The organism is Dyella tabacisoli (assembly GCF_003350925.1).
In the GTDB taxonomy this organism is placed as follows: domain Bacteria; phylum Pseudomonadota; class Gammaproteobacteria; order Xanthomonadales; family Rhodanobacteraceae; genus Dyella_C; species Dyella_C tabacisoli.
The window spans coordinates 1-57,671 of record NZ_KZ857183.1; the positions used below are offsets into that span (position 1 = coordinate 1).

General features: G+C 60.3%; 44 protein-coding genes and 2 pseudogenes (1 of these 46 running past the window's edge). 31 read left to right on the plus strand and 15 right to left on the minus strand.

What is annotated here, in order from left to right; genetic code table 11:
- The 3 genes and pseudogenes from DVJ77_RS21650 to DVJ77_RS21515 all read left to right on the plus strand — a co-directional run.
- Positions 1-70 (plus strand): annotated as a pseudogene (locus tag DVJ77_RS21650) (site-specific integrase); the annotation flags it as partial.
- 117 nt (positions 71-187) lie between these two features.
- On the plus strand, positions 188-760 hold the full coding sequence (locus DVJ77_RS21510; protein WP_225428081.1) for an ATP-dependent nuclease: 573 nt from the start codon (positions 188-190) through the stop codon (positions 758-760).
- A 143-nt stretch (positions 761-903) separates the two neighbouring features.
- A complete protein-coding gene (locus DVJ77_RS21515; protein WP_225428082.1) occupies positions 904-1,695 on the plus strand; it encodes an ATP-dependent endonuclease in 792 nt (263 codons plus the stop codon).
- On the opposite strand, the gene DVJ77_RS18340 is transcribed toward DVJ77_RS21515, so the two are convergent.
- The 10 genes from DVJ77_RS18340 to DVJ77_RS18390 all read right to left on the minus strand — a co-directional run bounded on the left by DVJ77_RS18340 (position 1,635) and on the right by DVJ77_RS18390 (position 21,076).
- Entirely contained in the window at positions 1,635-5,477 is a 3,843-nt protein-coding gene (locus tag DVJ77_RS18340; RefSeq protein ID WP_114846983.1) for an SIR2 family NAD-dependent protein deacylase, read from the minus strand. The two genes, DVJ77_RS21515 and DVJ77_RS18340, sit on opposite strands and share 61 nt — an antisense overlap.
- 283 nt (positions 5,478-5,760) lie before the next feature.
- The gene (locus tag DVJ77_RS18345; protein WP_114846984.1) at positions 5,761-9,555 is read right to left on the minus strand and encodes an ATP-binding protein; all 3,795 of its coding nucleotides are present in this window, start codon (positions 9,553-9,555) and stop codon (positions 5,761-5,763) included.
- Positions 9,556-9,974: 419 nt separating this feature from the next.
- A complete protein-coding gene (locus tag DVJ77_RS18350; RefSeq protein WP_114846985.1) occupies positions 9,975-10,703 on the minus strand; it encodes a hypothetical protein in 729 nt (242 codons plus the stop codon).
- Positions 10,704-10,798: 95 nt separating this feature from the next.
- Positions 10,799-11,215 (minus strand): GNAT family N-acetyltransferase, encoded by a 417-nt coding sequence (locus DVJ77_RS18355; protein ID WP_162791561.1) that lies wholly within the window; start codon positions 11,213-11,215, stop codon positions 10,799-10,801.
- A 994-nt stretch (positions 11,216-12,209) separates the two neighbouring features.
- Positions 12,210-16,046: an alkaline phosphatase family protein gene (locus DVJ77_RS18360; protein WP_114846987.1), complete on the minus strand. Its 3,837-nt coding sequence runs from the start codon at positions 16,044-16,046 to the stop codon at positions 12,210-12,212.
- 108 nt (positions 16,047-16,154) lie between these two features.
- Positions 16,155-16,481, minus strand: a complete 327-nt coding sequence (locus DVJ77_RS21520) for a hypothetical protein (protein ID WP_114846988.1) — start codon at positions 16,479-16,481, stop codon at positions 16,155-16,157.
- Entirely contained in the window at positions 16,414-16,656 is a 243-nt protein-coding gene (locus tag DVJ77_RS21715; protein WP_114846989.1) for a hypothetical protein, read from the minus strand. The genes DVJ77_RS21520 and DVJ77_RS21715 overlap by 68 nt, the downstream gene beginning before the upstream one ends.
- 1,647 nt (positions 16,657-18,303) lie before the next feature.
- Entirely contained in the window at positions 18,304-18,690 is a 387-nt protein-coding gene (locus tag DVJ77_RS18380) for a hypothetical protein (protein ID WP_162791563.1), read from the minus strand.
- Between the two features lie 23 nt (positions 18,691-18,713).
- A complete protein-coding gene (locus tag DVJ77_RS18385) occupies positions 18,714-19,220 on the minus strand; it encodes a TniB family NTP-binding protein (protein ID WP_114846991.1) in 507 nt (168 codons plus the stop codon).
- The gene (locus DVJ77_RS18390; RefSeq protein ID WP_114846992.1) at positions 19,217-21,076 is read right to left on the minus strand and encodes a Mu transposase C-terminal domain-containing protein; all 1,860 of its coding nucleotides are present in this window, start codon (positions 21,074-21,076) and stop codon (positions 19,217-19,219) included. Before DVJ77_RS18390 ends, DVJ77_RS18385 begins: the two co-directional genes overlap by 4 nt.
- Before the next feature lie 284 nt (positions 21,077-21,360).
- Here DVJ77_RS18390 and DVJ77_RS18395 point away from each other — a divergent pair.
- The 14 genes and pseudogenes from DVJ77_RS18395 to DVJ77_RS18470 all read left to right on the plus strand — a co-directional run.
- Positions 21,361-21,666 (plus strand): annotated as a pseudogene (locus tag DVJ77_RS18395) (tyrosine-type recombinase/integrase); the annotation flags it as partial.
- 438 nt (positions 21,667-22,104) lie between these two features.
- Positions 22,105-23,382: a DegT/DnrJ/EryC1/StrS family aminotransferase gene (locus tag DVJ77_RS18405; RefSeq protein ID WP_114846994.1), complete on the plus strand. Its 1,278-nt coding sequence runs from the start codon at positions 22,105-22,107 to the stop codon at positions 23,380-23,382.
- A gap of 20 nt (positions 23,383-23,402) precedes the next feature.
- Entirely contained in the window at positions 23,403-24,299 is an 897-nt protein-coding gene (locus DVJ77_RS18410; protein WP_114846995.1) for a family 3 encapsulin nanocompartment shell protein, read from the plus strand.
- Between the two features lie 2 nt (positions 24,300-24,301).
- Complete coding sequence (locus DVJ77_RS18415; RefSeq protein WP_191983723.1) at positions 24,302-25,369, plus strand: sulfotransferase; 1,068 nt, start codon at positions 24,302-24,304, stop codon at positions 25,367-25,369.
- On the plus strand, positions 25,347-26,180 hold the full coding sequence (locus tag DVJ77_RS18420) for an SDR family oxidoreductase (protein WP_114846997.1): 834 nt from the start codon (positions 25,347-25,349) through the stop codon (positions 26,178-26,180). The genes DVJ77_RS18415 and DVJ77_RS18420 overlap by 23 nt, the downstream gene beginning before the upstream one ends.
- Before the next feature lie 25 nt (positions 26,181-26,205).
- Positions 26,206-27,063: a class I SAM-dependent methyltransferase gene (locus DVJ77_RS18425; RefSeq protein WP_114846998.1), complete on the plus strand. Its 858-nt coding sequence runs from the start codon at positions 26,206-26,208 to the stop codon at positions 27,061-27,063.
- A gap of 41 nt (positions 27,064-27,104) precedes the next feature.
- A complete protein-coding gene (locus DVJ77_RS18430; protein WP_114846999.1) occupies positions 27,105-27,812 on the plus strand; it encodes an iron-containing redox enzyme family protein in 708 nt (235 codons plus the stop codon).
- Positions 27,809-34,840, plus strand: coding sequence for an amino acid adenylation domain-containing protein (locus DVJ77_RS18435; protein WP_114847000.1), 7,032 nt, complete (start codon positions 27,809-27,811; stop codon positions 34,838-34,840). Before DVJ77_RS18430 ends, DVJ77_RS18435 begins: the two co-directional genes overlap by 4 nt.
- A complete protein-coding gene (locus DVJ77_RS18440) occupies positions 34,837-35,082 on the plus strand; it encodes a phosphopantetheine-binding protein (RefSeq protein ID WP_114847001.1) in 246 nt (81 codons plus the stop codon). Before DVJ77_RS18435 ends, DVJ77_RS18440 begins: the two co-directional genes overlap by 4 nt.
- On the plus strand, positions 35,079-36,716 hold the full coding sequence (locus tag DVJ77_RS18445) for an AMP-binding protein (protein WP_114847002.1): 1,638 nt from the start codon (positions 35,079-35,081) through the stop codon (positions 36,714-36,716). Before DVJ77_RS18440 ends, DVJ77_RS18445 begins: the two co-directional genes overlap by 4 nt.
- 4 nt (positions 36,717-36,720) lie before the next feature.
- Positions 36,721-37,884 (plus strand): acyl-CoA dehydrogenase family protein, encoded by a 1,164-nt coding sequence (locus tag DVJ77_RS18450; RefSeq protein WP_114847003.1) that lies wholly within the window; start codon positions 36,721-36,723, stop codon positions 37,882-37,884.
- A complete protein-coding gene (locus DVJ77_RS18455; protein WP_114847004.1) occupies positions 37,881-38,777 on the plus strand; it encodes an EamA family transporter in 897 nt (298 codons plus the stop codon). The genes DVJ77_RS18450 and DVJ77_RS18455 overlap by 4 nt, the downstream gene beginning before the upstream one ends.
- An 821-nt stretch (positions 38,778-39,598) precedes the next feature.
- Positions 39,599-40,003 carry a hypothetical protein gene (locus DVJ77_RS18465; RefSeq protein ID WP_114847006.1) on the plus strand — a complete coding sequence of 135 codons (405 nt, stop codon included), beginning with the start codon at positions 39,599-39,601 and terminating at the stop codon, positions 40,001-40,003.
- A 107-nt stretch (positions 40,004-40,110) separates the two neighbouring features.
- Positions 40,111-40,710 (plus strand): YkgJ family cysteine cluster protein, encoded by a 600-nt coding sequence (locus DVJ77_RS18470; RefSeq protein WP_114847007.1) that lies wholly within the window; start codon positions 40,111-40,113, stop codon positions 40,708-40,710.
- 250 nt (positions 40,711-40,960) lie between these two features.
- On the opposite strand, the gene DVJ77_RS21200 is transcribed toward DVJ77_RS18470, so the two are convergent.
- Positions 40,961-41,731: a hypothetical protein gene (locus tag DVJ77_RS21200; RefSeq protein ID WP_162791565.1), complete on the minus strand. Its 771-nt coding sequence runs from the start codon at positions 41,729-41,731 to the stop codon at positions 40,961-40,963.
- Positions 41,732-41,793: 62 nt separating this feature from the next.
- Positions 41,794-43,251: a MocR-like pyridoxine biosynthesis transcription factor PdxR gene (gene pdxR / locus DVJ77_RS18480; RefSeq protein WP_114847008.1), complete on the minus strand. Its 1,458-nt coding sequence runs from the start codon at positions 43,249-43,251 to the stop codon at positions 41,794-41,796.
- A gap of 106 nt (positions 43,252-43,357) precedes the next feature.
- On the opposite strand from pdxR, the gene DVJ77_RS18485 reads away from it, so the two are divergent.
- The 3 genes from DVJ77_RS18485 to DVJ77_RS18495 all read left to right on the plus strand — a co-directional run bounded on the left by DVJ77_RS18485 (position 43,358) and on the right by DVJ77_RS18495 (position 45,703).
- Entirely contained in the window at positions 43,358-43,930 is a 573-nt protein-coding gene (locus DVJ77_RS18485; protein WP_114847009.1) for a hypothetical protein, read from the plus strand.
- 295 nt (positions 43,931-44,225) lie between these two features.
- Positions 44,226-44,834, plus strand: a complete 609-nt coding sequence (locus tag DVJ77_RS18490) for a hypothetical protein (protein WP_114847010.1) — start codon at positions 44,226-44,228, stop codon at positions 44,832-44,834.
- A 92-nt stretch (positions 44,835-44,926) separates the two neighbouring features.
- Complete coding sequence (locus DVJ77_RS18495) at positions 44,927-45,703, plus strand: alpha/beta hydrolase (protein ID WP_114847011.1); 777 nt, start codon at positions 44,927-44,929, stop codon at positions 45,701-45,703.
- A 72-nt stretch (positions 45,704-45,775) separates the two neighbouring features.
- Here DVJ77_RS18495 and DVJ77_RS18500 read toward each other — a convergent pair whose 3' ends face one another.
- Complete coding sequence (locus DVJ77_RS18500) at positions 45,776-46,240, minus strand: SRPBCC family protein (RefSeq protein WP_162791566.1); 465 nt, start codon at positions 46,238-46,240, stop codon at positions 45,776-45,778.
- Positions 46,241-46,596: 356 nt separating this feature from the next.
- Here DVJ77_RS18500 and DVJ77_RS18505 point away from each other — a divergent pair, with 356 nt between their 5' ends.
- The 9 genes from DVJ77_RS18505 (at position 46,597) to DVJ77_RS18545 (ending at position 54,957) form a co-directional block, all read left to right on the plus strand.
- Positions 46,597-47,727 (plus strand): SLC13 family permease, encoded by a 1,131-nt coding sequence (locus DVJ77_RS18505; RefSeq protein WP_114847013.1) that lies wholly within the window; start codon positions 46,597-46,599, stop codon positions 47,725-47,727.
- 344 nt (positions 47,728-48,071) lie between these two features.
- The gene (locus DVJ77_RS18510; protein ID WP_114847014.1) at positions 48,072-49,313 is read left to right on the plus strand and encodes a hypothetical protein; all 1,242 of its coding nucleotides are present in this window, start codon (positions 48,072-48,074) and stop codon (positions 49,311-49,313) included.
- A 397-nt stretch (positions 49,314-49,710) separates the two neighbouring features.
- Positions 49,711-50,016 (plus strand): putative quinol monooxygenase, encoded by a 306-nt coding sequence (locus tag DVJ77_RS18515; RefSeq protein ID WP_114847015.1) that lies wholly within the window; start codon positions 49,711-49,713, stop codon positions 50,014-50,016.
- A gap of 52 nt (positions 50,017-50,068) precedes the next feature.
- Positions 50,069-50,383: an EthD family reductase gene (locus DVJ77_RS18520; protein WP_114847016.1), complete on the plus strand. Its 315-nt coding sequence runs from the start codon at positions 50,069-50,071 to the stop codon at positions 50,381-50,383.
- Between the two features lie 100 nt (positions 50,384-50,483).
- Positions 50,484-51,371 (plus strand): alpha/beta fold hydrolase, encoded by an 888-nt coding sequence (locus DVJ77_RS18525; protein ID WP_114847017.1) that lies wholly within the window; start codon positions 50,484-50,486, stop codon positions 51,369-51,371.
- A 10-nt stretch (positions 51,372-51,381) separates the two neighbouring features.
- On the plus strand, positions 51,382-52,242 hold the full coding sequence (locus DVJ77_RS18530; protein ID WP_114847018.1) for a sigma-70 family RNA polymerase sigma factor: 861 nt from the start codon (positions 51,382-51,384) through the stop codon (positions 52,240-52,242).
- Positions 52,243-52,434: 192 nt separating this feature from the next.
- Positions 52,435-53,580 (plus strand): hypothetical protein, encoded by a 1,146-nt coding sequence (locus DVJ77_RS18535; protein WP_162791567.1) that lies wholly within the window; start codon positions 52,435-52,437, stop codon positions 53,578-53,580.
- A 72-nt stretch (positions 53,581-53,652) separates the two neighbouring features.
- Positions 53,653-54,207 carry an SMI1/KNR4 family protein gene (locus tag DVJ77_RS18540; protein ID WP_162791568.1) on the plus strand — a complete coding sequence of 185 codons (555 nt, stop codon included), beginning with the start codon at positions 53,653-53,655 and terminating at the stop codon, positions 54,205-54,207.
- A 15-nt stretch (positions 54,208-54,222) separates the two neighbouring features.
- On the plus strand, positions 54,223-54,957 hold the full coding sequence (locus DVJ77_RS18545; protein WP_114847021.1) for a hypothetical protein: 735 nt from the start codon (positions 54,223-54,225) through the stop codon (positions 54,955-54,957).
- A gap of 74 nt (positions 54,958-55,031) precedes the next feature.
- On the opposite strand, the gene DVJ77_RS18550 is transcribed toward DVJ77_RS18545, so the two are convergent.
- Entirely contained in the window at positions 55,032-55,532 is a 501-nt protein-coding gene (locus tag DVJ77_RS18550) for an SRPBCC family protein (protein WP_114847022.1), read from the minus strand.
- On the minus strand, positions 55,510-55,872 hold the full coding sequence (locus tag DVJ77_RS18555) for an ArsR/SmtB family transcription factor (protein WP_114847023.1): 363 nt from the start codon (positions 55,870-55,872) through the stop codon (positions 55,510-55,512). The genes DVJ77_RS18550 and DVJ77_RS18555 overlap by 23 nt, the downstream gene beginning before the upstream one ends.
- A gap of 169 nt (positions 55,873-56,041) precedes the next feature.
- On the opposite strand from DVJ77_RS18555, the gene DVJ77_RS18560 reads away from it, so the two are divergent.
- Both DVJ77_RS18560 and DVJ77_RS18565 read left to right on the plus strand, forming a co-directional pair.
- Positions 56,042-56,722, plus strand: a complete 681-nt coding sequence (locus DVJ77_RS18560; protein ID WP_114847024.1) for a response regulator transcription factor — start codon at positions 56,042-56,044, stop codon at positions 56,720-56,722.
- A protein-coding gene (locus DVJ77_RS18565) for a sensor histidine kinase (RefSeq protein WP_162791569.1) crosses the window boundary here: on the plus strand, positions 56,703-57,671 show its 5' portion. The gene runs 273 nt beyond the window's last position; the window shows 969 of its 1,242 coding nt (coding positions 1-969); it begins with the start codon at positions 56,703-56,705; the stop codon falls past the right edge of the window. Before DVJ77_RS18560 ends, DVJ77_RS18565 begins: the two co-directional genes overlap by 20 nt.

The following is a 57,671-nucleotide window of genomic DNA, read 5'->3' on the forward strand; positions in this document are numbered from 1 at the left end:
AGCCAGTGTGATCGGGTATTTTCAGTCGGGTGCTGCGGAGGACAATCCGGCAGCACGGCTGCTGAAATAAAATCTATTAGCCAACGATTTAGTTAGCACGGCGCAGCAAGAGTACAAATTAAATGAGCCGAGCGATGGAAAGCGAACCGCATGCTGACGTCGGCTAAAGGCAGAGGGAGCTCCTACAATGAAGATCCAATCTGTTCGCATTAAGAACTTCCGTGCGTTGAAGGACGTGACAATCACTTTCGATTCTGTCACGACATTCATCGGGCCAAACGGCGCTGGCAAGTCCACTGTGCTTCGTGCACTCGACTGGTACTTCAACGGCAAGCTTGGTTCTCTCACAGAGAAGGACTGCTCCTTCGGAGTGACTGACGAAGACATCGAGGTTCGGGTCACATTCGCTGACCTTACGGAAAAGGATCGAAATGAGCTTGGCAAATACGCGCCGACAGGAGTCACCACCTTCACTGCTTGGAAGCGGCGCGGTCACGACGGGTCTGAAAGTCTATCCGCGAACTCGAAAAGTTACGCGCCATTCAATGCCATTCGAGGAAAGGGATCGGCTGCTGATAAGAAGACGGCGTACAACGATTTGCGGAACTCCGATTCGTCGCTTGGCCTTCCAGCTTGGAGCAATGTAGATGCCGCTAACCAAGCTATGACGACATGGGAGGCGTCGCATACCTCCAGGCCCAGACGTTTGCGAAGGTGCTCCGCTCGCTCGCTGAGGACACCGGCAAGCGCATTCAGGTGACTTATGCAACCCATAGCCCATATTTCCTTGAGGCGCGGCATTTTGACCAAGTCAGGCGACTGACGAGATCGTCTGAGGAAACCCCCGTTGTCTCTGTCCACCTTGCAACCGTTGCCGACGTAAAAGCTAGGTTGCAGGGAGTAATGAGCACCGATACGGTTGATCGTCAGCTCGACGGTGTAGTTACGAATCAGCTTGCGGTAGCGCTTTTCGCGAATCGGGCTTTCCTTGTGGAAGGTACGACAGAGTCATCGGTGTTCTACGGTATTGGCGATAAAACCTCTTTCGGCTCTCTTGAGGCTTCCGGCCTCTCAATAGTTCCCGTAGGAGGCAAGACATCGATCCCTCTCGCACACGCGATCCTTGTGTCGATCGGTATTCCGGTTTATGCACTCTTCGACGCGGATAGTGGGTTTGAAGCGCGTGCAAAGGCTAAGGGGAAGACACAAGACAAGATCGATGCTGAACAGAATTCCCATGTGGCAGCAAATCGTGCGTTGTTGAAATATTTCGGTCGAACCGTAGAAGACTTTCCGACTGCCATCGTTGCTGATGCCGTGGCCATCTTTGAGGATTGTCTCGAAGAGTTGCTTTCGGCAAATTGGCCCGAATGGATCACGGCCTGCAACAATGTCGAAGCGGCCGCAGGAATCAGTCTTGCAAAGAATCAACTCGCGTACCGCACCGCAACTCTTGAGGCCTCGGGAACGATTCCCGAGATGCTCTCGCAAATTCTCAGAAAAGCGGTAGGGGGGGTAACTCTGCGGCACACCACCCTAGCTGCCTGGTTGGTGGTGCACCGGGCAGCGCGCGCTCCCGATGGCAACGTGCGAGTCCGAAATGCTCTCACGACGGATGCACGCCGTTCGGTCCATCACGCACGCTGCCGCTCCTCGATGAATCGCATTTCAGGAAGCGGATCGTTCTGTGTTTGATCAGCCCACTTGGAAAGCACGCTTGCTGAGTGCTTTGCGTCGCCATCTATGAACGCGAGGGCCAGGCGCGCGCAGTTAAAGCGCAAGATCGGCACGTCAGTATCAGGAATGTCGGAGCCGGGACTGCGGCCTTGGTAGCTAAGTTCAGTGACCAGCGCATCAAGACCCAGCTCGATCATTTGGAACATTCGTTCGGTTACCCACTGCGCTTGATTGCGAGCGATTTTGACAAGCAGATGGAGCGCCCAGATGAGACTGGGCATGCGTCGCGTGGCGACAATGCCGCACAAGACACCTAGCAACAAATCGGGACACTGAACTTTTGGGTAATGATCTACCGTTAGCCAGTCCTCAATGACATGAGCGGCTATGAATGTCGAATCCGGCATGGATGCATCCAAGAAACAATCCGACAATTCCTGTTGGATGCGGCCAAACTCGGCACCATCGTTCGCTTCCAGCGCGAGATGTAAGCGCAGCCGCCAAAAGTGTGCGGCAAATGGCTTTGAAGCATTCACCACTTCTTTGATCCAGCCTTTAATGCTGAGCTCAATGAGCGAGCTGGTTTCCCAGCCAGCAGGCAATCCCGTGGCAAGAATGACATCAAAGTCATCCATACGATCGATTACCGCTTCGGCAAGTTCGTGAATCCTCGGGATATCCGTGACGATACTCGCCCACTCATCCTCCCACCATTGCTTCAATATATTCAGTCCACGCACCATGTCTTGAATGGGCCATGGGCTGCCCGATAAGGATGCTTTCCACGCGGTTAGCAGCCTGTTGTTAACCGGAAAGCCCCAATGCTTGGACGTGGAGGAGTCCGTGATTTGCATCGCACCAGGGCCATCGAATCGTGCCAGCGACTGCTCAAGGATCCACTCACGAAACACCTTTTCTTTGTTGATCCCTTCCGGTGAAGGCCATGCGCGAGTCGCCTCCGCGGGGTAATTGGGTATGCATGGCCATGTCGTGGAATTCGCCCACAGGATGTTCCCAATGGCCTGGCGCGTAGCAGGTAATACAAGACCCAGGTGATCGAGCCAAAACAAAACTTCCCATGCCCGCGTGTCGTCATGAAACCCCGTTGGAGTACTGGTGTCGCGATCAGCTGCATTTTCGATCTTGCTTATCAGAGCGGTAATCAAGTCCGTCAATTCTGGCGAAGACCGATCGACTGTGGGTGCAGTGGTTTGATACCGCCAAAGCGGAGAAAGTTGTAACCAGTCTTTTGTGTAATGTTGGTGAACTTGTTGTGGTAGCGGCATGCCCGTAATAGTGACGATTTGTAGAACAAGTTTATCTTGCATGCTGCTCGGCAGTGCATCCCAGCAGCGTGCTATGGACTTTCCCAGCAATTCCCAGACAGAAGGCCACTGTGCAATATGAGGGCTTTTATGAAGCACAATTATTCGTTCAGCAAAAGCAAGAACAGCCGATACATTGCGAATTCTAATCACGAGTCTGGAGAATATCTCCAAGTGGAACCGCAATATCTGAAGGGCATCGTCGCCGGACGATAGTGTTCGTTCGATCACGCGCAATGACCGTTCACAGACTTGAAATGCCAGTGTTTCGTCGGTCTCCGCGACTTGAAACCGAGACAGCCATCCCGTGTGATGTGCTGGTTCTGAATCGTCTGCAGGTTTCAACACATCCGTACTCAGCGTTCGAATGGCGACACTCAATACGCGCTGGGGCGAGTCAACATATTGAGTCCACCAAGCTGCCTGCGTATAGGACGTTAGTTCAAATGAAATACTCCCCATTCGTGGAACTAGTGCCACCCGGTCAGCTAATGATAACCAGGCGAACGCTGCAGCGATCTTCTCGCGGAGATCACCGCTCATTCCGATGCGCGTAGCGGCGGGATAGCGACCTAAATCGAATGCCGTCATTCGGTTTCGAGGCTTTGATGGCGGCTGAGCCTCTGCATTGAGTTCTGATTGGATTTCGGAAATCTCGAAGATGACGTCGTAATCCTGTCTGGCCAGGTCTGCGAGTCTTCGCTTCATTTTTTCTTGCGAAGGGCCACCTTCTTGGTTGATAGATTTAGCGTCCCTTCGCCTTTCAAAGGGATCCTTCGCGCGCAACATATTCCGGATAATAAGGCACGCCCACGCCTCCTCAGAAAGGTAACGAGCACTCTCCGGATATAACTTCCGCCGCCGGCGAATGCGTTCCAATGCTTCAATTCCAAGAGTGAGTCCCGCGTCCATCTCTCCGACTTCGGTCAATAGAGCGGCTTTGCGAACGTCGAAGTAGATATTCGAAGAATGAACGCTCCAATCCAAAAGTAGACGCCGTGCGATATCGCGGTCGCCTAGATATAAGGCCTGCAAGATCGACTGATGCTTTACCTCGTCCGCAATCCAGCCGTCCCCCGGGAATGCCTGAGGTAGTATCGATTTTAGTTCGTCAAAAATGGACTCGTGCAACTCCTCGCGAGACCATCGCAATAAACCAAGCACGAGATCTCGCCATTGCACCTGAACTTGGCGTATAGACACGATGCCAGCCTCTTTGAGAAGCGCAGCTTCGATGGCGAATGAAGACGCGTCAAAAGGCGGCTTTTGGGCCTTAATCAGATCAATGGCATGGTGTGCAAGCTTGTCATCGAAGCATTGGAGGAGCACATCCTGCTGCCAAGTATAGTGAGCAAGTAAAGTGATCGACAGCAAGGGGTATCGCGTGGAATTGCTTCTAGCAATGCGGTCTATCTCGAGATAAAACGGCAGCGTCCGAAGGACTCGGTCCAAGTTTTTCCGGGCCGTAACAGGCGCAACAAGCCATCCAGGATAGGCGTTTCGCAGTTGCCTTAGCTGGGGGAAAAATTCCATAAACCGAGCGAACTGCTCATCATCATTATTGGTGTAGGACCATGGTTCGTGGAAAATTTGAAAATCTTGCCCCCATTTACTGTCCGAGGGTTTTAGCGGCTCGGCCAAATTTTGAAATAGCGCGGTGTATCGCGTTGCGTAGTCTTTAGGATCACACTGGTCGGGGAGAGGCAATACGATAGGCGTGACGCGCCGCGCCTCCAGCAACTTCCGATAACCCAGAGTAGGTGCCTTAGGCAAAAACAAATAAATCGGGAGCGCATGTTCATCCAGCATGTCTCGCACCCATCCGATCCAATGTAGGAAATTGGGATCGTCACCGGAAAATCCCACAAGGCAAAAGATGTTTTCCAGGAGCGCTTGGCGTACGAGGTTGACAAAAGGAGCAAAGTTCGTGGGATAAGTGCGATAGTCCTCTTCAGTGAAAATGAAGGGTCGTTGTGCTGGAAAGGAGCCATGCAGTTTGACGATTCTTCGCCTTCCCAACATCTTCGATTGGGGAATGTCCTCGCGACACATCACTGTGTAATGCGCCCGTTCGGGAATTTTTTCTGCAGCCCGTTCCAGAAGGGTGTCGTAATTGGTGGTAAAAATTTCGGCCCATGACAGTTGGAGAAGCTGTTCGTGCAGCGTACCTGGATTGACCTTCTCGTCAGGAATCATCCGTTTAAGAAGTTCATCCAACCCCGATTTTGTCAACACCCTTGCGTACTGCTCACCTAACTGAATAATTTCCGCCGGTGGTACCTTGGTGTCTGACTTTTCGCGCTTCGGATCCAAATCGTCCAAAATCGCTGTGGCCAAAGCATCCCAACTTGCTAGCTGCGATCCGCCCTCGGCATTGAAGCTGAAGCCGGAGCCCACCATCACAGCGGCATTTCCGTTGCTCAACGCCTTGCGAATCGCAAGCAAATGGACAGCGGCTTCGGTATCGTCAATCACGCCTTCCCCCTTCTAGGCACTAATCCGGCAGGTCCTAATTAGTGCGCGTCTTTCACTGATTACGTTGCAGGTTGGTACTGATCGGGTCGCGACGTGCACCGAACCCGTATTGTCGATTACTTACCGTACATCGTGAGACCCTTGCTGAAAGGAACGGCAGAAGCAGCTAGCGGCTTACTTAGATCAAACCCTCTAGCGTTTAACGGCGGCGATTGATGCTGCACAGCAAGGATACGGGTCAATTCGAACCGTTTTACAGGCGGCAGCGAATGCGTTAGGTAAGTCAATGCGTTAGTGCGGGTACTGTCGTTCGTGGCGACACAAATTGAAACTGCCCCGATGCTGCATGATTTTGCCATGCGTGCGCTAGCGTCTTCGCGACATGATGGTTGAATAGTTCCTGCCGTACTCTCACAAAGTCGGAAACCAAGGGATAGGCTGCAAGCTGTTGAAGTTCGAAGAGTTGAGCTGCGTTAGGGCGATCGAGCATCCAAGTTGCGGAAGCCCCCAGGCGTACCAAACCATCCTCAGCAGCATCCCTAACTGTACGCTGGGCACCATCACTTGATCGGGCCGCCCCATCAAGCAATCGACTTATCGCTTGACTAAGTGGATCTTCGTTTCCCACATGACTGTTGGCCTCCGTTAGCCACAGCGCGAGATGGCTCAACAACGCATGGCCCGAGCACAATACACCTGCAATGAGATAGCCAAACCATGCGTCGGGCAAGGTCACCGGTCGACTCCATTCAGTGGCGTCGATCTCGTAGCCCGGCCCTTCCGACCGGTGGATCATCATAAAATGGAGTGACTTATAGAACTGCAGCAACGATGGAATGAACCCTTCACCGGCGCCCCGCGCGTACGCTAACGACAAGCGTGTCTCAGACACGGGCAGTTGTACCAACAGATGACGTGATTCCTCCAAGGATGCTAAACAGGTGTCTGCACCGATCGGCCAAATACCAAGAGTGGCAGCAAGACGCAGCGCCTGCGCTTGTGTCAATTCCGTTCGAAGTTGCTGTCCCGCATTCGCGTCCAACGCGAACACGTTCGGCGCGCTCGCCCTACCCAGTTCAACGGTCTGCGATCGCGCTTGAGCATATCCGACGCGGTGCTCGATGAGCCGACACACTTCGACGGCAATGCGTTGTACTGCCTCCCACTGCGGGTCATCCTCGCCCGCCGCTTCTATAGGCAGCGCGACAACAGCTTCCGCGAGTAGGGATGCCGCGTTGACTTGATTCCCGGTATGGGACGTTGCGAGTGCGGCGTCCACCATGAGGCCAAAACGAACGCGGGACATCGAATCGGGCCCCAATCGGGAGGCAGCAGCGTAAAAGATTTCTTGCGCATCGTTCCAGCGTGCTAGACGGCCTGCACTAATACCCGCGCGCCGCGCGGCAAACGGATCAAAAAACACGTCTGCCAGCCCATCCTGGGAGAGCTGCAGCCAGATCTGGAGCACCTTCTCATCCTGATGTTGGTGGTAGCAAAGGTTGGCCCACTGCTCCAGCAAAATACCGGATGGTCCAAAGTCCGCCTCCGCTTGTTGAAGACACGTTAGTGCTGTCGTCGCGTCCGATAGGTACTCCGCGAGGATGATGGCTTTCGCTTTCGCCGCTTCTCGCCCGAGTCGATGTAGGCCCCAACGCTTCGCGCACGCGTCAACACGATCCAGCGCAACAATCCATGGCGACCAATCCTTGGTGCTTTCGCAGTGACGCGACCAGGTGGCCTGAACGAAAGCCCCCAATGTCTGCGTGATGGGCCAGCCCAGCACGTCCTCAAATTGGCCGCGGCTCGCGTCGTTGGTAGTGTTCAACCAGGAGAGCAATGTATCGATTCCAGCGATGCCTTCGACGGACCGTGCGACGTTGAGTAGCACGAATTGTGTAGGGGTCGCGGTCGTGGGAAACTCAGGCTCACCGGTCGCCTTATCGAAAATCGTTGCCAACATGGCTTCGGCTATATGCTTTGGCTCGTCCTGCAGCGTCAGCAGTCCGGTCGCGGCCTGCAGACGATGGCTGTGCGGTACCTTTTCGCATTCGGAGAGGCCGACAGCTAGCCACATATGCGCCCTCACAATAGGCTGAAGTGCTTCGACGTCCACGGCGTTGGTCTCTTCGACCCAGCGATCGCAAATGCTTGGGACAACGTCAGCATCGAGGGTGGTGGCAACTTTAAACTGCAGGCCTCTGAGAATGACGGCGGCGTATGGATTATTGGCTATCTGCTGTCCAGAACCAATCGCAAGATAAGGAAGCCACAGCAGATATCGCTGCTCGACCTCTTGGCGAGCCTCCTTCGAATCGATGGTTTGAAGCTTTAGCGCCGTATGTGCGAGTCGCCAGTCATCCTTACTGAAATATGCGTGATATAGAAGCGCTCCGGCTTCGGCTGGGCTCAGAGGCGACTTATGCTGAATGGCCGTATGAAGTCGTGCGTGCGCTTTTGCTTGATCTTCTTCGGACCAGACATCCTTTGCCGACCCCGATAACAACGCGGTGGTTCGATACCACTCACCCTCGATACACTCAATCCACTTTCCTGTAAAGCGATCGATCACATCGCCCGCATTTTTATTATTTCCCACCAATTCTGCCAGTCGAATCAATATGGACCGATGCATGAGAACCAAGCATGTGGATGCATGGTAGAGAAGTTCCGCATCGGACGTGGAGACCGTATCACTCAAAAGTTGGCGGGTGGCCTGACGCGCTGACACGATGCCTTGAGAGGCGGATGACATCTCGCTCAACTGCGGCAGCGGCCAGTTGCGGTGCACCAGTTCGTCCAACATGATTTGAACCAGCTTTGGATGGCCGCCGGTCTTTGCCGTGATAAGCACCGACCAAAGGTCCGCAACGTCATCGGGGCAGCCGTGGTCGATACATAGCGCCTTTGCTTCTTCAATACTTATTTCAAGGACGTCGACTATCTCTACTCCGGTGAATCGCTGTTGAGCGACGGATGCGCTCGATTCACCTTGCGCCGTGAGGACAATCGACCGGCCGGTTGCTTCGGCCCGGCGGAGTAAGTCGGCAAGCGCCGCTCCATAGGCCTTTTGTTGGCCCGGCGATAGATTCAAATCGTCTAAAATAATCACCGTCGGGAAGTTTGAATCGTCCATTTGAGCAGCGAGCTCCCGGAAAAGCAGTTTTTCCCAAACTGGTTCCGCTTCCGCTAAATCAACCCATTGCGACGATGCCGCTAACGTTCCCAGCACAACTTGAACCAATGTGGTCTTGCCTTTGCCAACCGTGCCAGTAACCAAAACAGATTTGCGTTGATTGATGAGACTGGTCAGTTGATCGCAAAGTGCACGACGCATCAATAATGGTGAGGGCACCGGCGGGACACTCCGCGCCAAAAGATTCAATAGATTTCGGCCGGGGTTATTTGCATCCAGTACGTGGGGGAGTTGCGCCGTGCCCAGCGCCAACAAGGGGTTGGTTGCCGCATCCACCAGCCGATGCAGGTCCCCTAAGGTCAGTCGACGTTGCTCTGCCTCGTTCCGAATCACCACCTCCCAAAAATACGACTCCAGCCATTTGCAGACCGCCGTCGCCATGCCGGCCGAGCGTCGCTGGTTTCGCAACAACTCGCCAATTCGGTCGGTGACGCTTTGCTTTACGGCGTCAATATCGGGACGATGGGTTAGCCATCGAAAACGCCGAATCAGATATTGCTGAACGTTATGCGCATCCGCCTGTGCAAGGAAGGCGCGTAGCTGGCTATCGGTAGGGAGCTTCGAAACCAAATATGTCGTAAGCTTCGCGGCAAGCTGCTCATTGGTTTGGGCGGTCGTCCATGCATCGATACCAGCGAGACCGTCAAAGTCAGCGTCTTGCTCCAGAGCGATCGTGCTCGTTGTCAGGTAGTGGTATTCAACGATTGTTGCAGGTGATCGGGATGCCAAAGACCAAAAATGTTCGAGCGCTGTTCTCGCCTTTTCAACACCTAGAGAAATGGGCGACGACGTCCTTCGGACCTGTACCGTCAGAACGCTTCCATTCTTGTGGATATCGAAGTCCTCAGCACCTTCAAGATAGATGACCTGATTGGCGTGCTCCAATCGAGTCCATGCTTCAATAGAACACCACGCTTGGTACACCGTTCCGCTAATTGAGTGAACGGCCTGACGTATCGCATCGGCTGGCAATGGCGCAGGAAGTCCGGCTACGTCCATTGCCTGAGGGGGGCTGAAACATTTGACTAGCGTCTTTTTCGTGCATGGATCACCGCTTTGCCAACGTAAATTGATCTGCGTTAGCGTGAGATATCGCCTCTTTCAAGCGACATCAGACTAACAACGCGTTCTACTTGTCGCGACAAAAGTCCATCTGACGATCATTTTAAAGCCTTTGCACCACCTACTCTTCCATCGGGGGCATTGCGGCCTATGGAGCAAATGCTGCTTCGTCGACTTCGTGGCTTGCCACCTAAACTATTAGAAGGTGGGATTTCACTATTGAATCCCATGCGTCCTTGGATTCATCCGGCTATGGCACCCGGATAGAACTGGATGCGTTCTCGATAAGCGTATTCGATTAAGTCTCTGATGAGCTCCAACAAACCACCCCATGGCCATCCCTCGATTGAATCACCGTGAGCCAAGCGGTTGCGAATCGTAGCTAGTACGATTGGCTCATCTGCTGCCAATTGTGAAGGGTCCTCAATCGCCTTCCTCGCATCCGCATTGCGCTTCAATCGAGCAGCCTCGGTTTCATAGAGAAACCGCACCGCAGGGGCCTGATATCGTTGGGCGAATGCTAGACGCTCGTCTGTCAATCCGTCTTCTTCTACAAGGTAAGACATAAGTTCTGCGAACATCGGAGGCTTAGCAAGCTTCAGCTTTTCCGTTGAGGATATTTTTACGAAATCTTTTCCTTGTTGTTTGACTTTGCATTTACGGAACTCGATCACTTTTCGCCCATAGCAGTCCAGGAGGGCGCCTTCTAACGCAGCCAAGGCAACGAGTTCGTAAGCTTTGCTGAAGTCGCTTTCGAGCCAGGTATAAGCACAGAGTTTCTGCGCACGCTCGTACTTTGAAGCGGTAGGAACTGGAATCGCAGCGTGGAGATCCAGCTCACGAAGGAATTCCAACCAGTCGGTTATCCGATGGAAGGAGTGGAGGTGAGCGGGATTCCCGGGTACTGGCCAAACTACTTGCAGCGGCGTGTTGCAAACTGGCCAGTGGGAAGTGTCAATCACCAGCGACATCGTCCCATGTCCTCTATTGGTGGTGGATCAAACGGAATGCTTGGCGCGCACAGGTTTGCCCTTACAGTGGCGACCATCGGTATTACCAACGGCGGTTACGTCATACTCAATCCTTGATTTCGCACAAACAATTGCAGGTATGCGTCCCTTCGCTGGGAGGCGTAGGACGTACCCACCGATTGAAATCCGAATTTTCGCAAGACAGCATGCATTGCTTCGTTAGTAGTGTTTGAGGTGGCATATATAGCTTCGCCCCTTGCCTGCTCAATTAAGCTTGCAACGAGCGAAACTGCGATTCCTCTGCCCCTAGCTTCTGGTCGCACGACGACCCATCCAAGTTCCAAATTAAAAGACTCTGCAGCCAGTAAGGCACAGGATTTTTCGAATACACCGTTGCGATAAGCGGTGTTGGGGCGTTTGAGCGCCGCTATCCCTTGAATTTGTGCCGCATGTCGCGCAATCGCAATTGAATGAGCCATTCCCATCAACCGTTCGAACGACAACGCAGCCACCTCACCACCTTCGCGCGCGAGGGTGGTGAAAACCCTTCGGTCCGTGTCCGATAGTGCCGAAGGCACACAAATCTCTATGGAAGGAGTCATAACGCCCTTGGGTGCCTTGAGAGACTATTTTGAGGGTATTTGTCCTCCGCCCGATGCCCCTACCCCATATTGGCGACTAGGTACGCTGAAGCAATACCGTTAGGCGCCGCCTTTTGACCAGGGAAAAGCGATGAAATGTTGCGATAAGGGCTGCCAGGGCATCCTTATTGGCGAAAAAGTAAGCAATCGGCGGATCAAGTACTTCACGGAGCTTGGCTAAGATGCTGGTATCGGGGCCTGCTCCAGGTCAAAAGCATATTTTCGCTATACCTGCGATAACACCGGCTAATCAGCAGGTCCGTGTTCGACATGCATTAGCAGCTGTCGCTCGCGCGCGCTGCCTTTATCTCATATGCCGTCAGATTTGCTATCGATGTGGCCGTGTACAACCGCGACAGCTCCCTTCGGTATCGTGGATATGCGCATTGATCGCTATTTTCAAACGGATGTATATCAGGAGTGTGCGTACTGCCCCCTGCTGGTGAAAGGCCGCCGCCTCGGTGTTTGCTACCCACTTCGAAAGTGCGACATGACCCCTGACCACTACGCCGCCGTGTATGCCGAAGAAACTCGAAGAACTTTTGTCCTCATCTCCGAGGCCATTGGCAATTTCGTACTCACAATAGAGTGCCAGGGCGGCGGGTGTATACCTTTGTCCCGGCACACTTCAACTCCTTGTGGCCCAATTTTTCCTTCTCCGGGCGCACTCCCGAAAGGAGATATGCACTGAAAGCAGGCACTTTATTGCTTTCGCTTAGTCTGCCTTGCTCTCAAAGGAAAAACCGTCGAGAGCAATCGAGCTAAGCGGCAGCGACCGATAGGACACCATGGTTACCCCTGATGGTTACCCAAAGTGCTTATATAGACTCCTCATTCGATAAGACTGCACTCTGCCCCTGTTTCTTCACGCGGGATCTGAGCATAACTGGTACAGCGCCCACGACGTGGCCACACCCGGCGTATGGGAGCAGCCGATCGAGTCCGGCTTGCAGCCGACTGCGCCCGAGGTGCCTTCCAGCTGCTGCGAACAATTGGCCCCATCCACCTTGGCAAGATTCGCGGGGAGCTCGTTGCCCAGGCACACGTACACTACCCCTCCTGCCCGCTGCCCTTCTGGAACGGTCAAAGCCATGTATTTGAAGGTGCTACCGAAATGGGTTCGGACGGTATCGCCGATGCTCGTCAGGTCCCAGTGCGGAAATACAATGTCGGGCCGGTATGCCTGCACGAAGTAGTAGCCGTCGGGAATATCGACGCCTGGCGTCGAATAGCAACCTAGGTGCGACGCTGGCTTGTTCTGGGTCCGATACAACTTGTAACGGCGGTCCGACAGATTGTTGTTGTCTCCATCCTCAATGATGAAGAGCGTGTCCGCTGCGCCGCCGGTGCTCGACACGGTGCCGGGTCCATAGTAGGTGTCTTCATATTCGAAAGGACAGAACAGGATCTGTATCCCCATCGCCGACGCTTCGCTCTGCCCGGGATAGCACATGACCCAACTGCGGGCGCCCACGTCGAACTCGCTGGGTGCGGACACGATGGACAAGGATCGGGTCCCGTTGCCCATGGACAGATACCCTTCCGTCGTTCCCGACTTGAAGTAGATCGTGTGGTCCTGCCGCGAATACGTCAGCATCGCGGTGCTCTCCGCAGCACCTCCCCTGTGCCGCGGCATGTTGACGCCCCCGAGGGTCACGACATCGAGGATGTCGTTGCCCATTGTCAGCAGCTGGTACTTACCCGAGGGCAACTCGATCGCGGCGACACGCGCCGGATCGACACGTCCGTCGGACACGAGGCCGAAGAGCTGGAACTGGGACTGGTGAGGCCAGGAACGGGCGTCGTGGACGACGTTCATCGGCCGGCTTTGCGAGCGGGGTGGGGGCGGCGGCGTGACCGTGTTGGTCATCGCGCCCTTTCTCTCCGGGAAAGAATCATTGGAGTAGAACAGCCCGAGGGCGGTCCTGCCGTCCGCCTTCGCCGCCCCCGCCCAGGGAAGATCGGACGGATTGACCGTCCAGCCCTCGTTGGTGTGCAGCGGCGGGTTCTGCAACACGTTCGGATAAGTAGGGTGGTTGTTGTCCGTCACAGAGACGTCGCCGGTCGCGATGTAATGGCCCGGTGGCAAGGACCAATACACCTGCAGCTTCTTTTCTTCCTTGTTGTACTTGAAGACCGTGTTCGTGCCCGGGCGCGCCGGCTTCAGCCATCCATAGTTCGAAATATTCTCGAATTGGCTGCACTCGATCGGCTGCCATGACGTATTGAAGAACTTGTACAAGCCCGTGGGAAGGTTGCGCGATTCTGGAGAGGTGTCGGTACTGACTCGCAGCGCATAGAAGGTCTGCAAGTCGTCGGCAACAGGTGGGATTCCACCGGCTATCACATACAAACGGTTGTCATCCCCGCCGGTCGAGGTGAGCGGCCCATCCGCGGCCCCCGACTTGCGGCCGGCCGGGCTGTACAGGATTCGCAAATGATTCCGTCCGTCGGCCGGCCCCGTGATCACCCAGGACTTCCATTGGAAGTCCTGCAGTGTCGACGTGTCGTCGGTCATCAGGACGTAATAGCGTCCGTGGTCCTGGTGCGTGGGCACGAAGAGGTACGGACCGGTTGCGGCCGGGTCCGTGGAATCGACTAGCCGGATGGTGTGCTGGATCGCGTCGTAGCGCACGTACTTGGGAGCGGAATTATCGCCCCAGCGCAGTTGATTGCCGGACGCGATGATCGCACTCCAGTAGCGATTGAAGAAGCAGTAGAGGCCGGAAGGCAGGTGATTCAGCGGGTTGTCGATCAACGGGGTTCCGCGGGACGTGTACGACAAGGTCGCATCCGGCACGGTGCAGTTCGCGAGCGTGCGCGCCCCGCCGGCCTCGATCCTCACCATTCGGCCGGTCACCGTCAGAATCGCCTGCAGCGGTCCCGCATCGCAGGAGATCGTGAACGGCTTCGAGAAGGTGGTGGAGATCGGTGCAAACTGCGGCGGCAGGAAATCGGGGCTCGAAACCGCGGGGAGCGCGAGCGACTTCGAGCTGAATCCCTTCAGGCTGACGTCGATGGAGTGGACCGTTGAGATCGCGCGCACGTAAGCGGATGTCGTGCCGTCCGGTTTGAACTCGCCCACGAAGACGTCGGAGATCCCCGGCTTCGTTTCCCACGGAAATGGCGAATCCATGTAGGACGGACTCAGCGAGGCGAGTTCCCGTGCCGTGATGCAATCCGTGCGCGGAACTCCCTCGATGAACACCTTGGCCCCTGCGCGATCCTTGCCATCCTTGAAATTCTGACTGGCGCGAATCCGATCCAGGTCCCCCGAGCGCCCGACGCCTGAGTTCATGCGGTCGAGATTGAGATTCAGGCGATCGGCGACTTCCTTGATGAGGCTCGCGTGGTCATGCCACACGGAATCGACGGACCCCTTGCGAACCCAGGGACTGATCAGCAGGCAGGGAACACGCACACCGAATTGATCGTACTTGAACGGCGGGGCGACGTCGGGCTCCCGGAAACTGGTCGCACCCGGCTTGGGAGGAACGACGGGGCGAGCACCCGTCAACGGGTCCTCGTCCCCTTTCTTCGGAGGCGCCACGTGGTCGTACAAGCCGCCATGTTCGTCGAAAGTGACGATGAGCAGGCTGCGCTTCCACAGCTCCTCGTTGCCGCGAATCGCTCCGTAGATTTCCGATATGAAGTGCTCGGCATTTGCCATCGAATGGTACGGATGCGCGTCCTGCGCGTGCAATCCCGCATACGTCGGTTCCACCCATAGGAATTTCGGCAGGCGCGGCGTGATCGGTGACGGCGGATTGGGGCTGTAGCCCCTGCACTCCGCTTTGAAGTCATCGATGGTGCCGTGGTTCGTGATGGTGTCGTCGTCGACTGCTTCGGAAAATACTTCCGAGAACGACCCGAAGGAGCCGTTGGTGTAAACCCGCCACTGCTCGAGATTCGTGAACAGGTCGAAGACGGACGTCTTTTCGAACCCGGTACTCTGCTTGATAATCCAAGACGTGTCGGGTTGTGAGAGCCAGCCGTCGGAACTACCCAGCAAGGCGAAGAGGCGATTTGGCCACGTCGGACCGGGGATGGAGGCGAAGTAGCGATCGCAGACGCAGAATTCTTCCGCCAGCTTGTGGAACACCTTCAGCGAGCCGTAGGGGTAGTAGCTCATGGCCTGATGGCGGCGCAGCACGTCGTTGTTTTTCAGCCAGACATCCGGCGCTCCGCACAGGCTGGTGCTGTCGATGGAGCAGCCACCGTTGTAATCGAATTTGTGATCCGAAAACAAGGAGACCGTTTTCCGCAGCGCGACCGCTTTCTTCATAAGCACGTTGGCGGCAGCGCCTGGAGTCTCGCTCGGCAGACCCAGATCCTCCAGGTCCGACTTCACCACCGAATTGACGAATCCGACCTTGGACTGTCCCTGGATGCCCAGGCTTTGCGTCACGTGGTAGTAGCTGTGCGGGTAGTCGCCAATGGTCAGGTAGTCCAGCACCAACGGCAGTTGCCTCACCGAGCTGGCCGTGGGCTCGTTCGGAGCCAGGTTACGACCCTCCCTGTCCTTGAACAGGTGGCTGTCCGTTTCCATGTTGCTGGAACTTACGGACGAATCCGCTGGGAGCCACGGTAGGGATCCGAGCAAATGATCGAAAGAACGATTCTCCAGCATTACAATGAATACATGCTGGATCTCGACGGATTCGCTGGCAGGGTTGGAGGCGGAACTTGCATCTTCTGACATGGGTTCACTCCTTTAAATTGGACGTTCAAATCGGGCGAGCCCTTTCCCCCGTCCCCGCCAACCGCCTAGGGTCAAAGGCAGGCATCGCGTCAGTGTTCAATTCATCGTTCATCGCAGGCGATTGAGTGGCGAGCGGTTGCTCGAGGTTGTCTTGGAGACCAGCCTTACAAAATTCGGTTTGCGCGGCACAATCTGGACCACCAGCGCTTCGATTTGGCGACCGTGCCTGCCGCAGTACTCGCCATAAGCGAGCCACACGGTGTCTCGCTCGTCATTGCCGTGATCTTCGCCCCTACCGCTCACGTGGGCCATGTAGAGCTCGCCGTACTCTGACAGGCATTCGCCAGTCAGCTTGATGCGGAAGCCCTCAATCACCCTGCCTTGTTCGCGGGTACCGATCAAGCTGCCGCCGTTGATCCACCCGGCATCGCCCACGCCCCAAACATCGACCCGGTGCCGCGCCCTCTAGGTCTCGCGTCCAAGGGGCGAGCGTGATCATGAAACCTTCCAGGCGCTTATTCTCGCCGCGTGTACCGGCGTAACCGCCGGGCCCCGTATGCCCGTCGCCCACATCCTGAATATAAGCAAGGAGATCGAATCCCACCGCCATGCCTACCGCCCCTCTGGTGATTGTCCTTAATCATACCGATGCCAGCATTGCACGAAGCGGCGCCGAAGCCTTAGGGAGGGTCGCCAGGCCTAAATTGAGACGGAGGGTCAAGCACCGATTACGTAAGAGCAGTGCCACGGCTTTGGGCTCAGGGCATCACGGTCAGCCACAACGCCCCAACCAAGAGCCACCACGTGAGCCCTCCCCCTCAGCATACGGCAGCACCCGAGTGGGCATCACGGCTTCCAATCAACTGATGAGTTCAATGGTTGTCTTGGCGGTGAGAGAGAAGCCAATGGCTAGATCGCCGGCCGCTGGCGATCTAGCCGAATCTCTTCACGTAGGTACATCTCCGGATGGGATCAGGCTGCCTTCGAGGCATACATCCAGCATGCATTGAAGGAGGTCGATGGTGGCATCGAGCTAAAGTGCCAGCCCAGTCGCGAGGCAGAGATCTTCGGCTCATTTTCGCGCCGTCTGTGGCCATCGTTGACCAGGATTTCGACCCCCACCGAGGTCGTGCACGGCATGCACACATACCCCTTCGTTGCCAGCTTGGTGTCTCGCTAGCGCGCGAAGAATGTCCACGTGTGTAGCCAGGTGGTGCTGGGCGGGCACTGCCTCATGCAAGAGCAGCCGGCGCGCAGCGCCGAGCGCGTGAAGACCTTCCTATTGCAGAGCGGTTGATCTGTTGGATCGAGATCACCCAGTTCCAAACTCGCCGCCGTGCTTGCCACGAGGCTGCCAGCCCCCCTACCCTCGATAACGATCGCTAATCGCTCGCAACGCGCCCCATCAGTTGGGAGCAGACCGGGGCCATTGGGACTTTGCGACCAGAACGCCGCGCCAGATCAGTGCATCCCCCACTGCCCTTTCCATCGATTAACAATCTACGCAGGATGTCCAATCATCAGGGATCAGGAGTTAGAACAAGCGGCAGTCGATCAGCAAGGCGTGGCCAAGTCTCAAGAAGCGCCACCTGTAATCTGGAGAAGCTTTGAGAATCAATTGGCAACGCCGGCCACAACCTGGGCAGAGCTCCTACCAAGCAACCCCACACCTTCCAGGTGGTTGCAACCAATGCCAATCGATCCGTCTGACTGCTCAACTCGCCAACTTGAGATGCCGGGCGTTCATGAGGGTGTGACGGCAAAGGCCAACCTTCCAGCCATAATCGCCAGCAGGCGACCGCAAAAGATTGGGCGCTGCCATTTTGCTCAGTTAAAGCCCGAAGGACTTGGTCCTGAAGGCAGTGTGAGACAAAGACCGGCCTGCCAACAACAGTGGCCGGGCTTAGCTGTATCCATGCCTCGATCCATCGTGCAAGCTGCTCCAGTTGGAATCGAATTTCACACCCCAACCGGGGCATTCCGACATGTTTCGGCGGCATGGAGGCCCGCACCAAAGGGATAACATGTGCTGCACAAACGACGCGACGTGGATCTTGCCACTCACCACGACTGTAGTATCGAACTTTCCCACCGTCTTTGGCTCGACAGCAAGGACAGTACAAGGATAGGTGATTGGTGTAATGGTCGACTGCCTCGCCGGTCCATGCAGCCAAAGGAACTGGGCCTGCCCGGAGCCAAGATACCAACGACTCCCCGTGCGCTCGACGAGATCCAAGTCCAGCCATCACTTCGAGACTCATGCCGCCGCGCCACGAATCGCAATGGGCGGTGGCAGACTGGCTTCCCGCGCCGTTTCAAAATCGTCTTTGGCTACGAAGCCGGCTCCTCGATCCAGCGCCCACATTGCCGCCAGTCGAACTAACGTAACAATCGCGTCCGTATTGCCGCCTCCATGCAGGAGCAACCACCTCACCATCTCTTGTCGATCCAAGTACGATCGTGCTGGAAATGGGAGGTATGACTCCAAGCCGGACAAGAAATCGCGAAAATCTTGCGATTCCTCCCAGAGGGGAATTTTGATTTTTCGTTTGAATCGCTTGCTTAGCTGATCATCCATGTCGAAAACATGCTCATACTTTTCAACCGTGGCGAAGGCGATATTTATTTTTAGCCTGGTGGACATGCCCCTCACTTCTGAAAGGGTTTTTATCTGAGACGATTTCCAGCAACGGAAAACTCTCCACCCTCGTCAATCAGCAACAGTTTTACGCCCTGAATTTTTAGTATTTCATCACACTCTTCAGTGGAGCAGTGATCGGTCATGCGCCTTGCATCTGGCCATGCAGATCTCATGATCATGTAACGCAAACTTGCCGCTCCTACAGCCACTGCGCCACTTCTTTCCTCAGGCTTTGCCACCACCCGCAAGACTGGGCGCCTCTTGCGCAGGGGATCCTCGCAGTCGATAACAGGATGCAGTTCTGAGAAATTGCGTAGTAATGCGCTTTTCCCTCTCCCCGAGTCACCGATTAGATGCAGGCAATCCGGTCGCTCAGTTCGTTCGCTCCGCAGCAAGTACTCCATCCATTGGAATGCCATTCGACTGATGCGTGTATTGACCCAGTGTTCATTCTGAATCCAGGAAAGTCGATCGCTCAGACTCTTGTTAAGAACCTCACTAGTTCCCTTCTCGAGAAGAAACTCGTCTCTCATCGCAAGGCCTCATGAGGGTCTGTCGACAACGAGGAAGCCACTGAGTAGTCGACGGATGAAGGCGATGTCTCTTTGTGTTGACGGTCATCTGGTGGGCGTCGTGCTCGATCACGACGCTCCTTACGGGTGGTTACTATCGCCTCATCCTCGACGCGGCATGAATGTTCGAGATGGTCGAAAATCGCAGCCTCACTATAGGCGCGGTCATGCCTGGATCTAACAGCCAGCTTTGATCGTTCCAACTCAAACAGAGCGCAAGGACGACGCGACCGATCGCGCCATGGAACATCGATCCAAATGTCTCGAAGCCTGATGTAAACACGGCTTACGTTACGCTGATCGTGCGCCACCCAATATCTATTGCCATCGCCTATCCATGGGACGAGCGAGTTGTCCCAGTACTTTAAGTTGAATCTAGATATCCCCTCTCGGCCTACCATTCGATGCTTGCCCGGTAGAAGTGAGAGCCGAAAGGACCTCCGATCCGCAGGAAAAGGCGGAATCACGTACTTGCCGTCTCTTGTCCACGCCGAATCCCAAGCCTCCAGTGGCGTCACGCCCAACGAGCTGTGTCGCGTGTTGTGATAAACAGCAATCTGATGAGCGGTCCATAGCTCCAGTTCCCGCAGCGTCATTACAGCCTTCTTTTGGCTACAGTAGTCCTCGCGCTGCTTGGTGTTCGAGAATGTCGTCCCCTTTAGTAGGTGGACCTTTCCCATATACGTACCAATGAATCGCTCAATGTAGGCGCCATGCTCGGGGTGTCTAATCTGACGGAACTTTGGTTGGATGCCGATCCGTTCGCATGCAGTTACCAACGATGTTGCCTTAAAGCATTTGGCATTGTCCCATCCAATACACTTCATGATGCCAAAGGGGCGCCACTCATCATTGAAGCCGATTTTCTTGCACCACTCATCCTTGGGGCAACAGCTGTGCTCTAGCGCGAGCGCCACGCTAGTTTGAGATGGCGAATCGAACGTTAAATAGAATCCCACTATGCAACGCGTAGCAACGTCAATTGCCAACGTAATCCACGGCCTGCCGATCTCTTCCCGAGTGACCGGATCAACGACGATGACATCAACGATGGCATGATCCATCTGCACATATTGCAATGGCTCCTCAACTTCTATCCCGCCACCTGCCGGCCCAGCCTTTGCATCACCCCGCACACGCCCATGGCGTTTGCGCGCAGCTCGCCATCTGTCACAGCGCTTTACGCGCTCAGAAACTGCGTTATAAGAGGGTGGCGCATAGCCTGCAGCTCTAGCGAGCTTGGCCGCATATAGGCGAGTTGCCGCTACGCTGGCTCGCTCCGGGCTTTCGTACTTCTCCGCAATAGCCTTAAAGATAATTTCATCAACGGGTTTAGGAAGAAGACTGGAGCCAGGCTCCGGGCCAGGCTTCCAGGGAAGCTGATGCTCAGGACTTGGATCGAACAGGTATCGGTCGAAGTGCCGCCTCACGGTTCGTGATGAGGCGTTCATTGCCTGGGCAATTTCGCTCTGCGCAGAAGAAGAAAGAAACTCGTTCCTTGCGTAAGGAGCGAAACTCATAACCCATTGATTCGCCCGATCCAGCTCCGCACCTGATACAACTAGCTCAGCCTTCAGGGCGGTGCCATCCGCTCCAACATGCGTAGAGAGATAGCCACTTAGCTCCCCGGCCGACACCCAGATCGCTTTATCTGTTCCGGAAATACTAATAAGTATCTGCGTAGACGAGCAAGCCGCCAGAACCTTCGCAGCGCAATTTTGATAGACGACGTCTGCACCTTTCTGTACGCGAAGAACGGTTGGCTTTCGTGCACGAGAGGTAGCGACTGAGCGCTGATTCTGATCAGACATACGCATGCACCCTCAAGTCAAACACCTGTTTTTCTGAAGCCTCCAACAAAGGCGGTTTCTTCAATGTCAACGGCCCCTTATCAATCCATTGCAAGGGGAGTGCGGCAACGGGGCGGGGTAGTCAGCGACTTTTCCTTCTCAGGAATCGTGTCCAAACCTTACAACTCCCCTGCATTCGTGTCCGATGGGGGATGAGCGCAGGCTACGCATGAGACCTCGAACTTTAAGTATTGATCCTAAACAAGTTGTTTTTTCTATAAGAAATTTGGTGGCCATCAATCACGGAAGCTGACTGGCTGGAGTCATCTTTTTCAAAAGATCCGCGTAACTGTGTCAGTTTTTCGCGGGATCGTGGTCAACGACACCTGTCGCCGGCCGCCGTCGGCGAGATTGTGCAACGCCGCGCGAGATTGGCGGGCCTCGAGGGGGACTTTAGTGGGCACAGTCTGTGCTCGGGCTTCGTGACCGAGGCGAGCCGCCAGGGCGTGTCACTACCTGCCATCATGGCGATGACCGAACACCGCGCGGTGTCCAGCGTCATGGGGTACTTCCAAACTGCTGACAATCCTGTAGCGCGTCTGCTTGAGGACGCCTAAATGTTAGGCGGAGAGAGTGGGATCCGATCTCCCCCTTCCGGCTCATCCTCCCTTTCCAACGTCCGTTGCAAGATTGAGATACGTAATTCAGAAGAGAAATCGCGCGCAGACCATTTTCCTTGGTTCCGTAATCCACCGACTCCCCATGAAGAACGGTGTGCCGGTTCAATCCGACGAAACCTTGAGGGCGTGATTTTTGCGACACGGCAACAAGCATCTCTTCCTCAAACGGAGCCAGAAATGCTTTTGCGATGCTGTTGCTCGTCGCCGTTAACTGAGCAATCACCTTTTCCGCAGATCTCGAGTCCGCCATATCCTATTCACTCAGTCTTCACTTTCGCTTCCGCTATTGTCGAACTCAACCACAAGGTCGGGCGCGACCGTTTGTCCAGTTGCGCTGCCCTTGCAGGAGAGCATGCCGCCCTTGCAGGAGAGCATATGGACAAATCGGTTCGAACATTCCCTTGGCCAACCTACGACAAGGGCAATGTCTTCGTCGACGATGAGGACCTGGGTGCGCCGCGCCAGGCGTTGGCGAATCGGCTGTATTTCCGATATGACTATCGGGCGTACAACGATACCGAGACCGGCCGCTTCGAGGCGGCGCTCCGCCGCTACCTCGGCGTGCCGCACGCGCTCGCGGTGTCGAGCGGCACGGCGGCGATCGCCCTGGGCCTGATGTCGCTCGAGCTCGAGCCGGGGGCGCTCGTCGCGTGCCCGGGCTTTACGTTCGCTGCGACGCCGAGCGCGATCTTGCTCGCCGGCGGCCGGCCGCTCCTGATCGAGTGCGATCACAACCTGCACTTCGACGTCGCCGATCTCGAGCGCAAGATGTCGCCGGCGGTGCGCGCGATCGTGGTCGTCCACATGCGCGGCTTCGCGAGCGACATGCCCGCGATCCTCGCCGTCGCCAACAAGTGGAAGATCCCGGTCGTCGAGGACGCGGTGCCCTCGCTCGGCCTCGTAGTCGGCGGCAAGCACACCGGCACGTTCGGTGACGCCGGGGCATTCAGCACACAATCGGATAAGTCATTGAATACCGGCGAAGGTGGCTTTCTTGTGTGCCGCGATGCCACGCAGTTCGCCAAGGCGGTGGTGCTCTCCGGTGCCTATGAAGGGCGTTTCAAGCGTCACTTCGCGGGTCCGCCACCCGAGATCTGCGATCTCGACTACCCACTCTTTAGCTTCCGCATGGACGAGATCCGCGCCGCGCTCGCCCATGCGGAAATGGCGCGCTTGCCGCGCCGACTTGAGATCTTGCGCAGCAATTACGACTATGTCGTCGATCAGATCGCGGACCTCGAGCGCATCAGTGTGCGCCAGCCGGTCATCCCGGGCAGCTACTTGGGCGACTCGCTGATCTTCCGCCTCCCGCACGACAGTAATGATCACGTGGTGCAGGTCGCCGCCGCGCTGTGCAGCGAAGGCGTGGACGCGCGCGCGCTCGCGTCGGCCAACGATCCCAACGTGCGCTGTTTCTGGAACTGGCGGTTCCTGTTCCGCGGCAAGAGCCCGGCCGAGATCCGCGCGCTGTTGCCGGCGACCACGCAGCACCTGTCGCAGGCAGTCGACATCCCGATGTCACCGACCCTGACCCGCGCCGACTGCGACGATCTGATCCGCGCGATCCGCAAGGTCATGCAACGCCGCGCGTCCTCGCACGCCGACCTCGCGCCGCGATCGGCCGACGTCGTCGAAACCGCCGAAGTCAAATAACCCACGCGCCCGAGGCCACCATGTATTCGCCCCACTCTTCTTTATCGCCGGCCGCGCCCGCCATCCCGCCGTCCGCCGAGCCCGCCGGCCCCACCCCGGGCCAGGCGTTCGCCTCGGCGTACGCCAAGGCCGGCACGTCGGCGCGCGTCGACTTCCCGGTCACGATCACCGACAGCTTCCCCGGCTTCCGGCGTCGACCACGGATCGCGATGCGCGCGCTGTTCAAGATCGTGAAAGCCGAAGGCCCCGAGGCCACTTACTTCTTCGAGACCCGCCCCGCCGAGGCCGCCAAGCGCGTGCGCGACGAAGCGCTCCGCCTCGAGGCTGGCTTCGACTTCCAGTGCGGCAAGGTCCCGCTCCAACCGACCCGCGCGTGGGTGCAGATCCCCGAGGCCCTGCTCGCCGATCCGGTCGCGCTCGCCACCTTCATCGACTTTCGCCTCCTCGTCCGCCTCGGCACCGCCGAGAATCAGTCGCTCGCGCTCGGCAAGGGCGGCGATCATATGCGCGGCCTGCTCGAGATGCCCGACCTCCGCCGCCTGCCCGCGCTCGCCGACCCGGTCACCTCGTTGCTCGCCGCATGCGAGCACGTTGAGCAGATGGGCGGCTCGGCCGATGGCATCGTGATGAACCCTGCCGATTATTTCCAGTACCTGTTCCCGCGCCAGGACGTGCTCACCGGGCTCGCCAACCTAGGCATCCGCATCGTGCGCACGCGGATGATTAACGCTGGCCAAGCGATCGTCGGCGACTTCTACGCCGGCGCGACGATCTTCGACAGCCAGCGCTCGACGATCGCGTTCGATCGCCCGCCCGAGGGCACGTTCGCGCGCGACGGCCTCGCCGTGCGCGGCGAGATCAAGACCGCGCTCGCCATCCACCTGCCCACCCACTTCTCGATCGCTGCCCTCACCTGAACATGACGATCAAGGTGTTATCGATCAATGGTTGGTGCCGCAACGGCAGCACGATCATTGGCAATTTGCTCAACGAAGTCGAAGGCTTCTTCCACGTTGGCGAGCTCCACTTCCTGTGGAAGAACGCGTACGGCAAGGGCTCGAACACCAAGTGCGGCTGCGGGCGCGAGCTGGTGGTGTGTCCGATCTGGTCGCGCGTGCTCGAGCGCGAGCAGCCAGCGGTCCACGCGCGCGAGGCCCACGCGCGCGAAGTGTGCGCGCGGCAGGCACGGAGCGTTCGCACTCGGCACACCTGGCGCGCCTTGCGCGATGGCATCGCTACGGAAGACCGTCGGCAGCACGCCGAGACGATGGCGCGCACGTACCGCGCGATCGTCGAGGCGACCGGCTGCCAGGTGATCGTCGACAGCACGAAGATCCCCGGCGAGGCGGCGTTGCTCGAGCATGTCGAGGGCATCGAGGCGTACTACGTGCACCTCGTGCGCGATCCGCGTGCGACTGCGCACTCGTGGATGCGGCAAAAGGACTACGCCTACAAGCTGTCGGCATTTCGCAGCACGGCGTACTGGCTCACGTTCAACCTCGCGTCGCGCGCGCTCCTCGCACGTTACCCGGAGCGCTCGCTGTTCGTGCGCTACGAAGACTTCATCCGCGAGCCGGCTCCTGTGCTGCGCGCGCTCGTCGAGCTGGTCGGCGGCGATCCAAGCACGCTGCCGCTGCGCGGTCGGGTCGCCGAGTTGCAACCGAACCATACGGTGACCGGCAATCCTGATCGCTTCCGGTCCGGCCCGACGGTGATCCGGCCCGATGACAGCAAATGGCGCGATGAGCTACCCACGCGCGATCAGCTGACTACGATCGCACTGGCATGGCCACTCATGCGGAAGTACGGATACCCACTTACCCGCAGAACCACGCACGCACCTGCTGACGCCGCGTCCACGCACGCCAACGCGGATTCCCATTCTCGCGACCACGCGACCTCCAGTGACCGCGTCGATTCCGACCACACCCACCCTCATCCTCAACCCCTGCCCCGGAGCGAACGTGGACCTCGGTCTGCAAGATAGAGTCGCGCTGATCGCCGGTGGCTCGGCGGGGCTCGGCTATGCGATCGCGCACGAGCTGGTGCGCGAAGGCGCGCATGTGGCGATCTGCGGGCGCAACGCCGACCGGCTCGCTGCGGCGGAGCGCAACTTGCACGCGCTGGGCAAAGGTCGCGTGCTGAGCGCGCGGGTCGATGTGCGTGACGACGACGCGATTCGCGCGTGGGTGGATGGCATGGCGGCAGAGCTGGGGCGGCTCGACATCGTGGTGACCAACAATGGCGGACCGCCATCGGGGCCGCCGCTGCGCTTCGCGATCGACGCCTACCGCGACGCGACGCAGACGTCCTTATTCCCGGCGATCCAGCTCGCGCTGGCCGCACTGCCGCACCTTCGCGCGCGCGGCTGGGGGCGATTGCTGATCATCGCGTCAGAGACCGTGGTGCGCACGGTCAAGGACTACACACTCTCCGGCGTGGCGCGCGCGGGGCTGGTGCGATTCGCGCAAGGCCTGGTCGCCGAGCTCGGCGCATCGGGCGTGACGGTGAACGTGCTCGCGCCGGCGTACCTGCGCACCGGGCCAGTCGAGCGACTCGCCGCCCAGCTCGCGCCACGCTACGCGGGCGATCACGAGGCCAGCGTGCGCGCGCAGGCCAGCCACATCCCGCTCGGCCGGATCGGCGATCCCGCCGAATTCGCCGCACTCGCCGCCTTCCTCGCCAGCGATCGCGCCGGCTTCATCACCGGCACGGTGCAGCTCGTCGACGGTGGCGCGTGCGCGGCCGGTGGTTTGCCCGATCACCTCGCGGCCGTCGATCCGACCGCGGTCACCTGATCCTCTCTCTCATCTTGAGGCACGCATGATCACCGCCACCGCCGCCCCTACCCCCACCTTCACCGAGCGCGACGTCGAGCAGTTCTTCGACGCGAGCACGCAGAACTACCTGAGTTTCTGGGACAGTGAAGGCGTCCTGCACACTGGCTATTTCGCCGACGGTAACACGACCGACTATCACGCCGCCGCCGACGCCACGTCGCGCCTGCTCGGCGACGCCGCCGAGATCACGGCGTCGTCGCGCGTGCTCGACGTCGGCTGCGGCTGCGGCAACTTCGTGTTCGCGCTCGCCCGCCGGTTCGCGTGCGAGTGCGAGGGTCTCGACCTCAGCCTCGAGCGGGTCAAGTTCGCTGCGCAAAAGTGCAGCGAGCTGCCGCCGGCGGTCGCCAAGCGCGTGAGCTTTCGCCACGGCAGCGCGACCCAACTGCCGTACGAAGATGGCCAGTTCACCCACGTAGTGAGCCAGGACGCGTTGTTTTTGATCCCCGACAAACCACGCAGCCACGCCGAAATGTTCCGCGTGCTCGCGCCCGGCGGTCGGCTCGCGATCTCCGACTTCCTGCAGCCCACGCTCGAGATCAGCCCGCGCGCGCGCAAGCACGTGTACGACCGCGTGCGCTGGACCTCGGGCTACTCGCTCGTCGGCTATCAGCAAGCGCTCGAGCAGGTCGGCTTCCGGGTCCGGCTTGCGCGCGAGCTGTCGCCGCACCTTGCACGCACGTACCAGGTGCTCGGCAAGGTGGCGACCGCGCGTGCCGCCGAGACCGCCAACCCGGCCGCGCGCGACTGGATGCTCGGCTTTGCAGCGTCGTGCCAGGAGATCCAAGTCGCGATCGATCAGGGCGAGTTCGCGTGGGGCGTGGTCGTCGCGGACAAGCCCTGATTACTTTGTTTATTTCACGCTTTCGATAAGGAGAAGCAGCAATGATCCCAACGATTCGACAGGCGCTGATGAAAGACACTCTTCGCGCCGAGCTCATCAACCATCGGTTCTTCGCGCGTGTGAAGCAGAGCTCCGATCTCGATCGTGGCCAGGTCGCGCGCTTCCTCGGTCAGTGGTGGCACCCACTCCACTTCTTTCCGACCTTCCTGTCGCGCCTGGTCTCGAACCTGCGCGACATCGAGATGAAGACCGCCGTATCCAAGATCCTGTGGGAGGAGCTCGGTGAGGGCAAGCCCGACCGCGCCCACGAGCGGGTGTACGTCGACACGATGACCGCGGTCGGCTTTTCGGCCGAGGCGGTCAACGCCGCCGCGCCGCTGCCCGCGACCGAGCGCCTGGTCCAGCGCTACAGCGAGGCCGCGACCGACTGCTGGACCGGCCTGGGCTTTCTGTACGGCACCGAGGTCGCCGATCTCGCGATGGTGTCGGGCATCGGCGTGTCGGTGCGCCGGGTGACCGGCGCGAAGCAGCTACCGTGGGTGACGATTCACGCACAGCAGGAGCCCGGCCACATCGAGAGTGCGCAGGAGGCGATCGTTTCCGAGCTGTCGGAGATCGAGATCCACAAGATCCACGAGGCCGCGCGCGAGATGTGGTCGCTGTGGATCGCGTTCTTCGACGCGCTCGACGCGGCGTTCGATGGCCGCGATCACGCCCCGGAGCACGCCCCGAAGCACGCCCAGGCGTGAGCCGCGCCCACTCCCCGCGCTTCGTGCCGCCGGCCCTCGCCGCCCACGCGCCGGACATGGTGGTCCCGCTGTCGTTCATGCAACAGCGGCTTTGGTTCATCGAGCAGCTCGAGCCGGGGAGCGCGGCGTACAACGTGAGCGTGATGTTTCGCCTGCGCGGTCGCCTCGACCGCGCGGCGCTGCGCGACGCGCTGCAGGCGGTGGTGAACCGCCATGCCGCCCTGCGTACACACTTCACCGACGTGCTCGGCGAGGCGCGGCAGGTCGTCGTCGACAGCTTCGTGCTCGCAATGCCGATCGACGAGGTCCGCGAAGCGGACGTGGCCGTGGTGGCGCGCGGCATGGCGCAGCGCGCGTTCGACCTCGCGACCGGGCCGCTCGTCCGCGTGCGCCTGCTCGCGATCGACGGCGGCGATCACGCTCTGATCGTCGTCGCGCATCACAGCGTGTGCGATCAGTGGTCGATCGGCATCCTCATCGGCGAAGCGGCGGCGTTCTACCGTGGCGCGGGCGCTAGTCTGCCCGCGCTCGCGGTGACGTATCCGGACTTCGCGCTGTGGCAGCGCGGCTGGATGACCGCCGATGCGCTCGCGCCGCAGCTCGCGTACTGGCGCGCGCAGCTCGCCGGCATCCCCGACGGCCTCGATCTGCCGTCGGATCGCCCGCGGCCCGCCACCCGCTCGGGGCGCGGCGCCCGGCTGTTTCCGCGCCTGCCGCGCGGCCTGGTCACCTCGCTTATCGACTTCGGTCGTCGCGAGCGCGCGACCTTGTACATCACCTTGCTCGCCGCGTTCGACGCTCTGCTCTGGCGCTACACCGGCCAGTCCGACGTCGTGACCGGCGCGCCGATCGCCGGCCGCAACCGCCACGAACTCGAGGGCCTGGTCGGCTTCTTCGCCAATACCCTCGTGCTCCGCGTCGGCGTCGACGGCGAGCGCAGCTTTCGCGACCTCGTCCAGCGCGTGCGCGCGGTGTGCCTCGACGCATACGCGCACCAGGACGTGCCGTTCGAGCAGCTCGTCGATGCGATCAAGCCGACGCGCGACCTCAGCCGCACGCCGATCTTCGAGGTCATGTTCGGCCTGCAAACGTCGTTTCCGCACGTCGAGCTCGGCGAGTCGACGCTCGCGCCGACACTGCTCGACGCCGGCACCGCTACGTTCGATCTCACGGTGTCGTGGGAGCTGCAGGACGGCGAGCTCGCCGGCTGGGTCGAGTACAACACCGACCTGTTCGACGCGCCGACCGTCGAGCGCATGATCGATCACTACCGCATCCTGCTCGAGGCCGCGGTCACGCGGCCTGACGACCGACTCGCCGCGCTGCCCTTGCTCGGCGCCGCCGAGCGCGATCGCGTGATCTACGCGTGGAACCACACGCACACGCCGCCGCCGCGGGTCGCGCACGTGGCCGAGCTGTTCGACGCGCAGGCCCGGCGCACGCCGGACGCGATCGCGGTGCTCGCCGGCGACGAGCCGGTCACGTACCGCGAGCTCGATCAGCGCGCCGAGCGCTGGGCCGCGATCCTGTGCGCGCGCGGCTGCGGGCCCGGCGCGCGCGTCGCGCTCGCGCTGTCGCGCGGTGTGGCGTTCCCGACGATGGTGCTCGCCGTGCTCAAGGCCGGCGCGGCGTACGTGCCGCTCGATCCGTCGTACCCCGCCGACCGGCTCGCGTTCATGGTCCGCGATTGCGCGGCGCGGGTCTTGATCAGCGAATCGGCCGTCGTGGCCAGCCTGGCGGCGAGCGCCGCCGAGATCCTGCTCGTCGAGGCCCCGCCGCCGATCGATCGTGTGTTCGAGCGCCGGACGGCGAGCGCCGACGACCTCGCGTACGTGATCTACACGTCCGGATCGACCGGCAAGCCCAAGGGCGTGGCGATGCCGCACCGCGCGGTGGTCAACTTGATCACGTGGCAGGCCGCGCGCTCGCCCAGGCCGATGCGCACCTTGCAGTTCGCGTCGCCGAGCTTCGACGTGTCGTTTCAGGAGCTGTTCGCGACCTGGGCCAACGGCGGCTGCCTCGTGCTCGCGAGTGAGGACGAGCGCCGCGATCCCGACGCCTTGCTCCGCCGGCTCGCCGCCGCGCGCGTCGAGCGCCTGTTCCTGCCGTTCGTCGCCCTGCATCAGCTCGCCGAGGCCGCGCACGGCCGACCCGCGGCGGGCCTCGCACTCCGCGAGGTAATCACCGCCGGCGAGCAGCTCCGGATCACGCCGGCGATCGCCGCGCTGTTCACCCAGCTCCCGGCGTGCCGGCTGTACAACCAGTACGGGCCGACCGAGACCCACCTCGCGAGCGAGCTCCCGCTCACCGGCGCACCATCGACGTGGAACACCCTGCCGTCGATCGGCCGGCCGATCGCCAATGTGCGGATCTACATCCTCGACGCCGATCGTCAGCCGGTGCCGATCGGCGTGCCCGGCGAGGCGTGGATCGCCGGCGCCGGCGTCGCGAGTGGCTACCTCGGCCGCGACGAGCTCACCGCCGAGCGCTTCGTCGACGATCCATTCGCCGGCGCCGGCGAGCGCATGTACAAGACCGGCGATCGCGTGAAGTACCTCGCGACCGGCGAGCTCGTGTTCCTCGGCCGCGCCGACGATCAGGTCAAGCTACGCGGCTACCGCATCGAGCTCGGCGAGATCGAGGCCGCGCTCGGCAGCCACCCCGCGATCCGCGAGGCAACGGTGATCGTCCGCCACGACGGCAGCGAGCCGCGCCTCGTCGGTTACGTGACGTGCACCGACGCGGCGCCGACGACCGCGGCGATCAAAGATCACCTGCGCGCCCGCCTGCCCGACTACATGATCCCGGCGGCGATCGTGGTCTTGCCCGCGATCCCGCTGTCGCCGAACCGCAAGGTCGATCGCAAGGCGCTGCCCAGGCCCGACGATGAGCACAGCGAATACGTCGCGCCAGACACCGCGCTCGAAGCGCAGGTCGCCGCGGTGTGGGCGGCCGTGCTTGGAATCGAGCGGATCAGCGTGATCGAGAGCTTCTTCGAGGTCGGCGGCCACTCCCTGCTCGCCACCCAGGTCGTATCGCGGCTGCGCGCGGTGCTCGCGATCGAGCTGCCCGTCCGCGCGCTGTTCGAGGCGCCGACGATCCGCGGCCTCGCGGCGAAGATCGCGACGATCGCGACCATCTCGCCGACCGAAGATCGCGCGATCCCGCGTGTCGATCACGCCGACGCGATCCCGCTGTCGTTCGCGCAGCAGCGCATGTGGTACCTCGCGCAGCTCGAGCCCGGCGGCTTCACGTACAACGTGCCGTGGTTCCTCCGCCTCACCGGCGCGCTCGACCTCGCCGCGCTCACCGCCGCGCTCCGCCGCGTGATCGACCGCCACGACGTCCTGCGCACCCGGTACGTCGAGCTCGACGGCGAGCCGCGGCAGATCATCGCGCCCGACGCGACCGGCGTGACGCTCGCGGTCGAGACCGTTGACGAGTCGGCGATCGCCGCGCGCGCCGTCCACGAGGCGCAGCAGCCGTTCGACCTCGCGACCGGCCCGCTGATCCGCGCCCGCGTGCTCCGCATCTCCGCGAACGACCACGTCCTCCTGCTCACCATGCACCACATCGTGTGCGATGGCTGGTCGATCGGGATCGCCCTCCGCGAGCTCGGCGCGGCGTACCGCGGCGAGGCCTTCGCGCCGCTCGCGATCCAGTACGCCGACTTCGCCGCCTGGCAGCGCGCGCAGCTCACCGGCGTGCGGCTCGCCGACGATCTCGCGTACTGGCGCGCCCAGCTCGCCGGCGCGCCGCCGGTGATCGAGCTCCCGCTCGACCGGCCACGCCCGGCTGCGCGCACCGTGCGCGGCACCACGGTCGATCGCGTCCTCCCGGCGACGATCGCGCGCGCCACCCGTGCGTTCGCGCAGCGCGAATCGGTGAGCGAGTTCATGACCCTGCTCGCCACGTACGGTGCCCTGCTCGCCCGCCACACCGGCCAGCCCGACGTCGTGATCGGCTCGCCGATCGCCGGCCGCAATAGCGGCGAGCTCGAGCCCCTCATCGGCCTGTTCGTTAACACGCTCGCCCTCCGCGTCGACACCGCCGGCGCGCTCACGTTCCGCCAGCTCGTCGCGCGTGTGCGCGAGACCTGCCTCGCCGCGTACGCGCACCAGGCCCTGCCGTTCGATCGCGTCGTCGACGCGCTCAAGCCCGATCGCGATCCGCGCACCACGCCAATCTTCCAGGTCATGTTCGCGGTCAAGACCGCGCAGCCCGCGGACCTCGGCGTACCCGGGCTCACCGCGCGCCCGCTCGACGTCCACCCTGGGATGGCGAAGTTCGAGCTGACCCTGTTCGCTCATCTCACCGACGATGGCCTCGCGACCACGTGGGAGTACAACACCGACCTGTTCGATCGCCCGACGATCGAGCGCATGGCCGCGCACTTCGAGATCTTGCTCGGCGCGCTGATCGCCAACCCCGATCGCGCCCTGGATCAAACATCGATGATCGACGCCCGCGAGCACGCCGCCCTGCGCGCGCTCGGCGAGGCGATCTCGCCGTTCCCCGACGATCTCTCCCTCCACGCCCTGTTCGAAGCCCAGGTCGTCCGCGCACCGGACGACCTCGCCCTCACGTTCGCAGATTCCGAGCTCACCTATGCCGCGCTCAACGCGCGCGCCAACCAGCTCGCCCACCACCTGATCGCGCTCGGCGTGACCCGCGAAGATCGCGTCGGCGTGTGCCTCGGCCGCTCGATCGACTTCATCGTCGCCGTGCTCGCCACGATCAAGGCCGGCGCGGCGTACGTGCCGCTCGATCCGGCCTACCCGGCCGAGCGCCTCGCGTACATGACCGACGATGTGCGTGCGAAGGTCGTGATCAGCCGCGACTGGCTCGCCGCCGCCGATCTCACCGCGCATTCCACCGCCAACCCGCCGATCACCACGACTAGCCGCGACCTCGCGTACGTGATGTACACGTCGGGATCGACCGGCCGGCCCAAGGGCACGTGCATCGAACAGCGCGCGATCGCCCGCCTCGTGCTCGCCACCGACTACGTCCAGCTCACCGTGCGCGACGTCATCGGCCACGCCTCGAACACGTCGTTCGACGCCGCGACGTTCGAGATCTGGGGCGCCCTGCTCACCGGCGCGCGCCTGCACGGCCTCGCGCCCGATATCGTGCTGTCGCCCGAGTTGTTCACCCGCGAGATCGTCGCGAGCGGGATCACCGCGCTGTTCATCACCACCGCCCTGTTTCATCAGCTCGCCGCGCTCGCGCCCGACGCGTTCCGAACCGTCGATCACCTCCTGTTCGGCGGCGAGGTGTGCGACGTAGCCGCGGTGCGCCGCGTGCTCGCCGTCGGGCCGCGCCGCCTGCTCCACGTCTACGGGCCGACCGAGACCACCACGTTCGCGACCTGGCACCCCATGCGTGCCGTCGAGCCCGGCGCGACCACGATCCCGATCGGCCGCCCGCTCGCCAACACCACGATCCGGATTCTCGATCGCGCGCGCCAGCCGGCGCCGATCGGCGTGCGCGGCGAGATCTTCATCGGCGGCCCCGGCGTCGCACGCGGCTACTGGAACCGCCCCGAGCTCACCGCCGAGCGCTTCGTCGACGATCCGCTCGCGCCCGGTGAGCGCCTGTACAAGACCGGCGACCTCGCGGCATGGCGCGCCGATGGCGCGATCGAGTTCCACGGCCGTGCCGATCACCAGGTCAAGCTGCGCGGATTCCGGATCGAGCTCGGCGAGCTCGAGGCCGAGCTGCTCGCCCATCCCGACATCACTGCGGCGATCGCGATGGTGCGCCACGACACCGGCGATCCGCGCCTCGTCGCGTACGTCGCCCCGCCCGTCGATGTCGATCACCTCCGCGATCAGCTCGCCGCCGCGCTCCCGCGCTACATGCTGCCGAGCGCGATCGTCGTTCTCGACGTGATGCCGATAACGCCGAACGGCAAGATCGATCGCGCTGCCCTCCCAGTACCGTCGGCGCGCCGCGAAGAGCGCGGTGGCGGTTACATCGCCCCCGATGGCGAGCTTGAGCGCGCGATTGCCGAGATCTGGGCCGGCGTACTCGGCGTCAACCGGGTCGGCGCGGACGACAACTTCTTCGACCTCGGCGGCAGCTCGCTGCTCCTCGTCGCAGTGCGCTCGCGGCTCGAAGCGGTGCTCGGCCGGCCGGTCGCAATGATGACACTGCTCCAGCAGCCGCAGGTTCGCGCGCTCGCAGCCCATCTCGCCGGCGCCGAGGTCACGCAGACAGCCAGCTGCTTGATCGAACTCCAGCGCGGAGATCACCGCCCGCCAATGGTGTTCGTCCATGGCGGCGGCGGCCACGCGCTGGTCTATCGCGATTTGGCGCGTGCCGTCGATCCCGATCGCACGATGTACGGTTTCGCGGCGAGCGGCGTCGAGCGCGATCAACCGCTCGACACCTCGGTCGAGGCGATGGCGAGCCGCTACATCGAGTTGCTCCTCGCGGTCCAACCCGCTGGGCCGTACCTCCTGACTGGCGCCTCGCTCGGCGGCATGATCGTCTACGAGATGGCGCGCCGGCTGACTGCGGCTGGCCACGCGGTGCCGCTGTGCGTGCTGCTCGACGCCCCGAGCCCCGAGATCGCGCAATCCACGTCGATCGAACTTGCCGATCTGATGCCGGTCCTGCTCGAAGCCACCCACTGGATCGCCGCCGACGAGCTGCGCAGCCTGCCGCTGGACGACCAGATCCAGCGCCTGCTGGTTCGCGCGCGCGCCATCGGCGCCGTGCTTCCGTTCTCCGATCTCGACGAGGGCCGTCGGCTCGCCAGGGTATGGCAGAACAACGCGTGCGCCGCCGCCGCCTACACCGCGCCGCCGTGGCCCGGCGGGCGGGTTCAATACATCGCCGCGCGCGATCGCTACGAGGGGATCCCGACCAACCTCGCACGCGGCTGGCTCGAACGCTGCGACGTCCGCGTCGAGTTCTCGGCTGGCAATCACCTGTCGATGATCGCGCAGCCGCACGCCAGCGCACTCGGCGCGAGGATCCGCACCCTCATCGACACTCGGACCCGGAGCACCGCGCCATGACCACGCAGGACACGATCGCCAAGTACTGGATGCAGATCCTCAACGTCCCCACCGTCGAGCCGAGCGACGACTTCATCAGCCTGGGCGGTGATTCGATCCGCGCGGTCCATGCCGCCAACCGGATCGCCAGCGATCTCGGCGTGCAGATCGAGATCGCGGAGATGTTCAACACTCTCGAGCAAGTCACCGCGCACTGCGATCAGCTGATCCGCGAGCGCGACGCAGGAGCCGCCCCGACATGACCGCCCGCTTCGTCAACGCGCCCGCCCACCACCACGGCGCCCGCTACCGCGCCCACAGTTGGTGGCGCGATACCACCTTCGTCGACGATCTGCGCGCCGCCGCCGCACGCACGCCCGATCAGCCGGCCGTGCTCGCCGCGCGCGCGTTCGCCAAGGACGAGATCGCGATCACCTACGGCGAACTCGCACGCGAGGTCGACCACATCGCCGCCGCCCTGATCGCGCTCGGTGTCGGCCGCGAGGACATCGTCGCGCTTCAGCTGCCGACGTGGTGGCAGTTCAACGCGACCGCGCTCGCGTGCGCGCGGATCGGCGCCGTGGTCGCGCCGATCCCGGCCGATTACCGCCGGCGCGAGGTCGAGTTCATCCTCGCGCGCACCGAGGCCGTGGTGTACGTCGGCCCGGCGACGTGGATGCGGTTCTCGCACCGCGACTTGCTCCGCGAGCTCACGCCAAGCTTGCCCGCGCTTCGCCACCGCATCTTCATCGACCTCGACGGCGGCCATCCCGGCGAGCTCGACTTCGCCGCTTGGCTCGCCGCCTCGCCGCCGCTCCCCACCGCGGAGCTCGATCGCCGCGCCCCCGCCGCCGACGATGTCTTCCTCGTCATGTACACCTCCGGCACCACCGGCGAGCCCAAGGGCGTCGTCCACGCGTACAACACGCTGTACGCGATCGTGCGCGCGGTCAGCGAGAGCGCCGAGATCACCGCCGCCGACGTCGTTCACTCGCCGTCGGGCATGACCGGCATGATCGGCTTTCTCTACAACTTCCTCGTCCCGCTCCACGCCGGCGCGACCGCGGTGTTCGCCGACCTCGGCGATCCCGATCGCGGCCTCAACTTGATCGAGCGCCACCACATCAGCTTCATCTACGCGATCCCCAACTACGTGAGCGGCCTCGTCGACGCACACCAACGCAAGCCGCGCTCGCTCGCGAGCCTGCGCGTGATCGTCACCGGCTCGGCCGCCGTGCCGCCGCACCTGATCGGCGCCGTGCGCGACGTGCTCGGCGTCCGCGTCCAGGCGCTGTGGGGGATGACCGAGATCGGCGGCGCGACGTTCACCGCGCCCGACGATCCGCCGGACTGGCCGGCGCACAGCGATGGTCGGCCGTGCGCGTGGATGGAGGTCCAGATCGCCGACCGCGCCGACGACGGCAGCGGCCGCCTGCGCGTGCGCGGCGCGAACCAGTGCCTCGGCTACTTCCAGCGCCCCGAGCTGTACGCGGCGGTGGTCGACGCCGACGGCTGGTTCGACACCGGCGATCTCGTGCGCGACGACGGCCGCGGCGGCATCCGCATCGTCGGCCGGATCAAGGATGTGATCGTGCGCAATGGCTACAAGGTGCCGGTGCTCGAGGTCGAGGCCGCGCTCGCCGCCCACCCGCAGGTCGCGATGGTCGCGCTCGTCGCCGATCCGGATCCGCAGGTCGGCGAGCGGGTGTGCGCAGTGATCGTCGCGCGCGATCACGCGCCGTCGCTCACCGACGTCCGCGATCACCTGCGCGCGGCCGGGATGTCGGCGCAGTACTGGCCCGATCGCGTGCACGTCGTCGGCGAGATGCCGCTCACCGCGACCGGCAAGATCCAGAAGTACGTATTGCAAGATCAATTGCGCGCGATGCCACAATAAACACATGGACTTCACGCCGACCGAAGATCAGCAGTTGATCCAGCGCACGGCGCGCGAATTCGCCGATCGCGTGCTCGCGCCGCACGCCGCGGCACGTGACGCGAATGGCGAATTCCCGCTCACGGAATTGCGCGCGCTCGGCGCGCTCGGCCTGCTCGGCGTCACCGTGCCCGAGGCGTTCGGCGGCGCGAACGCCGGCGCCATCGCGTACTCGCTCGCGATGCAGGAGCTCGCCCGCGGCGACGCCTCGGTCGCGGTCCTGTGCTCGCTCACCAACATGGTCGGCGAGCTGATCGCGACCCGCGGCAGCCCCGCGCTCGCCGCGCGATGGGTGCCGCGCCTGATCTCCGGCGACGCGGTGATCGGCGCATTCGCGCTCAGCGAGCCCGACGCCGGCTCCGATGCGTCCGCGATGCGGACATTCGCGACCCGGACTGCGCACGGCTGGCAGATCTCCGGCACCAAGCAGTGGGTCACCGCCGGCGATTGCGCGAGCTGCCTCGTCGTTTGGGCGATCACGCAGCCGCCCGCCGCGCCCGGCGGCCCGGGCCGCGGCATCACCGCTTTCGTCGTCCCCGGCGATGCGCCCGGGATCACCGTCGCGCGGCTCGAGGACAAGCTCGGCCTGCGCGCCACGTCGACCGCACAGCTCGTCTTCGATCGCGTCGAGGTCGGCGACGATGCCGTGCTCGGCGCGGTAGGCGGCGGGTTCGCGCTCGCCATGCTCACCCTCGACGGCGGCCGGATCGGCATCGCGTCGCAGGCGATCGGCATCGCGCGTGGCGCGTTCGAGGCCGCCCTGCGCTACGCCAGCGAGCGCCGGACGTTCGGTCAGCCGATCATCGAGCATCAGGTGATCGGCGCGATGCTCGCCGACGCCGCGACCTGGCTCGACGCGGCGTCGCTGATGACGTTGCGCGCCGCCGCGCTCAAGCAAGCGCGCAAGTCGTACTCGCAGGCGTCGGCGATGGCCAAGCTGTTCGCGACCGAGCACGCGTGGAAGGTGTGCGACGCTGCGCTCCAGATCCACGGCGGCTACGGCTACGTGCGCGACTTTCCCGTCGAGCGCGCGCTGCGCGACGTGCGCGTCACCCGCATCCTCGAAGGCACGAGCGAGATCCAGCGCATCGTTATCGCCCGCAACCTCTTGCTCGGCCAATTGCGATGACGCCGTCCCGCGCCCAGATCATCCTCGCGTTCGCCGCGATGTACCTCGTCGGTGGCTCGGTGTTCCTCGGCCAGCGCGTCGCCATGCACGGCGGGCTCACTGCGTTTCTGACCAGCGGCGTGCGCATGGCGTTCGCCGGCGCGATCCTGCTCGCGTGGTCGCGCGCGCGCGGCGGCGGGCTCGCGCCGCGCCGGACCTGGCTCGATCTCGCGATCTCGGGCAGCCTGCTGTTCGTCGGCGGCAGCGCGCTGTCGATGATCGCCTCCGACCGCATCGCGTCCGGCCTCGTCGCGTTGCTCACCGCGACCGTGCCGTTCTGGATCACGATCGGCGCCGCGTTGCTCCCCAGCGGCGAGCGGCCGGTGAGCCTCGGCGCGCTCGGCCTCGTGCTCGGCTTCGCCGGCCTCGCGATCGTGATCGTGCCGACCGTGCACGGCGACGCGAGCGCGTCGGGCATCGCGATCTCGCTGATCTCGGCGGTGGCGTGGGCCGCGGGCAGCCTTTGGGCGCGCCATCGCCTGCGCGCGTTGCCCGCGATGACGATCGCGAGCCATCAGATGCTGTTCGGCGCGCTGCCGCTGATCGCGATCGGCCTCGGCCGCGGCGAGCTCGCGCAGCTTGCGCCGACCGGCGACGGCCTACTCGCACTCGCGTACCTCATCGTGTTTGGCAACCTGATCACGTACCAGGCGTTCGTGTTCCTCATGAAGCACGTGTCGCCGACCAAGGTCTCGACGTATGCGTACATCAATCCGATCCTCGCGATCGCGCTCGGCAGCTGGCTCGCCGGCGAGCACCTGCCCCCGAACGGTCTCGCCGGCGCGGCGGCGATCCTGGCCGGCGTCGCGCTCGCCAACCTCAGTACGGGTAACCGATCTCGACGTAGGTCTTGATGCCCTCGCCGAAGCCGCGCAACAAGTACGAGCCGCCGAGCGTGCTCTGCTGCGCGAACGCCGCACTGCTGTCGCTCATGAATACGGTTGTTTTGGCGCTTTACGTGGAAATGGTTTGGATATCCTGAAGCTGGCACGAGTGGTAAGCCGTGTGCCTAACCGACGCTCAGGGAGTTCGACATGAAGTTGAGAGGGAAGAGCATCATTTGTTCGTTGTCACTGTTCATCGCGTTCTATGCTGGTCTGGTTGGTGCCGTGGATAACTCGGCAGTCATCCAGGGGCTGGGCATGCGCAATCCGGGCTCGCCCGACATAAGCAAGAGCAAAGATTTTGGGAGGCGCTTTCCCAACGCATGTTGCGCGAACTTTCGAGCAGGAAGGGAGTCATTGTTTTCAATTGATGTCCTTTTTCTCAGGATCGCGCCCATCCTTGAATCGCTTTGCATTTATGGGTCGCTTTAAACCAGCTCCTAAAGCTGCCATCTTTTGGAAACTGGTGGGCGACTGTCTCCAGTAAACAGACGCTGGGACGTCGCACTTCGTTGGAATCGAACTTGTGATCCTTAAGCCACTTCAATCCGGCTAAATTAATCGGCCACCGCAGGCTAGTATCAGATTGAGCGTTTCTGCGAGTTGTGCGTACTCCGGCGGCAACGGCGAGTCGGTCCAGATTGACAAAATAGCTTAAATCAAAGCGTTGAACCAAAAACGGTCCCGAACGCCTTGCTGGACAAACGCGTTCAGATCTTGCCAGACGGGGGGCCTCCAAATGCGTTGCTGCCCACTCAGCCTAGCCAACTTTGTTATGGATGAAATAATTTATGCGATTTCATAACGTGACCGCGATGATTTTCATGTTTATCCCAGCAATCGTTTTGGCTAACAGTGGTTGGGCCGTGGCGATTCCTTTTGAGATTGACACTTATGGTGCTGTTACAAAAGCTTCCTTTTCAACGCACGCCAAACAGGATTGCTTACTGGTCGAGCCAGGGGCAACCACCGATCTACTTGAAAAGTCGGAGATCACTAAAGTTCCATTCGATGAGAAACGGGTGCGTGCTGTGATGGAAGAAGCTGGTAATCCACTTTTCGTGGATGCGCGCGGCGTGTTCCAGTACAAGGGAGGCAACCATCAAGTGACTGAGGAGCATTTTCTGGTCATCCTGAAGCAACATTTCTCATGCAACGAGAATGTGGCAAAGCCGCTCAGGCCCGCGGGCAATTGAATCGTTCAATTTATGAGTGGTGGCGCGCGACGTCATATCTACAACCCAACAGTCAGGACGACAGCCACAATTCTGATTATTAGCCTTTGTCCGCTTAAAAGGTGCCCATGAGCATTGAAGAGGAAGTGAACATCGCAACCGCGCAGGACAACGCAAGGCGGAGCGCGGCGAGTATGTTGGCGAGTCTGCCGGCACGGCTGCAAAAGGACGAGGATCGGATCGCCGCTCAGCTGCAAAGACATAAGGGGAATGCCTTTGCAAAGATTACAGTTTTGCATGATTTGCTTAATGCATTTGGGGCGGCCATGGCGCCATTTACTGCATGCAAAGCAGGGTGCGATGCGTGTTGCCACTACAACGTGAGCCTGTTTCCCATCGAAGCTCGGTATATCGAACACTTCGCTGGCCATAAGCAGCGTGGCGATCCCCTGCCCGCTCAGGACTTCCATGGCCAGCCCTGCCCCTTTCTCAAAGAAGGACGTTGCGGCATCTATAATGCCAGGCCCATCAGCTGCCGCTTGCACGTCGCCTTTACCAAGACGGCATATTGGTGTTCGCCCGCGCGCTCTTCTGAAGGACAATTTCAGCAAATAGACTTGACAGGAATTCGCGAGGCGCTGGTCGACGTCGCTAGTGCCTCGGGTGGCGTAGCCCACACCGACATCCGACAAGTATTCGGCGTGCCGGCACGCTGGACCGCGACTTAGCACCATCGCGCAGTTGCCAGGTCGGGGCAGCTCCTCTCAAGGGGCGCGGTGAACTGCTGCGGTCAGCGCACATCGGGCTGCCAGCGGCATGGGTAACCGGTGATGCGGCAGCGGCTGCAGCCGCCCTGTTCGACTTCGTCAAGGCCAATGAAGCAGCACTCAGAACCCACATGCCTGAGAACGCCGACTTCCGCGCGTGGGCGCGCGATATCTCGGACTGGCTGTACAGCACAGACCACATTACGGTCGGCTACGTCTGCAGTACGTTGATTGAGAACCAGACGGCCGCAACACCTGCAAGGGCTGCCGACATCAGTGTGATGTGCAGACGGTGCGCCGCCGGCATGATTGCCAGCAGCGCGCGCCCACACGTACGCCCAGTCACAGCCAAAATCAATGCCACCACGCCAGGCAGTAGCCGCTGCGACATGCCGAGACCATCGTCCGAGGAGGCAAGTCCCGGGGGAAACCACGCGAGGCCCGGCGCGGCTCCAGCGAACAACAGGCAACTGCTGACAATCATCGTCACCATTGCAAAGGCGAGCGGGTCGGCGGCCCACTTGTCAAGCCGCGCATACGTTGCCGGCAGGACTGCAACACACGTCCACGCGATCGCGGCCGATGCGTCGATGCGCGCGCGGACGTTGCGCAGGTTCGTACCACCGGCTGCCGCGCCTGCCGCCAGCACAAACCACGGGAAGGGTACCCATACGAAGCCCACGACCAGGAGTCCCGCATCGGGATAGCCCGCGACTGCCAGAATCGCCGTGAAACTCAAGTAAGCTAGCAACGCAACGACGACACCACGCAGCGCGCCGTACAACTCCACGCCATCGCGGGGATAGAGCAGCCAAGCCCAGCCATATGCACAGGTAGCCGCAAGGAACGGCATAGCAATCGCCAGTTGACGAGATAGCGGCAGCAGGATCGGTGTAAGCAACGCCGCCGTGCACAGCGCGACCACTGCAAAGAAGCTGGCGGCAAATACTCGCGTCGGGGGCTTGGCGATCAAGGGAACCAAGTGCAGTTTGCTTGCGAAGGAACAGGATGCTCACGGTTATATCACAGCCCATTGCCACCACCTCAGACGATGGTTTGGTGGTCCGCAGCGGAAATCAGTCGTTCAACGCCAGAACGTATGGCGGTAACACTGAGACCGCCAAACCGCAGCAACAGGCCATCGTCGTTGGCGGGTTTGTACCGATAGGCATTGAGCATATGCAGCGCCAGGCCGCTAGCCTTCGCAGTGCGATGCACTTCCTCTGCATCCGAGTGATGCAGCATGAGTTGCACCCCCACCGTGTTTTTCTCCCATGTCCAGCCGCAGTCGGCGAGCGGCGCCAAACTCTCTCTGAGAAAAGCACATTTTTCGGCATACACGCCGCGCATGTGGCGCACGTGGGTCGAAAAATGGCCTTCATCCATGAATCGGCTCATGGCAAGTTGTGTCAGTGGCGCACTGAAGGCATCGAGCTGGGTGCGGATGTTGGCCAGTTGCTCAACCATGGCTTCCGGCACCACGGCAAAAGCGAGCCGCAGTGATACGAACATGGATTTACTGAGCGTACCAAGGTAGAGCACCCGGTCATGCCGGTCGAGCGAATGCAGCGGCGTCGCAGGTTGGCCGACATACCCAAACTCGCCATCGAAGTCATCTTCCAATATCCAGGCGTCATGCTTTTCCGCCCAATCCAGCAGTGCAATGCGACGCTCCATGCTCAAGGCGACGCCGGTGGGAAACTGATGTGACGGTGTCACGTAGGCCAATCGCGCGTCTGGCGCATGCCGCAAGCCCACTTCTATCTGCAGACCCTCCCGGTCTACGGGTATAGGCGCGATGGCCGCCCCGGCAAGTTCCAGTGCAGCACGCGCGCCTGGGTAACCGGGATCTTCCATCCATACCGCATCGCCGGGATTCGTGAGCAACAATGCCAATAGGTACAGCGCTTGCTGGACACTGTTGAAGACGATCACCTGCTCTGCCGTGCAGCGCACGCCACGCAGTTGCGCAAGATGGTGCGCGAGCGAGCTGCGCAGCGCTGGTAGTCCGCGCGGATCGGTAAAGTTCATGTCGGCACGCCTGACTTCGCGGGCGGTGCGCGCCTGTATCCGCTGCCAGATCTTCCAGGGAAACTCGGCGGTGTCCGCGACGCCGGAGTTGAATGGCTTGAAATCATGCGGTACGCGACACGTGAGATTGCCCGCAAGCGCAATCCCGCGTGCCGAGATAGATAACGCGCGGCCGGGCGCCTTTCCAACCCGGGCAAGGTCTGCCGACTTCGCTATGTGACCGGCTATGAATGTGCCGCGCCCCAGGATGCGCTCCAGCAGACCTTCCTCCACGAGCTGGGAATACACCTCCTCCAGCAGACCACGAGAGACGCCATAGTCGGCCGCCGCTTTGCGAGTGGATGGCATGCGCTCTCCCGGTGCAAGCAGACCTCGCAGCACAGAGTTGCGCAGTGCTAGGTAGACATCGGCGCGTCGTGGATGGCCGCCGGGTACCTGCGGCAGTAATGCCCCTCGAGATTGGCGTGCCATAAATCCCCCTGATATCGGTCCGTTTTATCTATCCAATACGGTCCTGGATTGCTGTCCGCATATCGGTAGTCTGGCCGCTCCACGCCCTAATCACGTGAGGTGCCGAATGTTCTTCAAAGTCCCTGCTAAATGCACGATGGTCTTCGCAGTTATGTGTAGCCTTCTGGTCGCCCTGCCTTCCCTTCAGGCGCTCGCAACGCCTTCCGCGGAACGCGATGGGCAACATGATTTCGACTTTCACTTTGGCAACTGGAAAAGCAGCATATCCCGTCTTCAGCACCCGCTGACGGGCTCCACGACATGGATCAAGTGCGAAGGCACACTGGTGGCGCGCAAGGTATGGGATGGACGCGGCCAGCTTGAGGAACTCGAAGCCGACTGCCCCACGGGTCATATAGAGGACTTGCTGCTGTTTCTATACAACCCACAATCCCGCCAGTGGAGTCTTAATGCTGCAGCCGTTAACGACGGCGCAATAAGTCGACCCATGTTCGGCGAATTCAAAAACGGACGCGGCGAATTTTATGATCAAGAGACGTTCAAGGGAAGAACCATCCTGGTCCGCCAAGTCTGGTCGGATATCACTCCGACGTCACACCAATTTGAACAGTCATTCTCGGATGACGGTGGTAACACGTGGGAGCCCAACTTTAGGGCAACGCTGACACGAGAGCAGTGAGTATCTGTACGGGTCCATTTACCTTCTTACGGTCTCCATCGAGACGAAAGGCGTGCTGGACGCAATGATGACGCCACCCTTGCGAATAGTTGACTTGCGCACCGCTTCGGCTGGCGTCTATAGTTGCATTTAGGTGCCGAAGGGGCGCCTTCCCGCACAAGAGGCTCTCACCCTTCGAGAATACGTCTGTTTCTATCGGCCATGCGATCAGCTATCGACATGGCCGGAGGTCAGCGATGCTCAGCCCTTTGTCTGGCTTCAGCGGGAATGTCGGACACCTTATTGAGGGGTTGTCATGACTGCATGGATTTTAGCCGGTGCTGCTGCGCCTGAGGTGTCAGAAGATGCCTCCTATGAACTGTTGCGTGAAATTAAAATTCGCGCTCGACTTCGATTGAAAGATCTACTCAACGAAATGCCCGACGCCATTTTTTATACACGCTGGGTGTCGAGAAAGCGGCGATGGCCGTGGCCAGCAACATGGAAGCTGACGCACGCACTCAACATCGTTTGTACTGAGGTCGGATTTCAAGACTGGGAGCATGCGCGTCGCGTGCTCAATGGGCATGCCCGGCCCGGCGATGACATGGGAGGGTTGTGGTACGACCTTCGATGCCAACTTCTACTCAATCATTGGTTCGCAAGCTACGAAGAGGCTCGCGCATTCTGCGGAAGCGAGACGACCCGGTTTTTGTTTCCTTTCGCCAAGCAAGTTGTCGTTGGCGACGAAAGTTTCATACGCATGCTCGGGCTCGATCCGGCATCCCCGCTCTGGCAGCAGACTGGCCGCGACCTTTACGCCAGTTATGGCACTCCGGCCTGGCGTGCACTCTGCCATGCCCGACTTGTAGCGACGCGTGATCGCCTGCCGATTGGCCGAACGCCTACCGTACGAAATTTCTAACGCGTCCGGATTGCTATTTCAGTGATCGCATCTGCTTAGTGCATGCGCACTTGGCGGGTGCGCCGCATTCCTTTTCGAGAGCATGTCCATACATGAACACATCCTTTGCAGCCTCTAGCGACGGCTGTCGCATTGCCTACGACATAACCGGGTCCGGGCCCGCCATCGTGTTATTACATGGCGGTGCACAGTCGCGCAAAATCTGGCACTCCCTTGGTTATGTAAGCAGGCTCCTTGCTGACTACACTGTCTTGACCGTCGACCTTCGCGGGCATGGCGAGAGTGATAAACCCACCGACGCACGCGCCTATACCACCATGCAGCAATGCAAGGACATTCTTGCCGCAGTCGATCAGGCGGGCATCGAGCAATTTATGCTATGGGGATACTCTTTCGGCGCCAATATCGGTCGCTATCTTGCCGCACAGTCCGAGCGCGTGCGCCGGTTTGTTTTGGTAGGCATACCCTTTGGAGCAGGCGCTTCCGGTGAGTTTCATAGCACTATCGTAGGTGTCAGAGATCGATGGATCCCCATCCTGAAAGCTCAGCAAGATGGCAGTCTTGACGAAGCGTCATTGTCTCCTGCCGAACGGAGCTATCTTCAAAGCGGACGTGCTGGTTCAGAGGTCGCATGGCTTACAGCTATTCTGGATTGGGAACATATCGGTCCGAATGATCTTCTGTGCAGCACGCTCTGGATTCTTGGCGGTGAGAATCGCGTGGCGCTGGAAAATGCCCGCAGCATCGAGGCCACCCTAGCGGCGTCCCATGTCTGCCTTACTGTCATCGACGGATTGACCCATGAGACTGAACTGACCGAGGTCGATAGCGTCTTGCCTTATATTCAGCAATTTCTGGAGAGGAGGTAACCCAGAAATCATCGCGTCATACACGTGCATTGGGGGCGACATAGCCAAGACTGACATGCCCCATGTAAAGAGTCATCGCGACTCTGTGTACCGCTTGAAGACAGCGAGCGTTCCCATCCAGTAGAAGTGCAAATGCCTATAGATGGCCATCGTGGGAAATCCAGATGCCTCGAATTTCAAGATCGTTTGGCTCCCGGCGGCTTCGAGCGCGAAGCTAAGTTTCGTATAGCTTGAGGGCTGATCCGGGAGACGAGAGAGCGAGCTAAGGTGCGTGAAGCTCAGTTCTTTGCACGGACGGAATGCCAGGATCTCACCCCTGTTCTCGAATGGAAGATGGTGCCTGCCTCGAATGACAATCGCGCTCCCTATGGTCCAGGTCGTGTCCACCTCGACCGAGTAATCGTCGCCGCCAAGCCATTTCCGCATCTCGTGATGGCTAACGAGATGCCTCCAAACCACAGGAGCGGATTTCTCCAAAACCACTTCTTCGCTGAAGCGGTCGGGGATATCGCCGTTATCGTTGGACAGAAGGTTCATTGCTCGGAATACGCATCGGCTCATTCAGAATTTCAAAATTACGTCGGCTTGCTTGGACTCGGACGTCACCAATCTATACAGCTTCATAAGAAGCTCGCGTTTTCCTTAAGGCACCCGTGCCGCTCATAGTGGCGAGCCTGAACGCCGCCCATGCCATGATTTTGCAAATGCCCCCTTACCTACCTTGAGCCAGTACCTCCCTTAAGATACCCAGCGCCTCAAGACGAGCTTCAACGGTTCGCGGTTCGACGCAGGTCGCCAAGCGTAAAAGCCCCCTTCCCATCTGCTGGCCTTGTGATCTCAAAAGGTAAAAGGATAACCGGCGCCCCGAAAATTACGTGGTAGTTTTTGCAGCTATGACTGAACCAGCCACACTGCCATCTTTCATCGGCCAAATCGGCCGGCCGTTTCTACGCGACCGTTTAATGCATCTTCTGTTAATCGCCGCCATCGCACTATCCGCTCTGTCGCCACATCCGTTCGCAGAATATCGAACCTGGGTCGACTGGAACACCATCACGACACTCGCCGGCATGTTGCTGCTGACCACAGGTATCGAAGTAAGCGGCTACCTGGAACACCTGGGACGAACCATCATCAACCGGCTGCAACAGGAACGTGTGCTAGCCATCTTCCTGGTGTCGGCATCTGCCCTGCTGTCAACCATGCTGACCAACGACATCGCGCTCTTTATCGTAGTCCCGCTTACTGTCAGTCTGGCCAGCACCGGCGGCTTGCCGATCGGCCGCCTGGTTATCTTTGAAGCATTGGCTGTGAATGCCGGCTCGCTACTGACGCCGATCGGCAACCCGCAAAACATCCTGCTGTGGCAGCGCTCACATCTGTCTTTTGCCGGCTTCACCTGGCAAATGGCGCCGCTGGCGCTGGCGATTTTCTTGCTGCTGCTGTTGGCAACTTGGTTTTGCTTCCCCAAACAAACCATACACGCTGAGTTGAAAGACGATCCTGCGGCATACCGGGTTGGGCTACTCAGAACCTGCGGACTACTTTATCTCGTGTTCCTGGCGATGGTGGAACTAGGGCATCCAAGCTGGGGCTTAGTTGGCGTGGCAAGTGCCGCCGTGCTGTTTTGCAGGGAGATCATTGCAAAAGTTGACTGGAGCCTGATCTTAGTTTTCATACTAATGTTCATCGACATCCGTTTACTGACGCAGTTGCATTTCATCCAGACCTTGGCTGAAACGATTCTGCATTTTTCTCAATTTGAACTGTTCATATCAGCCCTGCTCGGTTCCCAAGTCATCAGCAATGTTCCGGCGACGATTCTGCTCGTGAACTATTCCACGGCTTACAAAGTGATTGCATACGGGGTCAACGTCGGTGGTTTTGGCCTGGCGATTGGCTCGATGGCCAATATTATTGCGCTGCGCATGGCTCCTGAGCGTCATCTGTGGCTGCGTTTTCACCTGTACTCCTTTCCCTTCCTTATTTTGTCGGCTCTGATTGCCTGGGTGCTGCTGCTTTAGTGAAACAAAAAGTCACATAACACGTGAGAGCGATGAGCCCATGCCGCCAACGAGACAGTGATAGTCCACTGACATCGCAATGGTGTCCTGATAAAGCCGGCCTGAAGTCATACTGGGCCTATGTGACGCGAGCTGGCGACGGTGTGCGCACCCAGGCAGGGGCCTGTAAGGTCCGCTTTCAACTCATAGCGGACCTAAACTTCGATGAAAGACACTGGCATCAGGGGATGGTTATGAAGTCCAGGGCAAACAGGGTGCCGCCAAGATCGCATGAGTCATCTATCCACGCTGATCCATCCAGCAATTACAACAAGTCTCGAATAAAGCGAATAGCACTGGCATGCATGCTTGCCTTGGCCTCGGCCACCATCGCAGCGCCATCGTCTCCGACCACGCCGGCTCGAGATATCACGATCTGGCTGGGTGAATACGTTCCCGGCGCCTTTCCGGCGCGCCTGCGATCCGGCATGCCCTTCAGCGACAGCCAGGACCCACCGGGGCCTGGCGCGCGCATCACGCAACCGCTGTCGGCACTGCGGCCGTGGGGCTTTCTTCGCAATGGGCAGTTCGTCGGTGTCGGCGCACCGCTGCGCGAGGAAGCTATGGATGCCTACGGTAAGGCGCTTTCGCGCTGTACCGCGGAAAAGCCGGGCGCACGTGCCGCGTGCCGCATTGCGGTCGCCGAAGGGAAGCTTGGATTCAATGCACAGGGGCTGCACGATCTGCTCTGGTACTGCGGCGCATACCGGACCGACGTGCGAGATGCCACAGCCACCTTCCAGGACAGCGCTGATGGCGTGCCGACTGAGGTGCCGGTGCGCGAGTTGTCGCTGGCGGCGACCACCGTCGACTGCGGCAAGCTCACAACCTCGGACTTTTCAGGCGACCCGGCGATTCCAGTCAGCACCTCGTTGCATGCCAGCATCCAGGTCTTCCGACCCTTGGAAGACCTCATGTCAGGCGACCAGATCTCCGCCTTACGGCAAAAACTATGGCCGATGGTTCGCCAGGCTCTAGTGGACGAGACGCGCGCACAGCTAGCCAATGCTTCCACACGTACTGCCTACGGGCGGCAATGCCGGCAGCCTGGCTTGTCCAACCGCGACGTACAGTTCACGCCGATCACCGATCTGTCGAAGGCGACTCTGGACGACTACACCCACAGCGGTGCCGATGTCGCCCGGATGTGGCAACTCGCGAGCGTGGATGACAAGCGGCGGCTCATTTTCGTGGCGCTATGGGCCAATGTATTGCTGCCCGGTGTCACGCAGAGCGGCTGTCCGGCGACTGTGCGCACCAACGCGTGGATCGCCGATGACGGCACGGGTGGCGGACGTCGGCTACGCGGCCCGGCAACTGGGGTCTCCGCGCCGGATGCACTGCTCCACATCGAGGACGGCGTGTACGTCGTAAATCGGCTCGATGGACATCTCGACCTGGGCATGCCGAAGAACGATGACGTGCCGGCGCCGCAACTTTCCATCGAACAACTGACGCCGGAAGGCCTGAATCGTCTCGGTTATCCCGGTTATGGGCCGGACAATCCACTGCCTGCCCACGGCTTGCCCATGGGATACGCGCACTGATTTTTCAGCACCGACCCAACCAGGAATCTCCACCCTGCTGGTATGCCGAAGCGCTACAGGAAACTTGGCGCGATCCTTTTCACGAGAATGAAGCGACGCAGTGCGGGTACCTTGCTTCAGGATATTCGCGATAGCCGGAATACCGGGTCAGCTTGAATCAGGAGCGTGCCGAGCTGAAGCCGGAGTCTGCCCTCCCCTTCCGCTCACGTGTCTTGATTTTTGCCGTGGCGGTCGAGCTGTTGTGGTGGAAATCACCCTGCCCGCCCTCCCCCTTTGGTCGAGCTAGTTCATTGCAATTGGCGTTCGAGAGGATTTTCCAAAAAAAATCTTCTATGTCGCGATCCGTTTCCACTCTTCGGATCGTCCTTGGTGTGTCCAACACAAAAGGAGACATGCCATGTCCGACCAGTCCGTTACTTTGATCAATCTGCTGAAAGTTAAACCTGGGAAACAGGATGCGCTGATCGCGCTCTTGAAACAGAACATCGACACGGTGATCCGCACGCTCCACGGCTGGAAGGCCACCCTGCTGATCGCCGCGGAGGACGGCACCAGCGTCGTTATTTACTCTGAGTGGGAGACCCAAGCGGCCGTCGTGGCGATGCGCAGCGATCCGCGCATGACAGCCTATTTCCCGGAGATCAATGAGTTGGCGAGCCTGGACTCGATCATGGGCTCAGTGGTGTTGAGCGAAACCCGGTGAGGGTGAGCATGCAAGTTAGTTTGCGTCGAGCCAGTAAAAAAGGAGAACCGCCATGTCTCGGATGGTAGTGATTTACCCGACACCCAAAAACATCGAAGCGTTCGACCGACATTACTTCGAAATTCACGTGCCCCTGGCCAAGAAGATTCCGGGCCTCAGGAAATACGAGGTCAGCGACGGCCCCATCGCAGCGCTGATAGGAGCCTCCCTTGTTCATCGGATCGGAACGCTGTACTTCGACGACCTGGCGGCGATGAAAAAGGCGCTTGCAAGCGCGGAGGGACAGGCGGCTGGCGCGGATCGCCGACTCTTTGCGCCTGATGACTCAGGCGTTCAAATATTCCTTTTCGACAACAGAGAAGTTTGAAACCTATGCCTTCGTTCGTCTCCGCGGGCGGGGACGGCATGGCGGGCGGCCGCTTATATAGGTCGTAAAGATCATAAAATCAGATGAAGAGAGATCAACGATGTCAGCAACCAAAGCAGTTTTTGTCTTAATCCACGGCGGTTGGCACAACCATTCGGCGTGGGACAGCGTTACGCCAATACTTGAGGCCAGCGGCTTCGCGGCTATGACGCCCGATCTTCCCGGCGCGGGGGTCAATGCGATAGCACCAGCGTCGCTCGATCATCGCCCCTTCGACCCCGCTGCGTTCGCCGCCGAGCGGTCGCCCGTCGTCGGCGTTACGCAGGAGGAGCGGACGCAAGCGGTCGTCGCGTTGGTAAAAGAGGCTGCGTTACTCAGCGACGGCAAGGTCATCCTGGTCGGGCACTCGGCTGGCGGGATGACGATTTCGGCAGTCGCCGAGCAGGTTCCGGATCAGCTTCTCGCAGTCGTCTATCTTGCCGGGTTCATGGTGCCGAACGGCATGCCGCTGCTCGCGATGCTCCAGCATGAAACCCTGTCTTCGGCGCTGGCACCTGGTCTGTTCGTGGGCGATCCTATCGCCATCGGCGCGACCAGGATCCATGCCGGATCAACCGACGAAGCCTACCGATCGTTACTCAAGGCTTCGTTTTATGGCGACGTGTCGGAGTCCGAATTCGCGCATGCGGCGGCACAACTTCATTGTGACGAATCGAACGCCGGCGCCATAGCCCTATCGGAAATTACGCCTGAAAGATTTGGCACAGTGCCGCGCCATTACATTCGTTGCACACAGGATCGCGCGATTCCGTTGACGGGTCAGGATCACATGATTGCGACGGTTGACACTGCCATCGGCAACAAGACAACGACCCACACCTTGGAAAGCAGCCACTCGCCATTCCTGTCACAACCGGCCATTCTGTCGAAGGTTCTCATCGATATTGGTATTCAATCCTTGGCGGAACAGCGCGCGGAAGCGGCATAGGTCTCCATACATGAAAACGGATGAATTCGAAGATCGCCTGAAAGCGCTTCGGCCACGCCTTCATCGCTACTGCGCGCGCATGACGGGATCGGCGGTCGATGGCGAGGATGTATTGCAGGACACCCTCGTCAAGGCGCTTCACGCACGATCCCAGGGCGCTCGGGTGGATAATCTCGAAGGCTGGCTATTTCGCATTGCTCACAATGCGAGCCTCGATTTCCTGCGCGAAAGGTCGCGGAATACGGTCGTTCCGCTCACCAAAGACGTCGACGAAGCGGCCCCCATGCTCGAGGCGGACATCGTTGCGATCAGCTTTCAGACGTTTCTTCGGTTGCCTGAACTTCAGCGCTGCGCGGTGATCCTCAAGGATGTTTTGGGTCATTCGGTCGAAGAGATCGCAAGTATCACTGAGTGCTCTCCGGCAGCCGCCAAATCGGCGCTTCAGCGCGGGCGTGCAGCGCTGCGGCAATTCGCGCAGGCGCCTGAAGATACCCGGCTGCCGCTGATGTCCGATTCGAGCCGGCGGAAGATCACCACTTATGTCCATCTCTTTCAAAGCGGCGATTTCGACGTCATCCGCGCCATGCTCGCCGATGATGTGAAGCTCGATCTGGTGAACCGGCTCCAATTGGAAGGGCGCGACAAGATTGGCCTCTATTTCACGCGCTATGCGGAAGTGACGAAATGGCGATTTGTCCTCGGCGCGGTTGAAGGGTGGCCGGCCATGCTGGTCTTCGATAGCACCGGCCCGATGGAAAAACCTGCGCATTTTGTCCTGATCGACTGGTCCGAAAGCAGGATCATCGAGATCCGGGATTTCTTGTTCGCTCCCTATGTGCTCGAATCCATCGATTGGGTACGGTTAGCCTAAATGGTTATGGTCGAGTTCCAGCCAACCCTCGAAGCCATTGGGCGATGGTACCCACGATAACGCGCCCTAATCGCGTGTTGCGGCACGCTCCCCTCACCATCGAAAGCGGCTGCACCCTGCTAAGGGCGAAACAAATCATCAGTCGCTAGCTTTCAGAACAACCCAACAACTGAGTCAATCAGGAAGCCTCCGTTGAACACGATGAAATCTGCCGATGCCATTACGCTCTCCCTTACGAGTTCCGATAGTCATAAGCTGGTGCTTACCCCTGGCATGGGGAGTCTCAGTGTTGGTCCCTCCGGCGGCACGCGACGACCAGACCTCGTCGTGGAGCCGGATCAAACGATTAATTGGCACGTCTTCGATAAAATGCGGACAGGCGCCGGTAGTAATTGGCCGCGCTACATCTCCTATGAAGGCAATGACACCTCTTTGTTCACCTGGATGCGCGAACGTGAGACCGAGGAGGTCACTTTCGCTCCCTGCGGGGACTTGGAGGTTGACGCCAGCGACGCGAATCTGGGCGGCTTGACCCTCAAGCCGGGAAGGCATCGGATCAGGATGACGCTGCCGCGGACACTCCGGCGTCTTTCAATCATGGGCAATCCCAAGCTGGTTGATTTCGACGTGCCCGTTGACGGCAAATGGCCCGATATGTACCTCGCTGATGACGACAGCGGCATTCTAAGCAGTGTCGACGGCCTGCCGTACCTTGCTTCAGTCCGGTCTCTTGGTATCCGCAACACTGTTCTCGGCACCCCTTTCGATTGCCGCAGCCTTCTGACACTGCGCAATCTCACCCATATACGCCTTTACGGGGCCATGGCGCATCTCGATGCTTTGGCGGAACTGCCGTTGAACGGGCTGGAATTGCGCTTCGTTTCCGACCTCAATGGCCTGCCCGATCTTGGGACCTGGCCAGAGCTGAGCTACTTCATCGCCTGGAACGTCGAGGAGAGCGTTGGCAAGACCTTGCGCAAAGCGGTGAAGCAGTTGCCGGACAGCGAAGACAGCTTCTTCGGTGTCAGCCAGCTTCGCAGCAAGCAATGGTTCATCGAAGAGCATGGACTACCGTTCGCCGGTTGGACCAGCAAGAATGAAAAGACCGCCAGCAAAGCCTACAAAGCTGCCAGCAAGATTTTGAAAACAGCGACGACGAAAGCAGAAGCCAGAAACACGATTGCCGCCTTCGTTGAAACGATCAACGGCCTTGCCGGAATCGAGACCAGTGAACGCGACGATGCCGGGGATGCGGTCGCTTTGCTCGCGGGAGTCAACCCAACTTTGATGACGCCCGAGGAGGCCTTGATCTGGTTTGATGAGATAAGGGATTTTTAGTACGCGCCGGCTTGGTCGGGTTCCAACCCGCCCGCATGGGTGTCAGACAGGCAGTTGCCAGGAGGAAAGATAGTGGCGTTTGCAAAATATGTTGAAAAATTGCGGCTGATTTATTCCAGTCATGATGCGCAGCTCAATCTTGCCAAGGGCAATACGGAAACGGCGCTGGCCAAAGCGGAAGTTCGGCTTGGCTTCTCACTGGATCCTGGCTTGCGTGCAGCTTGGCGCATCGCCGACGGCAGTGAACATGAGGTGCGTGTTTTTCTGAGGCCGGGCTTTCTGACTGGATATGACTTCCTGTCTTTGGTCTCAGCCGAAAAGGCCCGCGCCCGCATGGAGCGCGTGTCGCCTCAATATGTGGACTATGTCGAACCTTCGCCCCGCGACCGCCGCATCCGTGACGGCTGGTATCAGAGCGGATGGCTTCCATTTGCCGCCTTTGGCGGCAACTCGCTGACATTGATACAAGACTACGCCCCCGCCGACGGAGGGAAAGTGGGGCAGATCATCGCCTTCACCCACGATCCGGACGAGATCAGCTATGTGGCGCCGGACTTCTCGACGTTCCTCCGGCTTTCACTGAACGCGATCAAGGATGACCCCGAAGAGTTCCTCGAAATATTCTGAATGTAGAACGCGGCGATGAATACACGACCACCACCCACATCCGCCGAGCGCCTGGCTGCTCGCCAGACCAGTTCGGCGTCGATCACCAAACAGCTAATCGTCCTCGCCATGGGGATGGCCGGCGCAGCAACCATTGCCGGGATCCTAGGCCAGGTGACCGAGCAGACAAATCCCATCTGGACGCTTCCGGTCATCATGTCGGGATTTGTCTGCTTCATGGGATTTCTGGCCACGACGGGCTGGACCATGCATTCGGCATTCGGCAGCGCGCCACGGCCGATCGTGACTGGTGGACTCTACCTGACTGCATTACTGCTCGTGGGCGGTGTCGTGGCCTACGCCAGCGAAGTCCCTCGTGCGGCCTATCTGACGCCACTTACGATAGCGGTCATAGTGGCGGCACTGACCACGATCGCCGCGCTACGGCGTCGGGCCAGGATCACGAAGATCGCCACGCTGCGACGCGGCACCCACGCTCAAGGCACCGTGACCGACGACGGACTCGCCGCGTTCGCCACCACCCCCAACCTCAAGATCGCCACGATCACGGTGTCGTTCCGAGATGCCAGCAACGTCGAGCGCTGGGTCACGACCATGGCCACTCAGGCGCCCAGCCGGCCGATCGCGGTGGGTGACCGCGTGGATGTGTGGTTCGACGCTACCGCACCGGGCGACATCAACCGCATCGTGGTCGAGCACGACAACGGCGCCTCCCGCATCGCTCCGGGCAATCCATCAAAGCCAAAATAGTTGCATCTTCAGAATTCAATGGCACTGATGTCTAACGACTTGAAATCACCACGGAGCCGGCGGCCGAAGTGTGGTCACGATCTGCCTGCGAGCAACTCATCCAACTGTGCGAACTGTTCGGGCAGGCCTTCCGCCGAACCGGCGAGGGCTTCGTCGAGGGCCGCTTCTGTGGGGTAGAGTTCGTGAAAGGTGACCAGCGTCTTGCCGGCATGTTCTTCGAACGTCACCGTGGTCACGGCACCCTGATCGCTTTCTTCGTTCGTCCATACGAGGCGCTTTTGCGGCGTTACTTCTCTGTACGTGCCGAAGAACGCCATCGGTTGATCGAAGGCCGGATGGCTGAACACGAGGCGATACGCGCCCCCGGTGCGAATATCCATGTCGCACGAGACCAGCGACATGCCTGCCGATTTCGGAATCCACCACTGCTTGAACAATTCGGGGTTACTCCACGCTTCGAAAACGATGTGCACCGGGGCATTGAACGTTCGCGTCACGACCAGTTCGCGGTCGGACTTGCGTTCCACGGCGGTGCGGTTCGTGGCGGCGGGACTACCTTCTTTTGCTTTGAGCATCTGCCTTCTCCTTACATTTCAGGTGTTCGACAAGGTTATCCAGCGCGTCGAAGCGCGCGCTCCAAAGTTGGCGGTGTTGCTCGATCCAGCCGGCCTCTTCTTCTAGCCGGCGCAGTCCGAGCTTGCAGGTTCGTACGCGCCCGACCTTCTCCGTGGTCACGAGCCCCGCCTGCTCCAAGATGCTGACGTGCTTCTTCATGCCCGTGAGGGTCATGTGAAACCTTTGGGCAAGCTCGGTGATTGAAGCGTCTGCCCCACCGAGCTGCTCCAGCACGCCGCGTCGGGTGACATCGGAGAGCGCGGCGAACGTTGTGTCGAGGCGGGCTTGATAGTGAACCATATGGTTCACTGTAGGCCACCCATGGGTGGTTTGCAAGCGGAAGCCCTTTCCTGCTGTGGCGTCGCCCAATGGCCATCTTTAAACGGACAGCTTAAGGCGCCTGTCCCGCTTTGCGTCTGGGCATGCGCTATGCTCCAGCGAACCGATTAGCATTCCAGTCATCTGAGTCATGCGCGCTTTAGTTGTTGAGGATCAGGCACCTGTCAGGAATGCCATCGCGAAACGGCTCCGCGCTTCAGGGCATGCGGTTGATGAGGCGGCTGATGGCGCCACCGCCGAATCGTTTATCCAGTCATATACCTACGACGTGTTGGTCCTGGACCGGCTCCTGCCCGATGGCGATGCACTGCTTCGCCTGAAGGGCTGGCGAGACCGAGGAGTGACCACGCCTGCTCTGTTCCTGACCGCTTTCGATCGGGTGGCCGATCGGCTGAGTGGCTTCGAGGCTGGGGCCGATGACTATCTGGTCAAACCGTTCGACATGGAAGAGTTGCTTGCTCGCCTTGCCGCGATAGCGCGTCGTGGATCAGTCATCAGGCCTAGCACTATTCGTATTGCCGACCTCGAGGTTGATATCGGGCGTCGTGAAGTTCGGCGCGCCGGCATTGCCCTCCCTCTGCGCAACAAGGAGTTTGTCGCCCTGCAGTTGTTGGCGGAGCGTGCTGGAAAGGTCGTGTCGCGCGATGAACTGATCGCCGGGTGTTGGGGTGAGGAGCATCTGCCGGCGTCCAATGCCGAAGAAGTTATCATTGCGTCGTTGCGCAGAAAACTGGGCGGGCCGCCGCTGCTTCACACGGTGCGCGGGGCTGGATACATCCTTGAGGCGCCCGATGGCAAAGCGTCGTCATAACGCCATCCACCAGCGTCTGTATCTGAAGCTCACCGTGAGCTGGGCTGTCGCGTGGATCGTGGGCATCGCGTGCCTGGGCACGTTGGCCATAAGCATGAACGGTCGGCTTGGGCGCGTCGGGCTCGAAGACATGCTGCGGCTGCGGGCGACGGCTGTTTATGGGCTGAGCTGGTTTGATGCACAAGGCCGCTTTCACGACGAACTCCTCGATAAAGAGCCTGGCCTGCTCACTGGCGGCGTCGATATCTGGGTTATCTCGCAACGATCGCCAGATACCGTCCTGTTAAGGCCCAAACAGGCCATATTCAACATCCACTCTCCGGCCGAGCTGGCGAATGCCAATGCGGGCAGCGAGGACGGCGCGATCCGCGAGGGGCGCGACAGCTTGGGCGTCTCTTATTTGTCTTTGACCAAAACCACCTACGACGACGCCGATCGCGTTGTGGCGAGGATCCTCGTGCTGGGCGATCCCAGGGCGATCGATGCGGCACATGCCGTCTTTACGCGCAATCTCCTGCTTGCAGTGACCGCGCTTGCCCTGCTCGGCCTCGCGGTCGGCACCCTGTTGGCTCGCCAGACCCTACGCCCTGTTGCGGAGACCATGGATATCCGTGAGCGCTTGATCGCGGCGGCGGCCCACGAACTTCGTGCACCGGTGGCTAACCTACTCGCCATCTGCGATTCGGTGGGTTACGGAGATATCCCGCTGGAGGAAGGTTTTACGCAGGTTCGTCATGTGGCACGAACAAGTGCGACGTTGATCGACAAGCTGCTGCTTCTGGCGCAGCTCGACTCGTCGGCCGCCGGGGTCATGAAGGAAAAAGTCCGCCTTGACCTGATCGTAGAAGCGGCGCTTCCAGAGGGGCATGGCATCACCACGGACATGGAGGAGTCCGTGGTCGTTGCAGACCGGCGCCTCCTGCAAATCGCGGTGCGCAATCTGATCGAG

Excerpts from the sequence above, each read along its gene's own strand:
- DVJ77_RS21510 (WP_225428081.1), top strand. The coding sequence starts at position 188 with ATGAAGATCCAATCTGTTCGCATTAAGAACTTCCGTGCGTTGAAGGAC.
- DVJ77_RS21515 (WP_225428082.1), top strand. The coding sequence starts at position 904 with ATGAGCACCGATACGGTTGATCGTCAGCTCGACGGTGTAGTTACGAAT.
- DVJ77_RS18350 (WP_114846985.1), bottom strand. The coding sequence starts at position 10,703 with ATGTCGCTGGTGATTGACACTTCCCACTGGCCAGTTTGCAACACGCCG.
- DVJ77_RS18360 (WP_114846987.1), bottom strand. The coding sequence starts at position 16,046 with ATGTCAGAAGATGCAAGTTCCGCCTCCAACCCTGCCAGCGAATCCGTC.
- DVJ77_RS21715 (WP_114846989.1), bottom strand. The coding sequence starts at position 16,656 with ATGGCGGTGGGATTCGATCTCCTTGCTTATATTCAGGATGTGGGCGAC.
- DVJ77_RS18380 (WP_162791563.1), bottom strand. The coding sequence starts at position 18,690 with ATGTCCACCAGGCTAAAAATAAATATCGCCTTCGCCACGGTTGAAAAG.
- DVJ77_RS18385 (WP_114846991.1), bottom strand. The coding sequence starts at position 19,220 with ATGAGAGACGAGTTTCTTCTCGAGAAGGGAACTAGTGAGGTTCTTAAC.
- DVJ77_RS18390 (WP_114846992.1), bottom strand. The coding sequence starts at position 21,076 with ATGCGTATGTCTGATCAGAATCAGCGCTCAGTCGCTACCTCTCGTGCA.
- DVJ77_RS18405 (WP_114846994.1), top strand. The coding sequence starts at position 22,105 with ATGGACAAATCGGTTCGAACATTCCCTTGGCCAACCTACGACAAGGGC.
- DVJ77_RS18410 (WP_114846995.1), top strand. The coding sequence starts at position 23,403 with ATGTATTCGCCCCACTCTTCTTTATCGCCGGCCGCGCCCGCCATCCCG.
- DVJ77_RS18415 (WP_191983723.1), top strand. The coding sequence starts at position 24,302 with ATGACGATCAAGGTGTTATCGATCAATGGTTGGTGCCGCAACGGCAGC.
- DVJ77_RS18425 (WP_114846998.1), top strand. The coding sequence starts at position 26,206 with ATGATCACCGCCACCGCCGCCCCTACCCCCACCTTCACCGAGCGCGAC.
- DVJ77_RS18430 (WP_114846999.1), top strand. The coding sequence starts at position 27,105 with ATGATCCCAACGATTCGACAGGCGCTGATGAAAGACACTCTTCGCGCC.
- DVJ77_RS18440 (WP_114847001.1), top strand. The coding sequence starts at position 34,837 with ATGACCACGCAGGACACGATCGCCAAGTACTGGATGCAGATCCTCAAC.
- DVJ77_RS18445 (WP_114847002.1), top strand. The coding sequence starts at position 35,079 with ATGACCGCCCGCTTCGTCAACGCGCCCGCCCACCACCACGGCGCCCGC.
- DVJ77_RS18450 (WP_114847003.1), top strand. The coding sequence starts at position 36,721 with ATGGACTTCACGCCGACCGAAGATCAGCAGTTGATCCAGCGCACGGCG.
- DVJ77_RS18455 (WP_114847004.1), top strand. The coding sequence starts at position 37,881 with ATGACGCCGTCCCGCGCCCAGATCATCCTCGCGTTCGCCGCGATGTAC.
- DVJ77_RS18465 (WP_114847006.1), top strand. The coding sequence starts at position 39,599 with ATGCGATTTCATAACGTGACCGCGATGATTTTCATGTTTATCCCAGCA.
- DVJ77_RS18470 (WP_114847007.1), top strand. The coding sequence starts at position 40,111 with ATGAGCATTGAAGAGGAAGTGAACATCGCAACCGCGCAGGACAACGCA.
- pdxR (WP_114847008.1), bottom strand. The coding sequence starts at position 43,251 with ATGGCACGCCAATCTCGAGGGGCATTACTGCCGCAGGTACCCGGCGGC.
- DVJ77_RS18485 (WP_114847009.1), top strand. The coding sequence starts at position 43,358 with ATGTTCTTCAAAGTCCCTGCTAAATGCACGATGGTCTTCGCAGTTATG.
- DVJ77_RS18490 (WP_114847010.1), top strand. The coding sequence starts at position 44,226 with ATGACTGCATGGATTTTAGCCGGTGCTGCTGCGCCTGAGGTGTCAGAA.
- DVJ77_RS18495 (WP_114847011.1), top strand. The coding sequence starts at position 44,927 with ATGAACACATCCTTTGCAGCCTCTAGCGACGGCTGTCGCATTGCCTAC.
- DVJ77_RS18500 (WP_162791566.1), bottom strand. The coding sequence starts at position 46,240 with ATGAACCTTCTGTCCAACGATAACGGCGATATCCCCGACCGCTTCAGC.
- DVJ77_RS18505 (WP_114847013.1), top strand. The coding sequence starts at position 46,597 with ATGACTGAACCAGCCACACTGCCATCTTTCATCGGCCAAATCGGCCGG.
- DVJ77_RS18510 (WP_114847014.1), top strand. The coding sequence starts at position 48,072 with ATGCTTGCCTTGGCCTCGGCCACCATCGCAGCGCCATCGTCTCCGACC.
- DVJ77_RS18515 (WP_114847015.1), top strand. The coding sequence starts at position 49,711 with ATGTCCGACCAGTCCGTTACTTTGATCAATCTGCTGAAAGTTAAACCT.
- DVJ77_RS18520 (WP_114847016.1), top strand. The coding sequence starts at position 50,069 with ATGTCTCGGATGGTAGTGATTTACCCGACACCCAAAAACATCGAAGCG.
- DVJ77_RS18525 (WP_114847017.1), top strand. The coding sequence starts at position 50,484 with ATGTCAGCAACCAAAGCAGTTTTTGTCTTAATCCACGGCGGTTGGCAC.
- DVJ77_RS18530 (WP_114847018.1), top strand. The coding sequence starts at position 51,382 with ATGAAAACGGATGAATTCGAAGATCGCCTGAAAGCGCTTCGGCCACGC.
- DVJ77_RS18545 (WP_114847021.1), top strand. The coding sequence starts at position 54,223 with ATGAATACACGACCACCACCCACATCCGCCGAGCGCCTGGCTGCTCGC.
- DVJ77_RS18550 (WP_114847022.1), bottom strand. The coding sequence starts at position 55,532 with ATGCTCAAAGCAAAAGAAGGTAGTCCCGCCGCCACGAACCGCACCGCC.
- DVJ77_RS18555 (WP_114847023.1), bottom strand. The coding sequence starts at position 55,872 with ATGGTTCACTATCAAGCCCGCCTCGACACAACGTTCGCCGCGCTCTCC.
- DVJ77_RS18560 (WP_114847024.1), top strand. The coding sequence starts at position 56,042 with ATGCGCGCTTTAGTTGTTGAGGATCAGGCACCTGTCAGGAATGCCATC.